Origin of the sequence: Pseudomonas psychrophila HA-4 (genome assembly GCF_000282975.1) — a bacterium.
In the GTDB taxonomy this organism is placed as follows: domain Bacteria; phylum Pseudomonadota; class Gammaproteobacteria; order Pseudomonadales; family Pseudomonadaceae; genus Aquipseudomonas; species Aquipseudomonas psychrophila_A.
Genome location: NZ_ALJC01000051.1, coordinates 1 through 56,189, shown reverse-complemented (window position 1 = coordinate 56,189; position 56,189 = coordinate 1). Strand labels below are relative to the sequence as shown.

Annotated in this window: 59 protein-coding genes (1 of these 59 running past the window's edge); 32 read left to right on the top strand and 27 right to left on the bottom strand. The window is 57.0% G+C overall.

All coding sequences use genetic code 11. The features are described from left to right. The 7 genes from B347_RS0106390 to B347_RS0106360 all read right to left on the bottom strand — a co-directional run. On the bottom strand, positions 1-747 hold the 5' portion of the coding sequence (locus B347_RS0106390; protein ID WP_019408876.1) for an NAD(P)/FAD-dependent oxidoreductase. Its footprint begins 501 nt before the window's first position; the window shows 747 of its 1,248 coding nt (coding positions 1-747); its start codon is at positions 745-747; its stop codon lies beyond the left edge, outside the window. Next, positions 744-1,514: an SDR family NAD(P)-dependent oxidoreductase gene (locus B347_RS0106385; protein WP_019408875.1), complete on the bottom strand. Its 771-nt coding sequence runs from the start codon at positions 1,512-1,514 to the stop codon at positions 744-746. Before B347_RS0106385 ends, B347_RS0106390 begins: the two co-directional genes overlap by 4 nt. Further along, positions 1,507-2,952, bottom strand: coding sequence for a deoxyribodipyrimidine photo-lyase (phrB, locus tag B347_RS0106380; RefSeq protein ID WP_019408874.1), 1,446 nt, complete (start codon positions 2,950-2,952; stop codon positions 1,507-1,509). The genes B347_RS0106385 and phrB overlap by 8 nt, the downstream gene beginning before the upstream one ends. 19 nt (positions 2,953-2,971) lie before the next feature. Beyond that, positions 2,972-3,907 (bottom strand): MerR family transcriptional regulator, encoded by a 936-nt coding sequence (locus B347_RS0106375; RefSeq protein WP_019408873.1) that lies wholly within the window; start codon positions 3,905-3,907, stop codon positions 2,972-2,974. A 2-nt stretch (positions 3,908-3,909) separates the two neighbouring features. Further along, entirely contained in the window at positions 3,910-4,878 is a 969-nt protein-coding gene (locus B347_RS0106370; protein WP_019408872.1) for a YbgA family protein, read from the bottom strand. A 245-nt stretch (positions 4,879-5,123) separates the two neighbouring features. Then, positions 5,124-5,339: a TIGR02450 family Trp-rich protein gene (locus B347_RS0106365; protein WP_019408871.1), complete on the bottom strand. Its 216-nt coding sequence runs from the start codon at positions 5,337-5,339 to the stop codon at positions 5,124-5,126. After that, positions 5,336-6,322 carry an NAD(P)/FAD-dependent oxidoreductase gene (locus tag B347_RS0106360; protein ID WP_019408870.1) on the bottom strand — a complete coding sequence of 329 codons (987 nt, stop codon included), beginning with the start codon at positions 6,320-6,322 and terminating at the stop codon, positions 5,336-5,338. The genes B347_RS0106365 and B347_RS0106360 overlap by 4 nt, the downstream gene beginning before the upstream one ends. A 192-nt stretch (positions 6,323-6,514) precedes the next feature. On the opposite strand from B347_RS0106360, the gene B347_RS0106355 reads away from it, so the two are divergent. Both B347_RS0106355 and hemH read left to right on the top strand, forming a co-directional pair. Further along, positions 6,515-7,417 carry a TIGR01777 family oxidoreductase gene (locus B347_RS0106355; protein WP_019408869.1) on the top strand — a complete coding sequence of 301 codons (903 nt, stop codon included), beginning with the start codon at positions 6,515-6,517 and terminating at the stop codon, positions 7,415-7,417. Positions 7,418-7,430: 13 nt separating this feature from the next. Next, a complete protein-coding gene (gene hemH, locus B347_RS0106350; protein WP_019408868.1) occupies positions 7,431-8,456 on the top strand; it encodes a ferrochelatase in 1,026 nt (341 codons plus the stop codon). A gap of 92 nt (positions 8,457-8,548) precedes the next feature. On the opposite strand, the gene B347_RS0106345 is transcribed toward hemH, so the two are convergent. Then, entirely contained in the window at positions 8,549-9,823 is a 1,275-nt protein-coding gene (locus B347_RS0106345; protein WP_019408867.1) for a uracil-xanthine permease family protein, read from the bottom strand. A gap of 1 nt (position 9,824) precedes the next feature. After that, positions 9,825-10,463: a uracil phosphoribosyltransferase gene (gene upp, locus B347_RS0106340; RefSeq protein WP_019408866.1), complete on the bottom strand. Its 639-nt coding sequence runs from the start codon at positions 10,461-10,463 to the stop codon at positions 9,825-9,827. Between the two features lie 164 nt (positions 10,464-10,627). Here upp and B347_RS0106335 point away from each other — a divergent pair, with 164 nt between their 5' ends. Next, positions 10,628-11,185 (top strand): hypoxanthine-guanine phosphoribosyltransferase, encoded by a 558-nt coding sequence (locus B347_RS0106335; RefSeq protein WP_019408865.1) that lies wholly within the window; start codon positions 10,628-10,630, stop codon positions 11,183-11,185. Positions 11,186-11,274: 89 nt separating this feature from the next. Next, complete coding sequence (locus B347_RS0106330; protein WP_019408864.1) at positions 11,275-12,216, top strand: AEC family transporter; 942 nt, start codon at positions 11,275-11,277, stop codon at positions 12,214-12,216. Here the strand turns inward: B347_RS0106330 and B347_RS0106325 are convergent. The 6 genes from B347_RS0106325 to gatC all read right to left on the bottom strand — a co-directional run bounded on the left by B347_RS0106325 (position 12,213) and on the right by gatC (position 17,404). Then, entirely contained in the window at positions 12,213-12,584 is a 372-nt protein-coding gene (locus B347_RS0106325) for a carboxymuconolactone decarboxylase family protein (protein WP_019408863.1), read from the bottom strand. The genes B347_RS0106330 and B347_RS0106325 overlap by 4 nt on opposite strands. Positions 12,585-12,595: 11 nt before the next feature. Continuing rightward, on the bottom strand, positions 12,596-13,636 hold the full coding sequence (locus tag B347_RS0106320; RefSeq protein WP_026014016.1) for a calcium/sodium antiporter: 1,041 nt from the start codon (positions 13,634-13,636) through the stop codon (positions 12,596-12,598). 51 nt (positions 13,637-13,687) lie between these two features. Next, complete coding sequence (locus B347_RS0106315; protein ID WP_019408861.1) at positions 13,688-14,059, bottom strand: septal ring lytic transglycosylase RlpA family protein; 372 nt, start codon at positions 14,057-14,059, stop codon at positions 13,688-13,690. Positions 14,060-14,193: 134 nt separating this feature from the next. Beyond that, positions 14,194-15,639, bottom strand: a complete 1,446-nt coding sequence (gatB, locus tag B347_RS0106310) for an Asp-tRNA(Asn)/Glu-tRNA(Gln) amidotransferase subunit GatB (RefSeq protein WP_019408860.1) — start codon at positions 15,637-15,639, stop codon at positions 14,194-14,196. A gap of 10 nt (positions 15,640-15,649) precedes the next feature. Further along, entirely contained in the window at positions 15,650-17,101 is a 1,452-nt protein-coding gene (gene gatA, locus B347_RS0106305) for an Asp-tRNA(Asn)/Glu-tRNA(Gln) amidotransferase subunit GatA (protein ID WP_019408859.1), read from the bottom strand. A gap of 15 nt (positions 17,102-17,116) precedes the next feature. Beyond that, positions 17,117-17,404 (bottom strand): Asp-tRNA(Asn)/Glu-tRNA(Gln) amidotransferase subunit GatC, encoded by a 288-nt coding sequence (gatC, locus tag B347_RS0106300; protein WP_019408858.1) that lies wholly within the window; start codon positions 17,402-17,404, stop codon positions 17,117-17,119. A gap of 210 nt (positions 17,405-17,614) precedes the next feature. On the opposite strand from gatC, the gene mreB reads away from it, so the two are divergent. From mreB to tldD, 8 genes are all read left to right on the top strand, one after another. Beyond that, a complete protein-coding gene (gene mreB, locus B347_RS0106295; protein ID WP_019408857.1) occupies positions 17,615-18,652 on the top strand; it encodes a rod shape-determining protein MreB in 1,038 nt (345 codons plus the stop codon). 143 nt (positions 18,653-18,795) lie between these two features. Further along, on the top strand, positions 18,796-19,866 hold the full coding sequence (gene mreC / locus B347_RS0106290; protein ID WP_081498262.1) for a rod shape-determining protein MreC: 1,071 nt from the start codon (positions 18,796-18,798) through the stop codon (positions 19,864-19,866). Next, positions 19,866-20,354 carry a rod shape-determining protein MreD gene (gene mreD / locus B347_RS0106285; protein ID WP_019408855.1) on the top strand — a complete coding sequence of 163 codons (489 nt, stop codon included), beginning with the start codon at positions 19,866-19,868 and terminating at the stop codon, positions 20,352-20,354. Before mreC ends, mreD begins: the two co-directional genes overlap by 1 nt. Positions 20,355-20,406: 52 nt before the next feature. Beyond that, on the top strand, positions 20,407-21,012 hold the full coding sequence (locus B347_RS0106280; protein ID WP_019408854.1) for a Maf family protein: 606 nt from the start codon (positions 20,407-20,409) through the stop codon (positions 21,010-21,012). A 57-nt stretch (positions 21,013-21,069) separates the two neighbouring features. Beyond that, the gene (gene rng / locus B347_RS0106275; RefSeq protein WP_019408853.1) at positions 21,070-22,527 is read left to right on the top strand and encodes a ribonuclease G; all 1,458 of its coding nucleotides are present in this window, start codon (positions 21,070-21,072) and stop codon (positions 22,525-22,527) included. A gap of 78 nt (positions 22,528-22,605) precedes the next feature. Continuing rightward, the gene (locus tag B347_RS0106270; protein WP_019408852.1) at positions 22,606-26,418 is read left to right on the top strand and encodes a YhdP family protein; all 3,813 of its coding nucleotides are present in this window, start codon (positions 22,606-22,608) and stop codon (positions 26,416-26,418) included. Between the two features lie 36 nt (positions 26,419-26,454). Then, positions 26,455-27,303 (top strand): carbon-nitrogen hydrolase family protein, encoded by an 849-nt coding sequence (locus B347_RS0106265; protein ID WP_019408851.1) that lies wholly within the window; start codon positions 26,455-26,457, stop codon positions 27,301-27,303. Between the two features lie 61 nt (positions 27,304-27,364). Beyond that, a complete protein-coding gene (gene tldD, locus B347_RS0106260; protein WP_019408850.1) occupies positions 27,365-28,807 on the top strand; it encodes a metalloprotease TldD in 1,443 nt (480 codons plus the stop codon). Positions 28,808-28,851: 44 nt separating this feature from the next. Here tldD and yjgA read toward each other — a convergent pair whose 3' ends face one another. Beyond that, complete coding sequence (gene yjgA / locus B347_RS0106255) at positions 28,852-29,373, bottom strand: ribosome biogenesis factor YjgA (RefSeq protein WP_019408849.1); 522 nt, start codon at positions 29,371-29,373, stop codon at positions 28,852-28,854. Positions 29,374-29,480: 107 nt separating this feature from the next. Between yjgA and pmbA the strand changes: the two genes are divergently transcribed. From pmbA to B347_RS0106225, 6 genes are all read left to right on the top strand, one after another. After that, on the top strand, positions 29,481-30,827 hold the full coding sequence (gene pmbA / locus B347_RS0106250; protein ID WP_019408848.1) for a metalloprotease PmbA: 1,347 nt from the start codon (positions 29,481-29,483) through the stop codon (positions 30,825-30,827). A 271-nt stretch (positions 30,828-31,098) separates the two neighbouring features. Then, on the top strand, positions 31,099-31,494 hold the full coding sequence (locus tag B347_RS0106245) for a hypothetical protein (RefSeq protein ID WP_019408847.1): 396 nt from the start codon (positions 31,099-31,101) through the stop codon (positions 31,492-31,494). Further along, positions 31,487-32,863 carry a class II fumarate hydratase gene (locus B347_RS0106240; RefSeq protein WP_019408846.1) on the top strand — a complete coding sequence of 459 codons (1,377 nt, stop codon included), beginning with the start codon at positions 31,487-31,489 and terminating at the stop codon, positions 32,861-32,863. Before B347_RS0106245 ends, B347_RS0106240 begins: the two co-directional genes overlap by 8 nt. A 33-nt stretch (positions 32,864-32,896) precedes the next feature. Further along, positions 32,897-33,346 carry a hypothetical protein gene (locus B347_RS0106235; RefSeq protein WP_019408845.1) on the top strand — a complete coding sequence of 150 codons (450 nt, stop codon included), beginning with the start codon at positions 32,897-32,899 and terminating at the stop codon, positions 33,344-33,346. Between the two features lies 1 nt (position 33,347). Then, positions 33,348-33,959, top strand: a complete 612-nt coding sequence (locus tag B347_RS0106230) for a superoxide dismutase (RefSeq protein WP_019408844.1) — start codon at positions 33,348-33,350, stop codon at positions 33,957-33,959. A gap of 27 nt (positions 33,960-33,986) precedes the next feature. Further along, positions 33,987-34,880, top strand: coding sequence for a ZIP family metal transporter (locus B347_RS0106225; RefSeq protein ID WP_019408843.1), 894 nt, complete (start codon positions 33,987-33,989; stop codon positions 34,878-34,880). A 109-nt stretch (positions 34,881-34,989) separates the two neighbouring features. On the opposite strand, the gene B347_RS0106220 is transcribed toward B347_RS0106225, so the two are convergent. The 10 genes from B347_RS0106220 to B347_RS0106175 all read right to left on the bottom strand — a co-directional run bounded on the left by B347_RS0106220 (position 34,990) and on the right by B347_RS0106175 (position 42,055). Next, positions 34,990-35,262 (bottom strand): HPr family phosphocarrier protein, encoded by a 273-nt coding sequence (locus B347_RS0106220; RefSeq protein WP_019408842.1) that lies wholly within the window; start codon positions 35,260-35,262, stop codon positions 34,990-34,992. A gap of 16 nt (positions 35,263-35,278) precedes the next feature. Continuing rightward, on the bottom strand, positions 35,279-36,136 hold the full coding sequence (gene rapZ / locus B347_RS0106215) for an RNase adapter RapZ (RefSeq protein ID WP_019408841.1): 858 nt from the start codon (positions 36,134-36,136) through the stop codon (positions 35,279-35,281). Between the two features lie 2 nt (positions 36,137-36,138). Continuing rightward, positions 36,139-36,603 carry a PTS IIA-like nitrogen regulatory protein PtsN gene (ptsN, locus tag B347_RS0106210; RefSeq protein WP_019408840.1) on the bottom strand — a complete coding sequence of 155 codons (465 nt, stop codon included), beginning with the start codon at positions 36,601-36,603 and terminating at the stop codon, positions 36,139-36,141. Between the two features lie 12 nt (positions 36,604-36,615). Further along, a complete protein-coding gene (gene hpf, locus B347_RS0106205) occupies positions 36,616-36,924 on the bottom strand; it encodes a ribosome hibernation-promoting factor, HPF/YfiA family (protein ID WP_019408839.1) in 309 nt (102 codons plus the stop codon). Between the two features lie 76 nt (positions 36,925-37,000). Next, on the bottom strand, positions 37,001-38,494 hold the full coding sequence (locus tag B347_RS0106200) for an RNA polymerase factor sigma-54 (RefSeq protein WP_026014015.1): 1,494 nt from the start codon (positions 38,492-38,494) through the stop codon (positions 37,001-37,003). A 224-nt stretch (positions 38,495-38,718) separates the two neighbouring features. Next, positions 38,719-39,444 (bottom strand): LPS export ABC transporter ATP-binding protein, encoded by a 726-nt coding sequence (gene lptB, locus B347_RS0106195; protein ID WP_019408837.1) that lies wholly within the window; start codon positions 39,442-39,444, stop codon positions 38,719-38,721. Continuing rightward, entirely contained in the window at positions 39,444-39,989 is a 546-nt protein-coding gene (lptA, locus tag B347_RS0106190; protein WP_019408836.1) for a lipopolysaccharide transport periplasmic protein LptA, read from the bottom strand. Before lptA ends, lptB begins: the two co-directional genes overlap by 1 nt. Next, positions 39,976-40,548, bottom strand: coding sequence for an LPS export ABC transporter periplasmic protein LptC (lptC, locus tag B347_RS0106185; RefSeq protein WP_019408835.1), 573 nt, complete (start codon positions 40,546-40,548; stop codon positions 39,976-39,978). Before lptC ends, lptA begins: the two co-directional genes overlap by 14 nt. Before the next feature lie 8 nt (positions 40,549-40,556). Continuing rightward, positions 40,557-41,081, bottom strand: coding sequence for a KdsC family phosphatase (locus B347_RS0106180; RefSeq protein ID WP_019408834.1), 525 nt, complete (start codon positions 41,079-41,081; stop codon positions 40,557-40,559). Then, positions 41,081-42,055 carry a KpsF/GutQ family sugar-phosphate isomerase gene (locus tag B347_RS0106175; RefSeq protein ID WP_019408833.1) on the bottom strand — a complete coding sequence of 325 codons (975 nt, stop codon included), beginning with the start codon at positions 42,053-42,055 and terminating at the stop codon, positions 41,081-41,083. Before B347_RS0106175 ends, B347_RS0106180 begins: the two co-directional genes overlap by 1 nt. A gap of 293 nt (positions 42,056-42,348) precedes the next feature. Here B347_RS0106175 and B347_RS0106170 point away from each other — a divergent pair, with 293 nt between their 5' ends. The 10 genes from B347_RS0106170 to hisC all read left to right on the top strand — a co-directional run bounded on the left by B347_RS0106170 (position 42,349) and on the right by hisC (position 50,409). Then, entirely contained in the window at positions 42,349-43,158 is an 810-nt protein-coding gene (locus tag B347_RS0106170; protein ID WP_019408832.1) for an ATP-binding cassette domain-containing protein, read from the top strand. After that, positions 43,158-43,955 carry a lipid asymmetry maintenance ABC transporter permease subunit MlaE gene (mlaE, locus tag B347_RS0106165; protein ID WP_019408831.1) on the top strand — a complete coding sequence of 266 codons (798 nt, stop codon included), beginning with the start codon at positions 43,158-43,160 and terminating at the stop codon, positions 43,953-43,955. Before B347_RS0106170 ends, mlaE begins: the two co-directional genes overlap by 1 nt. Continuing rightward, positions 43,955-44,422 carry an outer membrane lipid asymmetry maintenance protein MlaD gene (gene mlaD / locus B347_RS0106160; protein WP_019408830.1) on the top strand — a complete coding sequence of 156 codons (468 nt, stop codon included), beginning with the start codon at positions 43,955-43,957 and terminating at the stop codon, positions 44,420-44,422. The genes mlaE and mlaD overlap by 1 nt, the downstream gene beginning before the upstream one ends. An 11-nt stretch (positions 44,423-44,433) precedes the next feature. Further along, positions 44,434-45,093 (top strand): MlaC/ttg2D family ABC transporter substrate-binding protein, encoded by a 660-nt coding sequence (locus B347_RS0106155; protein WP_019408829.1) that lies wholly within the window; start codon positions 44,434-44,436, stop codon positions 45,091-45,093. After that, the gene (locus B347_RS0106150; protein ID WP_019408828.1) at positions 45,090-45,395 is read left to right on the top strand and encodes an STAS domain-containing protein; all 306 of its coding nucleotides are present in this window, start codon (positions 45,090-45,092) and stop codon (positions 45,393-45,395) included. The genes B347_RS0106155 and B347_RS0106150 overlap by 4 nt, the downstream gene beginning before the upstream one ends. Positions 45,396-45,509: 114 nt before the next feature. Beyond that, entirely contained in the window at positions 45,510-45,749 is a 240-nt protein-coding gene (locus B347_RS0106145; RefSeq protein WP_019408827.1) for a BolA family protein, read from the top strand. Positions 45,750-45,780: 31 nt separating this feature from the next. Continuing rightward, positions 45,781-47,046 (top strand): UDP-N-acetylglucosamine 1-carboxyvinyltransferase, encoded by a 1,266-nt coding sequence (murA, locus tag B347_RS0106140; protein ID WP_019408826.1) that lies wholly within the window; start codon positions 45,781-45,783, stop codon positions 47,044-47,046. Between the two features lie 182 nt (positions 47,047-47,228). Then, entirely contained in the window at positions 47,229-47,864 is a 636-nt protein-coding gene (gene hisG, locus B347_RS0106135; protein WP_019408825.1) for an ATP phosphoribosyltransferase, read from the top strand. A 161-nt stretch (positions 47,865-48,025) separates the two neighbouring features. Then, complete coding sequence (hisD, locus tag B347_RS0106130) at positions 48,026-49,354, top strand: histidinol dehydrogenase (protein ID WP_019408824.1); 1,329 nt, start codon at positions 48,026-48,028, stop codon at positions 49,352-49,354. Between the two features lie 2 nt (positions 49,355-49,356). After that, entirely contained in the window at positions 49,357-50,409 is a 1,053-nt protein-coding gene (gene hisC, locus B347_RS0106125; protein WP_019408823.1) for a histidinol-phosphate transaminase, read from the top strand. 88 nt (positions 50,410-50,497) lie between these two features. Here hisC and algW read toward each other — a convergent pair whose 3' ends face one another. Then, positions 50,498-51,655 carry a Do family serine endopeptidase AlgW gene (gene algW, locus B347_RS0106120; RefSeq protein WP_019408822.1) on the bottom strand — a complete coding sequence of 386 codons (1,158 nt, stop codon included), beginning with the start codon at positions 51,653-51,655 and terminating at the stop codon, positions 50,498-50,500. Between the two features lie 102 nt (positions 51,656-51,757). On the opposite strand from algW, the gene B347_RS0106115 reads away from it, so the two are divergent. The 4 genes from B347_RS0106115 (at position 51,758) to cysN (ending at position 56,063) form a co-directional block, all read left to right on the top strand. Further along, positions 51,758-52,516 carry a Nif3-like dinuclear metal center hexameric protein gene (locus B347_RS0106115; protein ID WP_019408821.1) on the top strand — a complete coding sequence of 253 codons (759 nt, stop codon included), beginning with the start codon at positions 51,758-51,760 and terminating at the stop codon, positions 52,514-52,516. 231 nt (positions 52,517-52,747) lie between these two features. Continuing rightward, positions 52,748-53,665: a sulfate adenylyltransferase subunit CysD gene (gene cysD / locus B347_RS0106110; RefSeq protein WP_019408820.1), complete on the top strand. Its 918-nt coding sequence runs from the start codon at positions 52,748-52,750 to the stop codon at positions 53,663-53,665. A 104-nt stretch (positions 53,666-53,769) separates the two neighbouring features. Beyond that, entirely contained in the window at positions 53,770-54,111 is a 342-nt protein-coding gene (locus tag B347_RS0106105; RefSeq protein ID WP_019408819.1) for a four helix bundle protein, read from the top strand. Positions 54,112-54,164: 53 nt separating this feature from the next. Continuing rightward, positions 54,165-56,063, top strand: coding sequence for a sulfate adenylyltransferase subunit CysN (gene cysN, locus B347_RS0106100; RefSeq protein WP_019408818.1), 1,899 nt, complete (start codon positions 54,165-54,167; stop codon positions 56,061-56,063). Positions 56,064-56,189: the final 126 nt, after the last annotated feature.

The following is a 56,189-nucleotide window of genomic DNA, read 5'->3' as shown; positions in this document are numbered from 1 at the left end:
GCCGGTTGCACTGCGCACCAGCACGCCGTGTTCATTACGTTCTACCGAGGTGACCGGGCAACTGAGGCGGATTTTGTCGGCAAAGCCTGCACTTAAAGGCTGTACATAAGCGCTTGAGCCGCCCTCGATCACACGCCACTGCGGACGGTTGCTGACACTCAGCAGGCCGTGGTTCTTAAAGAAACGCACAAAGAATTGCAGCGGGAAGGCCAGCATGTCGGCCAATGACATGGACCAGATTGCCGCACCCATTGGCACGATGTAGTGCTCGATAAACCGGGTGCCATAGCCGCGCTGCTGGAGGTAGTCGCCCAGCCGGGTGTCGCTGGCAATACGCTGCTCTTGGAGGTCGCGAATGGCTTCGCGGTTGAAGCGCAGAATATCGCGCAACATGCCCCAGAATCTGGGCGACAACAGGTTGCTGCGCTGGGCAAACAAGCTATTGAGGGTATTGCCGTTGTATTCGAGGTTGTTACTGGAGTCGCGCACTGAAAAACTCATTTCGGTGGCTTTTGAGCGCACGCCCAGTTGTGACATCAACTCGATGAAGTTGGGGTAGGTCCAGTCGTTGAACACGATAAAGCCGGTGTCTATCGCGTAACGCTGACCTTTCACGGTGACATTCACAGTGTGGGTGTGACCGCCTACCCAGTCACTGGCCTCGAACACGTGGATGTCGTGTTCTTTATGCAGTAAATAGCCACACGTCAGGCCTGAGATGCCGCTGCCAATGATCGCGATTTTCATGATGAAGTCTCGTCAGAGGTGCGTGCTAGACGTTTTCCAATCGCCACTTGTAGGCGCTTTGGAAGGCTCGCCAACAATTTGAGAAACACGACAAACGCAGTGGGAAAGCTGATTTCCAGCGGGCGTTTTTCCAATCGTTGGCAAATGTGTAGCGCAGCTTTATGCGCTGACCAACGCATAGGCATCGGGAAGTCATTTTTTTCGGTCAGCGGGGTATCAACGAAGCCAGGGCTAACCAACGTGACGTCGATGCCTTCGTGAGCCAAGTCGATGCGCAGCGACTCGAGCAAGTAGCGCAACCCGGCTTTTGAGGCACCATATGCTTGCGCCCGTGGCAGCGGCCAATACGTGACTGAGCTGACGACGCCGACCAGATGTGCAGATCTTCCGGCGCGCAGTAATGGCAGCGCACTTTCAATGCAGTAACTGCTGCCCAGTAAATTGGTGTGTACCACCCGCTCAATGACGGTGGCGTCAAACTGACTAACGTCGACGTACTCACAGCTCCCGGCATTCAGGATGACGGTGTCCAGTGCGCCCCAGGTTTGCGCGATGGTCATGCCCATTTCACGCACTTGCATGTGATCGGTTATATCGCCGGGAACCAGCAGAACCTTGCCTGGAAAGCGCTCGGAGAGTTCCGCCAGTGGCCCCAAGGTACGGGCGCTCAAGGCTAAAAAAGCGCCGCGTTGCAGCAGCTCTTTGGCCATGTGTGCGCCAATCCCGCTGCTGGCGCCGGTCAACCAGATACGTCGGCCCTCAATCATGTTGCACCTCAAGCATCTGTCGCGATGGCAGACTTTTGAAGGCGCTGAGTGCGCGTTCGCGGCTTTGTTTCACATCAACGATGGGCGCCGGATAATCGGCTACACCAAACAGGCCGCCAGCAGATGCGGGGTTATGCACCTCTTTTTTGTTGAGTGCGGCGAGTTCTGGTAACCAGTGTTTGATGAAACGACCTTCGGGGTCGAAGCGTTCCGACTGACTCAGTGGGTTAAAAATTCTGAAATATGGCACAGAATCCGTGCCGGTCGAGGCGCTCCACTGCCAGCCCCCGTTGTTGGCCGCGAGGTCGCCATCAATCAAATGGCGCATGAAAAAACGCTCGCCTTCGCGCCAGTCAATTAACAGGTTTTTAGTCAGAAACATCGCGACAACCATCCGCAGGCGGTTGTGCATCCATCCGGTTGCCAGCAGTTGGCGAATGGCTGCGTCGATGATCGGCACGCCTGTTCTGCCTTGTTCCCACGCTGCCAGTTCTCGAGGCGCATTACGCCAAGGCACAAACTCGGTTTCAGGCTTGAATGCGCGGTGCCGTGAGACACGCGGGTAGCCCACCAAGATGTGTTTATAGAACTCGCGCCAGATCAGTTCGCTGATCCAAGTGAATACGCCGGGATTCCCGCTTTCGAACTCGCCATTATTGCTGCGCAGTGCCGCGTGCAAGCATTGTCGTGGGGAGATAACCCCCGCTGCCAGATAGGCTGAAAGCTGGCTGGTGCCGGGTTTTGCGGGTATGTCGCGCTCGTCCTTGTAGTAGTGTATTTGCTCGCTGGAAAAGCGCATGAGCCGCTCTTGGGCGACATTCTCTCCGGCAGGCCAAAGCTCGCGCAGGGGTTGGTCGGGTGTCGCAAACCCGGGTACCGACTCAGGCAGTTCGTCGCGTGCAATCAGCAGTTCGGCTTGCGCCTTGGGTGTTGCAACGATCTTCGGTAAGGCCATGTGTAAGCGGTTGTAGCAGACTTTACGAAACTGACTGAAGACCTGAAAGTACGACCCGGATTGGGTCAGGATGCTGCCCGGAGCAAACAGCAACTGATCCAGATAGCTGTGAAAACCAATGCCGTGATCGTGCAATGCGGCGGCAACCGCCTGATCGCGGCGGGTTTCATGGATGCCGTACTCCTGATTGACGTGAACGTCTTGAATCCCAAGGTGTTGGCACGCCTCAAGCAGTACGGCAGGTGCCTGTTCCCAGGTCGCAGCGGTACGCACAAGCAGCGGGATTTTCAACTGCATCAGGCTGTCGCTCAAGGTGCGCAGGTTGCGTAACCAAAAATCGACTTTGCACGGCGCATCATCATGCGCCAGCCATTGCTCAGGACTGATGAGGTACATGGCCACCGTCGGGCCGCGTTCTGCTGCGGCGCTCAGGGCTGTGTTGTCGTGTTGGCGCAAATCGCTGCGTAGCCAAATGAGTTGCATGTCAATTCCTTGGTAACCGCTACAAAAGGCGGAGTTGGCTTAGGCGTTGGTGGGCTTCTATGGGGTCGTGTGCCAGAGACAATCCTGCGGTTTCAGTGCTAGATACGGCCAGTTCGTAGTGGTGGATGCATACCGTTGGTCCGGCAATCACTAAAGGGCAGGTCATTGCGTTCAGCAGTTTTGGCAGTTGCAGCAGGTTGAGCGGTTTACTGGAATACAGCACCACGGCACGGGCCTTGAGGCGCTCGACGGCGATAGCCAGCTCGCTGCTGGGCACCGACGCATCAAACACTTCGACCGGGCAATGGCTGCTGCTGACCAACAGGGCGGTGAGCCACAGGTGTGGCTCGAAGGGCCGATCTGACTGGTTGATCAGCAGGACAGGTGCGCCTTTTAGTGAGCGATTGTTGTGGTAAATGCGTGCGCCCAGCTTGCTGCGTAGCCAGGATTCAAAGAACACCCGCTCCAACTGCGCGCCGAACTGGCCGTGCCAGTGTTGCTCCAGCTCATTTAACAACGGCATCAGCAGGTGCTCGCACAAGGTCCGGGCGGGGTAGAGCGACATCACTTGATTGAAGTTGTCGTCGAGCCTGCGCTCCGACAACTCGCTGATCGCCAGTGTCAGTGCCTGGCGCCAAGCTTGCCAATCATTGTCTGCGGGCTCGCGGTAGGCGGGCGGGGTGTCAAGCAACGGTTTGATCTGGCTGACTGAAACCCCGCGATTGAGCCACGTCAGAATGTGGCGGATACGCAGCACATGCTCAGTTGAAAACAAGCGATGCCCCTTGGCCGTGCGGTGGGGCACGATCAGGCCATAACGCCGTTCCCAGGCACGCAAGGTGACAGCATTGACGCCGGTCATGCGGGCCACTTCACGTATCGGGATCCAACCTTCGGCTAACGCTTTGCTGTAGTCCGTATCGGGAGTATTGGACATGATCAGGTCATCATTCATGGTTAGATTGCGTTTCGCAGGCTGAGATTTTCAGGGTGCGGTTGCAGGTAAACCTGCTGCGAGATGTAGGGATCCGGGTGTTGGCGGAAATGATGCTTAAGCAAGGTCAGTGGCACCACTAACGGCACGATGCCGTGCAGGTACTGAGCAATCAGTTGCTGCATTTCCTGTTTGTCATCAGGGCTGATGGACTGCTTGAGGTGGCCGCTGAGGTGTTGCAGCACGTTGGTATGGGTGCGACGTGTGGCGCATTTTTTCAATGCTTGCATCAGCTCACGGAAATACTGCGTGGCGATGTCCTGTGGGTCGTTTTTGCCGAGGTTGCCCAGCAAATTACCCAAGACTTTGTATTGCACCGGGTCATGAGCCATCAGCAAATATTTGTAGTGGGCGTGGTATTCGGTCAGTGCGCGGCGCGTGATGCCGCGTTTAAGCAATGCTTGCCAGGCACTGTAGGCGTATACCCGAGTCAGGAAGTTTTCGCGCAATACGGGGTCATTCAGGCGGCCGTCTTCTTCTACCGGCAAGTCGGGATGGGCTGCGCAAAACGCTTGCGCATAAATGCCACGCCCGCTCAGTTCCGCCGGGCGGCCTTTGTCCTGATAGACCTTGACCCGCTCTAGCCCGCAAGACGGTGACTTTTGCATAAAGATGTAGCCGCAAATATCGCGGTGTGCGGCGGCCATCTCTACACCGTAATCGTGCAGCGGCCGGGTGACGTCCAGCTCACGGTCGACACTCCCGACGGCCTGCGGCTGCGCGGGGTTGCCAATCAGTCGAATCGGCTGGCGCGGTATGCCCAGGCCGATGGCAACCTCGGGGCATAAAGAGACAAATTCAAAATGTTCACTTAAGGCTTGGCTGCACAGCCGAGACTCTTTATGGCCGCCATTGAAACGAACTTCTGCGCCAAGCAAGCAGGCGCTGATGGCAATTTTAGGTTTGTGCTGTGCGGAGACGGAGCTGGCCATGTGACAACCTCAAGGAAAAACTTGTACATCTGGAGATCGATGTACAACTTGGGTTCATCATAGGCCTAGGCATGTACAAGTCAAATTTCTTGTACAAGTATTTTTGGCGGGGGAGGGGAGCAAACGATCTCGTAGGTTGCGATCTTCTAAAGATCAAATGATCGCGAGGTAAGCTCGCGGCTAAGGGGATTTGTGGTGTAAAGAGAAAAGAGGTCGCTCTAAGACCATCAGGTTGGCGCCTTGATTTACTGCCACCCCATCTTCCATTCATCTACTGCTTGTAAGCGTTGCCAGGCCAAGCGCTGGTTGCGTTGTGTGAGCACGGCTTGCAGCTCGATCTCAAGCACGGTGCCTTCTTCGTCACAGAATAGTTGGGTGACCAGAAAGTGCTTTTCGCGATGCTTTGGCTGTGCTGCCGTCCATTTCGACAGCAGCAGTTTGCGTGGGTTAATTCGATTCAAGATAAGTGCTCAATCAGTTTTCGGGCAGCCTCTTGACCGCTGAGCCAAGCCCCTTCGACTCGACCCGACAGGCACCAGTCGCCACAGGCATACAGGCCCAGATCAGCGTCTGCTAACGCGCCCCACTCATGGGCCGAGGAGGGGCGGGCGTAGAGCCAGCGGTGGGCCAGGGTGAACGTCGGGGCTGGCATGGCACAGTGCACCAACTCGGCAAAGGCGCCGTGCAATTGCTCGATGACCGCTTCTTTTGGCAGATCGAGGTTTTGTTTACTCCAAGCGCTTGTTGCGTGCAGCACCCAAGTATCCGGGGTTTTATCGCGGCCGGGTTTACTGCGGTTGCGGGCTATCCAGTCCAGCGGGCTGCCTTGTACAAAACAGCCTTCCATGGGCGTGTCGAGGGGCGATTCGAATGCTAGGGCGACGGCCCACGTCGGGTCCATTTTCACCCCAGCCACAGTGCTTGCCAGTTTGGGGGCGCTGGCGAGCAGGGCAGTTGCCTGGGGCGCAGGCGTGGCAACGATGACGTGGCTAAACGGGCCGTGGGAGCATTCGTCGGCGTCCAGTAGGTGCCAGTGTTTTTCACCTTGGATCAAGTCGGTAATCCGGCAAGAGAAGTCCACCTTCAGGCGCCCTAACAAGCCACGGGTAATGGCGCTCATACGCGGCTTGCCGACCCAGCGCACTTGCTCGTCAGGCGATGAGGTCAGTTGGCCGTCATGGTGGTTGTACAGGTGCGGCGCCCATTCTGCTGCCCAGCCGTTGGCTTGCCATTGCTGGACTTGTGCGACAAAACGGCGGTCGCGTGCAGTGAAGTACTGTGCGCCCAGATCAAGCGAGCCGGCATCGCTGCGTTTGCTCGACATACGCCCGCCGCTGCCGCGACTCTTATCGAACAGATGAACTGCGTAGCCAGCCTCGTGCAGTGCGTTGGCGGCTGATAGTCCGGCAATACCGGCCCCGATGATCGCAATAGGTACAGTCATTTTTGGCCTCGTTCCCTGTTTGCACAGACTACGTCTTCTGTAATACCTGTACAAATCTAATTTTTAGTATAGGTTTTAGTGCCCCTGCCGAGTCAGACTGACCTATTCTTTATAAGGCCATTAGCCCGTTAATAGAGCTTCTTTTAAAAATAGACCAGTGCTCTGGATAAAACTCCTCGCGAGGTTCAACACATGCACATATTGCTGACCGGCGGTACAGGCTTGATAGGCCGCCAACTATGTCGTCACTGGCTGGCGCAAGGTCACCGCTTGAGCGTATGGAGCCGTCATCCTGAACGTGTGAAGACGCTGTGTGGTGCTGATGTAAGAGGTATCGCGCACCTTGTGGAACTGAGTCACGAACCGGTGGATGTGGTGATTAACCTTGCAGGTGAACCGATTGCCGGTGGCCGGTGGACGCGCAAGCGTAAGGCGTTGTTGTGGAGCAGCCGAGTCACGCTGACGGAAACCCTGTTGGTATGGCTCGAAAGCCTCGAACAGAAGCCTTCAGTTCTGATTTCGGGCTCGGCAGTGGGCTGGTATGGCGACGGCGGCGAACGTGAATTGAGCGAAGAGTCGCCGCCCGTTAGCGAAGATTTTGCCAGCCACTTGTGCATTGCCTGGGAGGAAACTGCCCAACGTGCTCAGGCCATGGGTATCCGTGTGGTGCTGGTGCGTACGGGGTTGGTGCTGGCGGCAGAAGGCGGCTTTTTGTCGCGCTTGTTGTTGCCTTTCAAGTTGGGGCTCGGAGGCCCTGTGGGCAATGGCCGGCAGTGGATGCCTTGGATTCATATCAAAGATCAAATTGCCCTGATTGATTTTCTTGTGCATGAGAATACGGCATTGGGTCCTTATAATGCCTGCGCGCCGCACCCGGTTCGCAACGCTGAGTTCGCTAAAATCTTGGGTCGCGTTCTACATCGTCCCGCTTTTATGCCTGCCCCGGCTTTTGCCTTGCGCTTGGGGTTGGGTGAGATGTCAGAGTTATTGTTGGGTGGCCAGCGGGCAGTACCTGCCCGATTACTGGCGGCCGGTTTTACTTTTCAGTTCACCGATTTGCGTGCGGCGCTAGACGATCTCTCCGCCCGCCTCTGAAATAGGATGTTGCATGACTGACCACGCGTTGTTGCTGGTTAACCTGGGCTCGCCCGCGTCTACTTCGGTAGCGGATGTTCGCAGCTACTTGAACCAGTTTTTAATGGACCCGTACGTTATTGACCTGCCGTGGCCGGTTCGTCGATTGTTGGTGTCGTTGATTCTGATCAAGCGGCCCGAACAGTCGGCGCATGCTTATGCCTCCATCTGGTGGGACGAAGGCTCGCCGTTGGTGGTGTTGAGCCGCCGCTTGCACCAGGCCATGACCCAAGAGTGGACAAAAGGCCCCGTTGAGTTGGCGATGCGCTATGGCGAGCCGTCGATTGAGACGGTGCTCACGCGTCTAGCGTCGCAAGGCATTAGCAAGGTCACGCTGGCGCCGTTGTACCCACAATTTGCCGACAGCACCGTGACCACGGTGATCGAAGAAGCCAAGCGGGTGGTCAAGGCTAAAAAACTGTCGATGCAGTTCTCGATTGTGCAGCCATTTTACGATCAGCCGGAATACCTTCAGGCGTTGGTCGCGAGCGCCAAACCGCACCTGGAACAGGATTACGACCACCTGTTGCTGAGCTTTCACGGCTTGCCGGAGCGGCACTTACACAAGCTGGATCCGACCGGAAATCACTGTTTCAAAAATGCAGATTGCTGCCAGAACGCATCGCCCGAGGTATTGGCGACATGCTATCGGGCGCAATGTTTACGTACCGCCGAGGCGTTTGCCGAGCGCATGGGCTTGCCTGAGGGCAAGTGGTCGGTGGCGTTTCAATCTCGATTGGGCCGGGCCAAATGGATCGAACCCTACACCGAAGCGCGTCTGGATGCGCTGGCCAAAGAGGGCGTGAAGAAATTGCTGGTGATGTGCCCGGCGTTTGTGGCCGATTGCATCGAGACGCTGGAAGAGATTGGCGATCGCGGACGCGAGCAATTTATTGAGGCGGGGGGCGAGGAGTTAGTGCTGGTGCCGTGCCTCAATGACAACCCAGAGTGGGCGGCGGCGTTGAACACCTTGTGTGAAAGAGCGCCGTTGGCGCTGTAACCATTACCCCGTAGGAGCTGCCGCAGGCTGCGATCTTTCAAGATCAAAAGATCGCAGCCTGCGGCAGCTCCTACGCGCAATGTGCGGCCGATTTAGAGAATCGGCGTGTCACCTTTGTTCTTTTTCCAACTGTCATTGCCCGGCAGTATCAGGTTGAGCGCAATCGCTACGATGGCGCATAACGCGATGCCTTTGAGGCCGAAGTCTTCTGGGCCCATCCCTGTGCCGATCAGCACGCCGCCAATCCCGAAGACCAGCGTTACCGAGACAATCACCAGGTTGCGCGCTTCGCTCAGGTCGACCTGATGGCGGATCAGGGTGTTCATCCCGACCGCAGCAATTGAACCGAACAACAGGCACAAGATCCCGCCCATCACCGGCACTGGAATGCTTTGTAGCAATGCGCCGAACTTGCCGATAAATGCCAGGCTGATGGCGAAGATCGCCGCCCAGGTCATGATTTTCGGATTGTAGTTCTTGGTCAGCATGACTGCGCCCGTCACTTCGGCGTAGGTGGTGTTGGGTGGGCCGCCCAGCAAACCAGCCGCCGTGGTCGCAATGCCGTCACCGAACAGGGTGCGGTGCAAGCCAGGCTTTTTCAGGTAGTCGCGACCGGTCACGCTGCCCACGGCAATCACGCCGCCAATGTGTTCAATGGCCGGGGCCAGGGCCACGGGGACGATAAACAGAATCGCCTGCCAGTTGAACTCGGGGGCTGTGAAGTGCGGCAATGCAAACCACGGTGCTGCGGCGATTTTGGCCGTGTCGACCACACCGAAATAAAACGCCATCGAAAAACCGACCAGTACGCCTGCAATGATCGGCACTAGGCGGAAGATGCCTTTGCCAAACACGGCCACGATCAAGGTGGTCAGCAAAGCTGGCATCGAGATCATCATGGCGGTCTGATAGTGGATCAGCTCGGTGCCATCTTCAGCGCGGCCCATGGCCATGTGCGCGGCAATGGGAGCCATCGCCAAACCGATGGAAATAATCACCGGGCCAATCACCACAGGTGGCAACAGACGATCAATAAAACCGGTGCCTTTAAGCTTTACCGCGAAACCCAGAAAGGTGTACACGAAACCGGCCGCCATTACGCCGCCCATGGTCGCGGCCAGGCCGAATTGACCTTTGGCGAGAATGATCGGGGTAATGAAAGCGAAACTCGAAGCCAGAAAGACCGGCACCTGGCGCCGGGTCACGATCTGGAACAGCAGAGTCCCGAGACCCGCCGTGAACAGTGCAACGTTGGGATCGAGGCCGGTAATCAAAGGCATCAATACCAACGCGCCGAAGGCCACGAAGAGCATCTGCGCGCCAGAGATGATCTGGCGCCAGAGCGGGTCGTTGAACTCGTCCTGCATGTTATACGTCCTTTTGCTTGGTGCCGAAGATCTTGTCGCCAGCGTCGCCCAGGCCCGGAATGATGTAGCCGTGTTCGTTCAGGCGTTCATCAATCGAGGCGGTGTAGATGGTCACGTCAGGGTGAGCCGCCTCAACCGCGGCGATACCTTCAGGCGCTGCAACCAGCACCATGGCGCGAATGTCTTTGCAGCCGGCTTTTTTCAGCAGGTCAATGGTCGCAACCATTGAGGAGCCGGTGGCCAGCATCGGGTCGATAATCATCGCCAGACGTTCGTTGATTTCTGGAACCAACTTTTCAAGGTAGGTATGGGCCTGCAAGGTTTCTTCATTGCGGGCAATACCGACGGCACTGACTTTGGCGCCCGGGATTAGGCTGAGCACGCCTTCAAGCATGCCAATACCGGCGCGCAGGATCGGCACGACAGTGATTTTTTTACCGGCGATCTTTTCGACCTGAACAGTGCCGCACCAGCCCTCAATGTCGTAAGTTTCGAGTGGCAGGTCTTTGGTGGCTTCATAGGTCAGCAGCGCACCGACTTCCTGAGCAAGCTCTCGGAAGTTCTTCGTGCTAATGTCTGCGCGACGCATTAGGCCGAGTTTGTGACGGATCAGTGGATGACGGATCTCGCGAATAGGCATGTAAAAAGCTCCGGGGGGCAGGCAAAAAAAGCGGCCTAGATTAATCTAATCCGGGGTGATGTCCTACAGACAATAGTGCACGTTAGTCCATAAATGCTTGATCTGAGCCATGCGGATGCGTACCTTTGCCCGCTTTTCTTGTGCAACCCCCCCTGGAGAGCGTCATGTCTGCTGATCTCGAGCATATCCGTCAAGTCATGCGAGAGGCTGACTGCCTGTACACCGAAGCTGAAGTTGAGGTAGCCATTGCCCGCATTGGCGCGCAGATCACGGCCGAAATGGCCGAGACCAATCCAGTGGTATTTTGTGTGATGAACGGCGGCCTGATTTTTGCTGGCAAGCTGCTCACTCACCTCAAATTCCCGCTTGAGTCGTCTTACCTGCACGCGACCCGCTACCGCAATCAAACCAGCGGCGGCGACCTGTTCTGGAAAGCTAAGCCAGAAGTGTCCTTTATGGACCGTCACGTGTTGATCATCGATGACATCCTGGATGAAGGTCACACGCTGAGCGCGATCGTTGATTTCTGTAAGCACGCGGGCGCCCGGCAGGTGCACACTGCGGTGCTGATCGACAAAGACCACGACCGCAAGGCAAGCCCGGATTTGAAAGCCGATTACGCTGGCCTGCCGTGCATTGACCGTTATATTTTCGGCTACGGCATGGATTACAAAGGTTACTGGCGTAATGCTGCTGGCATTTATGCCGTTAAAGGTATGTAAGCAAGGCTGTTGAAGCTTTCTTGCGGGGAAGCTTCAAACCTTCAAGCGCATGGACTAGCCACTTAACGACCTCACACGAGCGTGCTGACATGCTGGCTATCTTCTTTCAGACACTCTCGGTTACCGCTCCCGTGTTTGCCATGTTGTTCATGGGCATCGTGCTTAAGCGCGTGGGGTGGATCAACGACAATTTTATCCACACAGCGTCGGCACTGGTGTTCAACGTCACCATGCCGGCGTTGTTGTTTCTGGGCATTGTGCACGCCGACCTCAGGACCGCCATGCAGCCCAAGGTGCTGGGCTATTTCACGGCAGCGACGCTGCTCAGCTTTGCGCTGGCGTGGGGCTGGGCGATCTGGCGCTGCCCGCGCGAAGACCGTGGCATTTACACCCAAGGCGCTTTTCGCGGCAATAACGGAGTCGTGGGCCTGGCATTGGCTGCCAGCATGTACGGCGACTACGGTATTTCACTGGGCGCGGTACTCGCGGGGCTGGTGATTTTACTGTTCAACACGCTGTCGACCATCGTGCTGGCGGTGTACAGCCCGGTGATCAAATCCGACCCGTGGAGCATCTGCAAAAGCGTGGTCAAAAACCCGCTGATCATCAGCGTGTTGGCGGCGGTCCCGTTTGCGGTGTTCAAAATTGGCCTGCCTGGTTGGTTGCAGGCCTCGGGCGAGTACTTGGCGTCAATGACCTTGCCGCTGGCGCTGATTTGCATAGGTGGCACGCTGTCTCTGGCCAGCTTGCGCAAAAGCGGCAATCTGGCGCTGAGCGCGAGCCTGGTCAAAATGATCAGCCTGCCGTTCCTCGCGACATTGGGCGCTTGGCTTTGCGGCTTTCGCGGGCCGGAGTTGGGCACTCTGTTTCTCTATTTCGCCAGCCCGACCGCCGCTGCGAGCTATGTGATGGCGCGGGCGGCCAACGGCAATCATGAACTGGCAGCCTCGATCATCGTGATCACTACCTTAATGGCAGCGATCACGACCAATATCGGGATCTTTGTGTTGCAGTGGGGCGGTTGGATCTAGGCCTGGTAAGTGTCGATCACTTCTTGCGCTGCTCGAAATGCATCAATCGCTGCTGGCACTCCGGCATAGACCGCGCAATGCAGCAGCGCTTCACGGATTTCCTCGACCGTGCAGCCGTTGTTCAGGGCACCGCGGACGTGGCCTTTTAACTCTTGCGGGCACTTGAGCGCGGTGAGCGTAGCGAGGGTGATCAAGCTGCGGGTTTTTAGCGGCAGGCCCTCCCGGTTCCACACGCCGCCCCAGGCGTGTTCGTTGACGAAGTCTTGCAGCGGCTGGGTGAAGTCGGTGGCATTGCCCAGTGCGCGGTCGACAAATGCGTCGCCCATGACCTGACGGCGCATTTCAATGCCGGTTTTTTTAGTGTCCATCGCAAAACTCCTCAGTGTTGTCGACGCCACGCGCGCAGGGTACTGAACAGCAGAAACACCAGCAGCGCCGGCAAGATGTAAAACAGCATCAAGTGTTCGAGCTTGTTTGCCAGCGGCATGCCGGTGGTGAACGACACCACGTGCAGGGCATAGGCCAGGTACAGCCCAAGAAACAGCAGGCCTTCGGCACGTGTGACGCGGTAGCCGGTGTAGAACACAGGCAGACACAACACGGCAACACCGAGCATGACCGGCAAGTCGAAGTCCAGGGCATTGGGCGAGACGGACAGCGGTTCGGGAGCCAATAAGGCCGTAATGCCGAGTACGCCGAGCAAATTGAAGACATTGCTGCCAATCACGTTGCCGACGGCGATTTCGCGCTGGCCGCGAAAGGCCGCGATCAGTGAGGTGGCCAGTTCTGGCAGGGACGTGCTGACGGCAATGATGGTCAGGCCGATGATGCGCTCGGACAGGCCCAGTTCGGTGGCCACTTCGACGGCGGCGCCCAGCAGTAGATGCCCGGCGGCGCCCAGCAGCACCAAGGCGATGAGCATCAACAGTACGTTGTGTAGCCATGAGGTGCGTGGCAGGTCGTGGCTGACAGGGTGATGGCCGCTGTGACGCGATTGGCGCAGTAGCAGGCCTAGGTAGCACAGCAGGCCGACAAGCAGGATGGCGCCAGCGAGGCGATTGAATTGGGTGGTCAATGCCAGGCCGTACACCAGCCCGCTGGCGATGATCATCAGCGGGATGTCCAGGCGCACCAGTTGGCGAGACACGCGCAACGGAATTATCAGGGCCGAGAGCCCGAGCGTGACCAAGATGTTGAAGATGTTGCTGCCGATCACGCTGCCCACGGCGATGTCCGGGGTGTCATTGAAAGCGGCTTGTAGGCTGACGGTCATTTGCGGTGCGCTGCTGCCGAGCGCGACCACGGTCAAACCGACCAGCAAGGGACGAACTTTTAGGTTGGCGGCCATGCGTACAGCGCAAAGCACCAGCAACTCGGCGCCGGCAATCAGCATCACGAGGCCGCAGAATAATTGCAGCAGGTTCCACGGTGATAAAGCGCTCAAGCCCAAAATGGTGACTCACTCAGTCGGTTAATCACTCAAGCCCTGAACCCGGACGTTGGCGGTGCCGTTGCTCAGCATACCCAACTGCTGGGCGGCCTGGCGTGAAAGATCGATCAGACGGCCGCGGGTATGCGGGCCGCGATCATTGATGCGCACCACCACCGATTTATCGTTGCTGAGGTTGGTGACCCGCACGCGAGTGCCGAATGGAAGGGCGCGATGGGCTGCGGTGAGAGCATTTTGATTGAAAGGTTCGCCGCTGGCCGTACGTTTGCCGTGATGCCGAGCGCCGTAATAAGAGGCAACGCCGGTTTCGTCATAGCCGCGTGGGTCTATGTCATGGCTGGCGCAGCCGGCGAGCAAGCTGAGCAGGGCGCAGGCGCCGAGTAGCTGCTTCATGGGGGGAGTCCTTTGTGTGCTGAACAAGCCTCACACCCCGTGGGAGCGGGCTTGCTCGCGATACCAGCGATTTGGTTTTTCTGCATGACCGCGTCGATGCTTTCGCGAGCAAGCCCGCTCCCACAGGCTGCTGTTTAGCCTTCGAGCTTGCTTTTCAGCAGTTCGTTGACTTGTTGCGGGTTGGCTTTGCCTTTGGACGCTTTCATCGCCTGACCCACGAAGAAGCCAAACATTTTGCCGCGTTTGGCTTCATCCGCCGCGCGGTATTGTTCGACCTGCTCGGCGTTGGCCGCCAACACGTCATCCAGCACCTTTTCAATGGCCCCGCTGTCGGTCACTTGCTTGAGGCCTTGCTTGTCGATGACTTCATCGGCAGTGCCTTCGCCATTGGCCATCGCCTCAAACACCACCTTGGCGATTTTGCCGGAGATGGTGTTGTCCTTGATGCGCAGCAGCATGCCGCCCAGCAGTTCGGCGCTGACCGGCGACTGGTCGATGTCCAGGCCTTGTTTGTTGAGCAGGCTGCCCAATTCAACCATGACCCAGTTGGCCGCCAGTTTGGCGTCACCGCAGATGCTCACAACCTGCTCGAAGTAGTCGGCTTGTTCGCGGCTCGAAGCCAAAACGCTGGCGTCGTAGGCGGACAAACCGAACTGCGATTGGAAGCGCTCGCGTTTTTGCGGTGGCAGTTCCGGCAGTGTGGCGCGCACGTCTTCGATGAACGAGTCTTCGATGACGACTGGCAGCAGGTCTGGGTCCGGGAAGTAACGGTAGTCGTTGGCTTCCTCTTTGCTGCGCATGGCGCGGGTTTCGTCTTTGCTCGGGTCATACAGGCGGGTTTGCTGGATAACCTTGCCGCCGTCTTCGATCAGCTCGATCTGGCGCTGTACTTCGCTGTTGATCGCCTTCTCGATGAAGCGGAACGAGTTGACGTTCTTGATCTCGCAGCGGGTACCGAACTCGGCCTGGCCGACCGGGCGTACCGACACGTTGCAGTCGCAACGCAGCGAGCCTTCGGCCATGTTGCCGTCGCAGATGCCTAGGTAGCGCACCAGCGCGTGCATGGCTTTAACGTAGGCAACAGCCTCTTTGGCGCTGCGCATGTCAGGCTCGGACACGATTTCAAGCAGAGGTGTGCCCGCACGGTTCAAGTCGATACCGGTGGAGCCGCTGAAGTCTTCGTGCAGGCTTTTGCCCGCATCTTCTTCCAGGTGGGCACGGGTAATGCCGACACGTTTGACGGTGCCGTCTTCTAGGGTGATGTCCAAATGGCCTTTGCCAACGATCGGCAACTCCATTTGGCTGATCTGATAGCCCTTTGGCAGGTCCGGGTAGAAGTAGTTCTTGCGCGCGAACACGTTGTGCTGACCGATTTCGGCATCAACAGACAGGCCGAACATAACGGCCATGCGCACGGCTTCTTGGTTCAGGACCGGCAACACACCTGGCATGCCGAGATCAACTAGGCTGGCCTGGGTGTTCGGCTCAGCGCCGAATGTGGTGGCGCTGCCGGAGAAAATCTTCGATTGGGTGGCGAGCTGGGAGTGAATTTCCAGCCCGATCACAACTTCCCATTGCATATGTTTCTCCTCAGAAGCCAGCAGGTGAGCGCGTGTGCCAGTCAGTGTTCAACTGATACTGGTGAGCGACATTGAGCAAGCGACCTTCCTGGAAGTAAGGCGCAAGCAACTGCACGCCGACTGGCAAGCCATCGACAAAACCGGCTGGCATCGACAGGCCAGGCAGGCCCGCGAGGTTGGCGGTAATGGTGTACACGTCTTCCAAATAGGCAGAAACCGGGTCGCTGTTTTTAGCGCCGATTTTCCAGGCCGGGTTAGGCGTGGTTGGGCCGAGGATGATGTCGACTTCGTTGAAGGCGGCCATGAAGTCGTTTTTGATCAGACGACGGATTTTTTGCGCTTGCAGGTAGTAGGCGTCGTAGTAACCCGCCGAGAGGGCGTAGGCACCGACCAGAATCCGGCGTTGCACTTCCGGGCCAAAGCCTTCGGCGCGCGAGCGCTTGTACAAGTCGGTCAGGTCTTTCGGGTCTTCGCAGCGATGGCCGAAGCGCACGCCGTCAAAACGCGACAGGTTGGAGGACGCTTCGGCTGGCGCGATCACGTAGTACGCAGGAATCGCGTGCTGCATGTTTGGCAGGCTGATGGTCTTGATCACGGCACCGAGCTTTTCGAGCTCTTTGATGCTGTTATGCACCAACTCGGCAATGCGCGGGTCGAGGCCTTCGCTGAAGAATTCACTCGGGACACCGATACGCAGCCCTTTGAGCGAACCATTGAGGTTGGCGCTGAAGTCCGGGACCGGCTCGTCGATGCTGGTGGAGTCTTGAGGGTCAAAGCCCGCCATGCCTTGCAACAAAATGGCGCAGTCTTCGGCCGTGCGTGCCAACGGACCGCCCTGATCTAGGCTTGAGGCATAAGCGATCATGCCCCAGCGCGAAACACGACCGTACGTCGGTTTCAGACCGGTGAGGTTGGTCAGTGCTGCCGGTTGGCGAATCGAGCCGCCGGTATCGGTGCCGGTGGCTGCCGGTAACAGACGAGCGGCAACGGCTGCGGCCGAACCCCCTGACGAACCACCGGGTACATGCTCAAGATTCCACGGGTTTTTGACTGCGCCGTAGTAGCTCGATTCGTTGGCCGAGCCCATCGCGAACTCGTCCATGTTGGTCTTGCCCAGGCTGACCGCGCCCGCCGCGGCAAGCTTGGCCACTACGGTGGCGTCGTACGGTGCCTTGAAGTTGTCGAGCATCTTCGAGCCACAGCTGGTACGCACGCCCTGGGTGCAAAACAGGTCTTTGTGCGCGATCGGCGCGCCCAGCAATGCGCCGGTTTCACCGTTGGCGCGACGTGCGTCAGCGGCCTTGGCCTGTTCTAGCGCAAGGTCTTCGGTGAGTGTGATGAAGCTATTGAGCTGAGGATCGAGCTGCGCGATACGCGCGAGCAACGTCTTGGTCAGTTCTTCGGAAGAAAACTTTTTATCGGCGAGTCCGCGGGCGATCTCGGCCAGAGTCAATTGATGCATGCAGGCTCTTTCCCTTTACTCGATGACTTTCGGAACCAGATAGAGGCCGTTTTCGACCGCTGGTGCGATGGACTGGTAAGCCTCGCGATGATTGCTTTCAGTCACGACGTCTGCGCGCAGGCGCTGGCTGGCTTCCAGTGGGTGGGCCAGAGGCTCGATGCCGTTGGTGTCGACAGCCTGCATCTGATCAATCAGCCCCAGAATGCTATTAAGGGCTTCGGTGGTGCGTGGGATATCGGCATCATTGAGACCCAGACGGGCCAAATGTGCGATTTTTTCCACGTCGGAGCGTTCAAGCGCCATGGGATTCTCCAGTGGAAAACAGGACGGATGCTATCCGTGTGTTAGATTGTCGGAACACTACCGCATTTCTACGGTCATATGGCCGCGATTGTGGGGGTTGGTGCACGGAAAAGCGGTCAATTTAACATATTGGCGCCTTGCCCAAAATCCCTGTCGTTGTTAGAGTTTGCCGCACTTTTTTACCCACGCGTTGCCTAGGGTCCCTTTCCCATGTTCAAGAAACTGCGTGGCATGTTTTCCAGCGATCTTTCCATCGACCTGGGCACTGCCAACACCCTTATTTACGTGCGTGAGCGCGGTATTGTCCTGAATGAGCCATCAGTTGTGGCTATTCGGACGCACGGTAACCAGAAAAGTGTCGTTGCCGTCGGCACCGAGGCCAAGCGTATGCTCGGCCGTACACCGGGCAACATTGCTGCCATTCGTCCGATGAAGGATGGCGTGATTGCCGACTTCAGTGTTTGCGAAAAGATGTTGCAGTACTTCATCAACAAAGTGCACGAAAACAGCTTCCTTCAGCCAAGCCCTCGGGTTTTGATTTGTGTACCGTGCAAATCGACCCAGGTCGAGCGTCGCGCTATTCGTGAATCGGCACTCGGTGCCGGTGCCCGTGAAGTGTTCCTGATCGAAGAACCAATGGCTGCGGCGATCGGTGCAGGCCTGCCGGTTGAAGAAGCACGCGGATCGATGGTTGTCGATATCGGTGGTGGTACCACTGAAATCGCTCTGATCTCCCTGAACGGCGTGGTTTACGCTGAATCCGTTCGGGTTGGCGGCGACCGCTTCGACGAAGCAATCATCACTTATGTGCGTCGCAACTACGGCAGCCTGATTGGTGAGTCGACCGCTGAGCGCATCAAGCAGGAAATCGGCACTGCCTACCCAGGTGGTGAAGTACGTGAAGTCGACGTACGTGGCCGTAACCTGGCAGAAGGCGTTCCACGTGCTTTCACCCTCAACTCCAATGAAGTGCTAGAAGCGCTGCAAGAGTCGCTGGCTACCATCGTTCAGGCTGTTAAAAGCGCACTGGAGCAGTCTCCACCAGAGCTGGCTTCGGACATCGCCGAGCGCGGTCTGGTACTGACCGGTGGTGGCGCCTTGCTGCGTGACCTCGACAAGCTGCTGTCTCAGGAAACTGGTCTGCCGGTGATTGTTGCCGAAGACCCGCTGACGTGCGTAGCTCGTGGTGGTGGCCGTGCGCTGGAAATGATGGATAAACACACGATGGACCTGCTTTCCAGCGAATAAGATCGTTGGTGCAGTCCTATGGTTATCACCAGAAGGTAGCACTTTGCAGTGCTGCCTTTTGGCGTTTATCTTCTGTCAATCTTCATCCAGGCCGCTTTGACGCCGTATGAATACATTGAACACTTGCCCCGGAGGAGCGGCCTATTAAACCGCTCTTCTCCAAAGGCCCCTCATTGGGCGTGCGCTTTCTAGTGCTAGTCGTGCTATCGGTCGCGCTGATGGTGGTCGATGCCCGCTTTACGTTGCTCAAGCCAGTACGCAGTCAAATGTCGCTGGTGCTGATGCAGACGTATTGGATTACCGATTTGCCGCAACGCCTGTTTCAGGGGGTTGCCAGCCAATTCGGCAGTCGCACTGAACTGGCGGCTGAAAACGAAAAACTCAAAACTGAAAACCTTCTGCTTCAAGGCCGTATGCAAAAGCTGGCCGCCTTGACCGAGCAGAACGTTCGCCTGCGCGAGTTGCTGAATTCCTCCGCGTTGGTCAACGAAAAGGTAGAAGTGGCCGAATTGATCGGTATGGACCCCAATCCCTTTACCCACCGCATCATCATCAACAAGGGTGAGCGCGACGGTGTAGTGCTGGGGCAGCCGGTACTCGATGCTCGCGGGTTGATGGGCCAGGTGGTTGAGCTGATGCCCTACACCTCGCGTGTACTGCTGCTCACCGACACCACCCACAGCATCCCGGTGCAGGTTAACCGCAACGGTCTGCGCGCGATTGCCAGTGGCACTGGCAATCCTGAGCGCCTCGAACTGCGTCACGTGGCCGACACGGCCGACATCAAAGAGGGCGACTTGTTGGTCAGCTCTGGTTTGGGCCAGCGATTCCCGGCCGGTTACCCGGTAGCGACCGTGAAAGAAGTCATTCATGACTCTGGCCAGCCATTCGCCATCGTGCGCGCCGTTCCGACCGCCGCCTTGAATCGCAGCCGTTATTTGTTGCTGGTATTCAGTGACAGCCGAACCCCGGAAGAACGCGCTAATGATGCGGCTCAAGCCCAAGAGGCTGAGCAAAAGGGCGAAGCACCACCGATTGTTCCTGCAACGGTGCCTAAACCTGTCACCTCCGTGCCTGCAACGGCTGCGCCAGCTGCCGCCACTGCTGTGGCGCCTGCCCCGGCTGCGGCTGAGCACAAGGTTGTGAAAAAACCAGCTCCTGCCGCAGCCAAGCCGCCAGCCGCTGCGCCGGCCACTACTCGGGAGAGGCAATAATGGCGGGTAATCATTCGCGAAATGGCTGGATTGTCTGGCTGACATTTGCCATTGGCCTGTTGCTCAGCGTTTCTCCGTTGCCGCAGTTCATGGAAGTTCTGCGCCCATTGTGGCTGGCTTTGTTGCTGGCGTTCTGGGCGCTGGCCTTGCCGCACAAAGTAGGCATGGTCACCGCTTGGTGCCTGGGCCTGACAGAAGACGTGTTGTATGGCACTTTGCTTGGGCAGAACGCCTTGATTCTGGCCCTCATCACCTTTTTGGTGTTGTCACTTCAGCAGCGCCTGCGTACGTTCCCAATGTGGCAGCAAAGCCTGGTCATACTGGTGATTTTTGGTTTGGCTCAATTGGCTCAGCTATGGCTTAGCGCCTTGACCGGTAATCGTCAGCCCACTCTGGCGCTGGTATTGCCTGCATTGGTCAGTGCGTTGCTCTGGCCGTGGGTCAGTTACGGACTGCGTGGGTTGCGCCGACGTTTCAAAATCAATTAATGCAATCGCGAGCCATTTCCTGGTTTGTGCACCTCGACAGGGAGATGTCTTGATGACTCCGCTTTTTCTGGCCTCTGGCTCACCGCGCCGACGCGAGTTACTGACTCAAATCGGCGTGCCGTTTAGTGTGGTCAGTGCCTCGATTGATGAAGCCCCTCTCCCTGACGAACCCCCTACGGCCTATGTCGAGCGCCTAGCGCGAGAAAAGGCCCGGGCCGGGCGTGAGCAACTGCTGACATCGACCCCTGGCGCTGTATGTTGTGTCTTGGGCGCCGACACGGCCGTGGTGCTGGATGAGCAGATTCTCGGTAAACCGGTCGACGAAGCGGATGCCTTGGCTATGCTCATGGCGTTATCTGGCCGGGAGCATGAAGTATTGACCGCCATTGCCATTATTGAGGCCGAGCGCTGCGAAACCCGAGTGGTGCGTAGCCGGGTCAGTTTTAGAAGTATCAGCCAGCAAGAAGCTGCCCTCTATTGGGCCAGCGGAGAACCGCAAGATAAAGCCGGTGGCTACGCTATTCAGGGGTTAGGCGCAGTGTTTGTGGCCGGCCTCAATGGCAGCTATTCCGGGGTTGTGGGATTGCCCGTCTGCGAAACCGCAGACCTGCTTGGGCAATTTGGCATACCTTGCTGGCAAAACCTTACCGTGCGCTGAACACCGCGCCCTACGTGACTTGGCACTAATGTGATGACGCCTGAACGAGACCCAGCCATGAGTGAAGAGATCCTGATCAACATCACGCCGATGGAATCGCGCGTGGCGGTGGTAGAGAACGGTGTTCTGCAAGAGGTGCATGTCGAGCGTACCCAGCGCCGTGGCATTGTTGGCAACATTTATAAAGGCAAGGTGGTCCGGGTTTTACCTGGCATGCAGGCCGCCTTTGTCGATATCGGACTGGACCGCGCAGCTTTTATTCACGCTTCCGAAATTTCCCTGCGTGAAGGCCAGGCCGTTGAGAGCATCAGCGCACTGGTGCACGAAGGCCAAAGCCTGGTGGTGCAAGTCACCAAAGACCCGATTGCCTCAAAGGGCGCGCGTCTGACGACCCAACTCTCGATACCTTCGCGTTATCTGGTGTACATGCCGCGTACAGCGCATGTCGGCATTTCGCTGAAAATCGAAGACGAAGCCGAACGTGAACGTCTCAAACAGGTGGTCAGCGACTGCGTGGCTCAAGAAGGCATTAAGGAAGCGGGCGGTTTTATCTTGCGCACGGCAGCCGAAGGTGCCGGTGCGGATGAAATCCTGATGGACATTCGCTACCTGCGCCGCCTGTGGGACCAGATTGGTTTGCAGATCAAAACCGCTGGCGCTCCGAGTGTGATCTACGAAGACTTGGGCCTGGCGCTGCGCACCCTGCGCGATCTGGTCAGCCCCAAGATCGAAAAAATCCGTATCGATTCGCGTGAAACCTTCCAGAAAACCACTCAATTTGTGGCTGAACTGATGCCGGAAATCGCTGACCGCCTTGAGCATTACCCTGGCGAGCGGCCTATTTTCGACCTGTACGGCGTGGAAGGCGAAATCCAGAAAGCACTGGACCGCAAGGTTCCGCTCAAGTCGGGTGGCTATCTGGTGGTCGATCCGGCAGAAGCCATGACCACCATCGACGTCAATACCGGCGCGTTTGTCGGTCATCGCAACCTCGAAGAAACCATCTTCAAGACCAACCTCGAAGCCGCCACCGCCATTGCCCGGCAACTGCGCCTGCGCAATCTGGGCGGCATTATCATCATTGACTTCATCGACATGGAAGATGAAGAGCACCAGCGTCAGGTGCTGCGGACCCTCGAAAAACAGCTCGAACGCGACCATGCCAAGACCAACATCATCGGGATAACCGAGTTGGGCCTGGTGCAAATGACCCGCAAACGTACCCGTGAAAGCCTGGAACAGGTGCTGTGCGAACCCTGCGTGTGCTGCCAGGGCCGCGGCAAACTGAAAACTCCTGAAACCATTTGCTACGAAATCTTCCGTGAAATTCTCCGTGAGGCCCGCGCCTATCAAGCCGTTGGCTATCGTGTATTAGCCAGCCAGAGAGTTGTTGATCGCTTGCTGGACGAAGAATCAGGCAACGTTGCAGAACTGGAAGGGTTTATTGGCCGGACGATTCGTTTTCAGGTCGAAACCATGTACTCGCAGGAACAATACGACGTGGTACTGCTCTGAAGTATTTGACGTTGTATCTGTACGACAGGGGGCTCGGTTTATCAGCCCCTTTGACCATCACTAAAGGGGCCACCTGACATGGAGCGTCTACCACGCTTTTTTGCCGCGCTGACCCGCTGGGGATTCGGTCTATGTGCCATGGGGCTGGTAGTCATGGCGCTGTACGTCAGCTTGGGCCGCGAACTGACGCCGCTGATCGCTGAGTACCGCGTGGAAGTCCAGACCAAAGCCCGCGATGCCTTGGGCATGCCGTTGACCATCGGCAGCCTCGAAGGCAGTTGGAAAGGCATGGCCCCCGTGCTGCTGGCGCATGACGTGATGGTCGGTGAGGGCAACAGTGCCCTGCGTTTGGATGAAGTGAAGGTGGTACCTGATATTTGGGCCAGCCTACTGAATCGCGATATTCGTCTTGCTCATGTTCAATTGGACGGCCTGAATCTGAGCCTGCGTCAGGGCCAGGACGGCCACTGGGCGCTTCAAGGCTTGCCCGTCCAAGATGACCAGCCGCTGGACCCCGAACAACTGCTCAATCAATTGCAGCGCGTGGCGCGGGTTTCCGTTCTCGACAGTCAAGTCACCCTCGAACCCTACAAGCAAGCGCCGTTGACCCTGACGTATGTTGGGCTGACTCTAGACGTCGGCGCGTCTGATCAGCGCCTCGATGCACGTTTAACCTTGCCCGATGGTCAGCCCGTTGCGCTCAGCCTCAAGACCCAGGTACACGCCAGCCGCTGGCGTGATGGCGCGGCCCAGGCCTATGTCAGCCTGCCGCAAAGTGATTGGGCGAAATGGTTGCCAGCCAGCCTGATTCAGCCGTGGAAAGTGTCTGAACTCAAAGCAGGCGGCGAATTTTGGTTTAACTGGGGCAAGGGCACCGTGCAAAGCGCGGTTGCTCGCTTGAATGCTCCTGCGCTGAGCGGTGCCTACGCAGATCGCAAACCCAAGACCATTGAAAACCTTGCGCTGCATGCTTGGGTGCAGCGAGGCAAGCAGGGTTTCAACGTGGTGCTCGACTCATTGGCAATGAGCCTCGGCGATAAACGCTGGGAAACCCGGATGCAGTTGCAGCAGTTTGCCGCGACGGACGCCGAGCAGGAACGCTGGCACTTGCAGGCCGATCATCTGGACCTCACGCCGATCACGCCTTTGATGGACTCGTTGGCCCCGATGCCGGAAGCAGTGGCTAAGGTGATTGACCAACTGAGTGTTACCGGTACGTTGCGCAATGTGCTGGCTGACTATCGCCCCACTGCCACAGACGATCAAAAAGTCAGCTTTGCCGCTAACTTGCAGCAAGTTGGCTTCAATGCCACCCACGGTGCGCCGGCTGCGCGCAACGTCAGTGGTTTAATCAGCGGTGACTTGGGCAAGGGCGAACTGCGACTCGACAGCAAAGACTTTTCCCTGCACTTGGACCCGATCTTTGCCAAGCCTTGGCAGTACCTGCAAGCCAACGCTTTGCTCAAATGGACGCTGGATAAGAACAGCTTCACCCTGATTGCGCCCTATATAAAAGTGCTGGGTGAAGAGGGCAAGATTGCCGCTGACTTCCTGATTCGCATCCATATGGATCATTCCCAAGAAGACTACATGGACCTGCGCGTCGGGCTGACCGATGGTGACGGCCGATTCACCCCCAAATACCTGCCCGAAGTCTTGAGCCCGACGCTTACCGAATGGCTGAGCACTGCGATAATCAAGGGCGCTGTTGAAGAAGGCTTTTTCCAGTATCAGGGCTCTCTCGACCACGATGCAGTCGATGCGGCGCGCAATATCAGCCTGTTCTTTAAGGTCCATGGCGCCGAATTAGCCTTTCAGCCGGGTTGGCCGCATGTGCGCAATGTATCTGGTGACGTCTTTATTGAGGACAGCGGTGTACGGATCATGGCCAGCAAGGGCCAGTTGCTCGACACCCAAGTGCGCAATGTCGCAGTCAATATTCCCCATGTACCGACCGGCAAGATCAGCCATCTGTTTTTGGATGGGGATTTCGACGGCGGGCTGGGTGACGGCCTGAAAATTCTGCAGGATGCGCCGATTGGTACCGAGTCGACGTTTGCCGGGTGGCAGGGTGAGGGCTCGCTGAAAGGTCGGGTTGATCTCGACATCCCTCTGGAAAAAAGCGTAGAGCCGAAAATCCTGGTGGACTTCGCCACGGACAAAGCCCGCCTTAAAATCAGCGAGCCGGAGCTTGAGTTGACGCAACTCAAGGGCGACTTCCGCTTTGACAGCGCCAAGGGGCTGAGCGGCAAAGGCATCAGCGCCCGCGCCTTCGATCAGCCGATAACGGCGCAGATTTTTGCTGACGGTAAGCCGGGAAAAATCAGTACCCGAGTGGTGGCGAGCGGTCAGGTCGGGGTTAAAAAGCTGACTGACTGGCTCGCGGTCAACCAGCCAATTCCGGTGTCTGGCAATTTGCCTTATCAGTTGCAGCTCACGCTAGACGGCGCTGACAGTCAGTTACGGGTCAGTTCCAACCTCAAAGGCGCGGTCGTCGACTTGCCCGCACCGTTTGGCCTGGCAGCCAATGAAAGCCGCAATACGGTGTTTCGCATGACCTTGCAAGGGGCTGAGCGCCGTTACTGGTTTGACTACGGTGATCTGGCCAATCTGACCTTTGCCGCACCCAACGGCAAGTTTGAACAGGGGCGCGGCGAGTTGTTTCTGGGCGATGGCGACCCTGTGCTACCTACGACCAAAGGTCTGCGTATTCGCGGTGTATTGTCTGAATTGGACGTTGCCCCGTGGCAGGCGCTGGTCGAGCGCTATGCGGGCAAAGACCCGGGAGGCAGCGCCAAGCAACTGCTTAGCAGTGCTGATTTTAAGGTGGGAAAACTCATCGCGTTCGGCACTCAGCTTGACCAAGTGCACGTGCAGATGACACGCAGTGCAGCATCTTGGGGGCTACAGATTGACAGCAAACAGGCCGCAGGCGCCGTTACGCTGCCGGATGCGAAGAATGCGCCTATCAGAGTGACGATGCAGACTATCCGGCTGCCGGCCCCTGACCCCAAGTCGGTCACTGATGTGAACGCCCCGGATCCTCTGGCCTCGGTCGATCCGCGCAAAATCCCGGCGCTGGACATCATCATCCGTCAGCTTTACCAAGGGGCTGACTTGTTGGGCGCTTGGTCCTTGAACATACGTCCGACCAGCCGCGGGATCAATCTGAATAACCTGAGCCTGGGCCTCAAGGGCTTATTGCTGGAGGGGTCGGGTGGTTGGGAAGGCACTGCGAGCAACAGTAGCAGTTGGTACAAAGGCCGTTTGGGCGGTGGCAATCTAGCTAATGTGCTGAAGGCGTGGGGCTTCGCGCCAAGCGTGACCAGCGAAGATTTTCATGTCGATGTCGACGGTAAATGGCCGGGTTCACCGGCCTGGATTGGCCTCAACCGGTTCACCGGCACACTGGATGCGACGCTGAATAAAGGTCAGTTTGTCGAGGTGGACGGCAGCGCTCAAGTCGTGCGTATTTTTGGTCTGCTGAACTTCAACGCCATAGGCCGGCGCCTTCGGCTGGACTTCTCGGATCTGTTTGGCAAAGGTTTGAGCTACGACCGGGTCAAGGGGTTCCTGAGTGCCAGCAATGGCGTGTACCGCACCACCACGCCGATCCTCATGACGGGCCCGTCGACTAACCTTGAGCTAAAGGGTACGTTGAATATGGTCACCGACCAGGTCGATGCCAAGTTGCTGGTGACGCTGCCGGTGACCAACAACCTGCCCCTGGCTGCCCTGTTGGTGGGCGGGCCCGCGGCAGGTGGGGCCATGTTCTTGCTCAACAAACTGATCGGTGATCAGGTCTCGCGTTTTGCCAGCGTGCAATACAGCATTCAAGGTCCGTGGAACGAGCCGAAAATCACCTTCGACAAGCCTTTCGAGAAAAACTAGGAGTAGCATGACGTCAGATATTTCCAGGAGTGCGTCATGTCTTTAGCGGTGATTCAAATGGTCAGCCAGAGTGATGTGCTGGCCAATCTGGCTCAGGCCCGGCGCCTGTTGGAAGAAGCCGCCGAACGTGGCGCGAAACTGGCAGTGTTGCCTGAAAACTTTGCTGCTATGGGCCGACGCGATATTGCCGATATTGGTCGTGCAGAGGCATTGAGTGAAGGCCCGATTCTGCCATGGTTGAAACAGACCGCCCGCGACCTCAAGTTATGGATAGTGGCGGGCACATTGCCGCTACCGCCTCCTGGGCAACCGGATGCCAAGGTTAATGCCTGCTCATTGTTGATTGACGCTGACGGCGAGCAAGCCGCGCGCTACGACAAGCTGCACCTGTTTGATGTGGATGTATCTGATAGCCGTGGCCGCTACCGTGAATCCGATGACTATGCGCCAGGCTCGCGGGTGGTGGTGGCTGACACGCCGGTTGGTAAATTGGGCCTGAGCGTTTGCTATGACCTGCGTTTCCCTGAGCTGTACAGCGAGTTGCGAGCAGCCGGTGCTGAGTTGATTACCGCACCTTCGGCCTTTACCGCCGTTACCGGGGCTGCGCACTGGGACATTCTGATTCGGGCTCGGGCCATCGAAACCCAGTGTTATGTATTGGCGGCAGCGCAGGGCGGTGTTCATCCTGGCCCGCGTGAAACTTATGGGCATGCCGCCATTGTTGATCCGTGGGGGCGAGTGTTGGCACAACAGGCGCAAGGCGAGGGCGTATTGCTGGCCGAGCGAGATACGACTGAACAAGCAGCCATTAGGGCGCGCATGCCGGTGGTGAATCATCGGCGATTTTTTTCGCAGGGCGCACAGCGACCTGCAACGCAGGACTAATTTTCAGGCCCGTGGGTTCAGCACTCAAAGATGCTGAGGCAGGGGTCAAGACGGAGTGAATATGAGCGAGTTGTTGACCTCAGTCAGCGAACACCTGTTGGCACCGGGCGGTGTCACCATCGAAAGCCTGCAAAGCGTGTTGGGCGACCTGGCCGGGCCGGGGATTGATGCGGCAGATTTGTATTTCCAGGGCCAGATTTCCGAATCCTGGGCGCTGGAAGACGGCATCGTCAAAGAAGGCAGCTTTAACCTTGATCAAGGGGTTGGCGTGCGCGCCCAGTCGGGCGAGAAAACCGGCTTTGCCTACAGCAACGCCATCACGCTAGAAGCCTTGGGGCTGGCTGCTCGGGCTGCCCGCTCCATCTCTCGCGCCGGGCAAAACGGCACCGTGCAAGCCTTTACAACGCAAGACGTCGCTCAGTTGTATGCCCCGGACAACCCGCTGGAAGTCATCAGCCGCGCTGAAAAGGTCGAGTTGCTCAAGCGCATCGATGTGGCTACGCGGGCTCTTGATCCGCGTATTCAGCAAGTGACGGTGAGCATGGCTGGGGTTTGGGAGCGTATTTTGGTCGCCTCCACCGACGGCAGCCTGGCGGCTGATGTACGGCCGCTGGTGCGTTTCAACGTGAGTGTGATCGTTGAGCAAAATGGTCGTCGTGAGCGCGGCGGGCATGGTGGCGGCGGGCGCACTGACTACCGCTACTTCCTGACGGACGACCGTGCCATGGGCTATGCCCGTGAGGCGTTGCGCCAAGCATTGGTCAACCTTGAGGCCGTTCCGGCACCTGCGGGCACCATGCCGGTGGTTCTGGGTTCGGGTTGGTCCGGCGTCTTACTGCACGAAGCTGTCGGGCACGGTCTAGAAGGCGACTTCAACCGCAAGGGCAGTTCAGCCTACAGCGGTCGCATGGGTGAAATGGTTGCGTCCAAACTGTGCACCATCGTCGATGACGGCACGTTGGCCGGTCGTCGTGGCTCGTTGAGCGTCGATGATGAAGGCACCCCGACCGAGTGCACCACGCTGATTGAAAACGGCGTGCTCAAGGGCTACATGCAAGACAAACTCAACGCGCGCCTGATGGGCGTTGCCCGCACCGGTAATGGCCGCCGCGAATCGTACGCGCACCTGCCGATGCCACGCATGACCAACACTTACATGCTGGGTGGCGAAAGCGATCCGGCCGAAATCATTGCTTCGGTGAAAAAAGGCATTTATTGCGCGAATCTGGGTGGTGGTCAGGTCGACATCACCAGCGGCAAGTTTGTGTTCTCCACCAGCGAGGCTTACTTGATCGAGGACGGCAAAATCACTCGCCCAGTCAAAGGTGCGACCCTGATTGGCAACGGGCCGGAAGCGATGAGCAAAGTGTCGATGGTCGGTAACGATCTGTCGCTGGACAGCGGCGTAGGCACGTGTGGCAAGGATGGGCAGTCGGTGCCGGTCGGCGTTGGGCAGCCAACCTTGAAGATTGACGCGATTACAGTGGGCGGTACGGGCGGTTGATGGGCAGTGAGTGGGTTGCAGGGCAACCCACTCACACACGAGATTTAACGCAGACCGCGTTGTGTCTCGTCCAACCCACGAATGTACTTAAACAATTTGCGGCTTGAGGCCGGTGCCTTGTTATGAGCCAGTTCGTGTTTGGCCTGACGGATGATCGAGCGCATTTGCTGGCGATCAGCCTCAGGAAACTCGGCAACAAACTTTTCCAGTACAGCGTCGTCGCCTTCGATCAGGCGATCACGCCAGCGCTCGAGGTTGTGGAAACGTTCGTTGTATTGGCGAGAAGAGGCATCGACTTGATCGATCAACGCAAGAATTTCGTCGAGCGGTTGATCGCGCATCAGTTTGCCGATGAACATCATATGGCGCTTGCGCGCAATGTGAGCCGTGTGTTTTGGAGCATCTGCCAGAGCCTTCCGCATTGCGTCAGTCAAAGGCATTTTGTTCAGCAAATCAGGCTTGAGAGTCGTGAGACGCTCGCCCAGATCAACCAGAGCATGCAGCTCTTTTTTGACCTGTGTTTTGCTTTTTTCGCCGTCGAAGGCGTCGTCGTAAGAATCAACCATGGTGGCAGTCCGCAAAGAAACGCCGCCATGATAACCAGTCGGGGGCCGCTTGTCCGGCCCGGTCGCTCGGCGGCCCTACCGAAAACAGAATTTGAGTGGAGAAAACCATGAGTGCAGTACAAAGCGTCGGCCCGCAGGCCTTGCCGGCACTGCAACAGCAGGTCGAACAAATCATCGCCGAAGCCAAGCGCCAAGGCGCCAGCGCCTGCGAAGTTGCTGTGTCACTGGAGCAGGGCCTGTCGACCTCTGTACGTCAGCGCGAAGTCGAAACCGTTGAGTTCAATCGTGACCAAGGTTTTGGCATCACGCTGTATGTTGGCCAGCGCAAAGGCTCGGCCAGCACCTCGGCCACCGGCCCTGATGCCATTCGCGAAACGGTTGCCGCAGCCTTGGCGATTGCCAAGCACACCTCCGAAGACGAAAGCTCGGGACTGGCCGATGCCAGCCTGATGGCGCGCGATCTTAAAGATTTTGATGTGTTCCACACGTGGGACATCACCCCGGAACACGCCATTGAAAAAGCCCTGGCGTGCGAAGCCGCCGCTTTTGACGCTGACAGCCGGATTAAAAACGCTGACGGCACTACGCTTAGCACGCATCAAGGTTGCCGTGTATACGGCAACAGCAATGGCTTTATCGGCGGTTCGGCGTCGACCCGCCACAGCCTGAGCTGCGTGATGATCGCTGAAGGCGACGGCCAAATGCAGCGCGACTACTGGTATGACGTTAACTGCCAGGGCGAATTGCTGATGGACGCGGCCAGCATCGGCCAGCGCGCTGCTGAACGTGCAGCTCGTCGTCTGGGCTCGCGTCCGGTGCCCACCTGCGAAGTTCCTGTGTTGTTTTCGGCGGAACTGGCGGGTGGTTTGTTTGGCAGCCTTTTGGGAGCGATTTCGGGTGGCAACTTGTACCGAAAATCGTCTTTCTTGCTGGATGCGCTGGGGCAACAGATTTTCCCTGAGTGGCTGACCCTGGACGAGCGTCCACACTTGATGCGTGCCATGGGCAGTTCGTCATTCGACAACGATGGCCTGGCCACTTACGCCAAACCGTTCATCAAAGACGGCGAACTGGTGTCCTACATCCTCAGCACATACTCGGGCCGCAAACTGGGTCTGCCGAGCACCGCCAACGCGGGTGGCGTTCACAACCTGTTTGTGACCCATGGTGATGAAGACCAGGCCGCATTGATCCGTCGTATGGGCCGAGGCTTGTTCGTGACCGAGTTGATGGGCAGTGGCCTGAACATGGTGACCGGCGATTACTCGCGTGGTGCGGCAGGTTTCTGGGTCGAGAATGGTGAGATTCAGTTCCCGGTTCAAGAAGTCACCATCGCGGGCAACATGCGCGACATGTTCAAACAGATCGTTGCTGTGGGTAATGACCTAGAACTGCGCAGCAACATCCGCACCGGCTCGGTGCTGATCGAACGCATGATGGTGGCAGGCAGCTAAATCTATTCGGCCGTACACCAAGGCGTATCACCCTTTTGGGCGATACGCCTTTTTTGTATGTGCGCCAATCTCTGTGGGAGCCGGGCTTGCCCGCGATACAGGCAACTCGGTTTGTCTGATGCACCCTGTCGACTCAATCGCTGGCAAGCCAGCTCCCACACGATTTGTGTTTGCTCGCGGATGGGCAAAACGGTATCTACCCCTTTAGTGCACTTGTTTTGATAATCAATATCGCTTAATAATGAATCTCATTATCGATCGAGTCTAGGTCATGAGTTCAGCCTTGCATGAAGGCCCCTATCTGGAAAGCTGGCGCTGGATGAGCCGTCAGATCCGTTGCGGGCTTGCGCCAGACGAGCCGCGTCTGATTGAGCATTACCTCGCGGAAGGCCGCTACCTTGCAGGTTGCACGGCGACATCCCCATGGATGATTGCCGTCACCTCGTTCCGGCTCTTGCTTGATACAGCATCCGATACGGCCTTGCCCTGGCACTGGCGCTCTCTATGCCTGGACCATGCGTGGCGCCCGCTGCGCGATATGGAAAATCAAGCCCTGTGCAACTGCCGTCTCAAGCGCTGGCAAAGCTGTGCCTGGCAATTGGCGACCTGCGAACTCGAACCCTCAATTTCTTTAACAGAACTGCTGCAAGGATTTCCTGATGAGTAATACGCGTATCGAACGTGACAGCATGGGTGAATTGCACGTACCTGAGGCGGCGCTGTATGGCGCACAAACTCAACGTGCGGTGGATAACTTCCCGATCAGTCATCAACGTATGCCTGCGCAATTCATTCGCGCACTAATTCTGGCCAAGGCTGCTGCCGCCAAGGCCAACGTTGAGCTCAAACAAATCAGCGAAGCGCAGGGCGACGCCATCGTCGAGGCCACGCAGATCCTGCTGGCGGGCGATTTCATGGAGCACTTCCCGGTGGATATTTTCCAGACCGGATCGGGCACCAGTTCCAATATGAACGCCAACGAAGTGATCGCCACCTTGGCGACGCGGGTGCTAGGCGAAGTGGTCAACCCTAACGATCACGTCAACTGTGGGCAAAGCAGCAACGACATCATTCCCACCACGATCCATGTCAGCGCCGCCTTGGGGCTGCATGAAGAACTGCTACCAGCGCTTACGCATCTGGTGCAGGTGATCGAACACAAGGCCGAGCAGGTTCACGTCTACGTTAAAACCGGCCGGACGCACTTGATGGACGCCATGCCGGTGCGCATGAGCCAAGTGCTTAATGGTTGGGCGCAGCAGCTCAAAGCCAATATCGAACACCTGCACAATCTGCAACCGGCGCTGCAATCGCTGGCCCAAGGCGGCACCGCAGTAGGCACGGGGATCAACGCGCATCCGCAGTTTGCCGGGCTGTTCAATCAGCAGCTCAGTGCGCTGACCCACGTCAAATTTACGCCCGGCAAAGACCTGTTTGCCTTGATCGGCTCGCAGGACACGGCGGTTTCGGTGTCGGGACAACTTAAAGCGACTGCCGTGTCGTTGATGAAAGTCGCCAACGACCTGCGCTGGATGAACTCCGGCCCGCTTGCAGGCTTGGGTGAGATTGAACTGCAAGCCTTGCAGCCGGGTTCTTCGATCATGCCGGGCAAGGTCAACCCGGTGATCCCGGAAGCCACGGCGATGGTTGCTGCTCAGGTGATCGGCAATGACACGGTGATCACCATCGCCGGTCAGTCGGGCAACTTTGAGTTGAACGTGATGCTGCCGGTCATTGCGCAGAACCTGCTGAGCAGTATTGAGCTGCTTACCAATTCCAGTCGCTTGCTGGCCGACAAGGCCATTGCCAGCTTCAAAGTCAATGAATCCAAGCTCAAGGAAGCCTTGTCGCGTAATCCGATTCTGGTGACGGCCCTGAACCCGATCATCGGCTACCAAAAAGCCGCCGAGATCGCCAAGACCGCCTACCAACAGGGGCGTCCAGTGATTGACGTCGCCCTTGAATACACCGACTTGCCGCGCAGCCAGCTTGAGGTCTTGCTTGACCCCGAGAAGTTGACCGCAGGCGGCGTTTAACTGACCGACCTAATCACTGCTTTGGAGGTTCACATGGAGCACTGGAAGCGCACGATCGAAAGAGCCAATCGCTGTTTCGCTGAGGGCGAGTTGGTCGATGCTCGAGAGCATTACTTGCAGGCGCTGGCGCTCGCGCAAGTGCTGTTTGAGCGCTGGAGTGATGCCGATGAAGCAGTGGCGGCCTGTGTCATTTCGCACCACAACCTGGCGGATCTGCACTTGCGCCTTAACCAGCCGGAGGAGAGCGTTGAATACCTCTGTGCGATTCATCAGCGTTTACTGCAAACCATGCAGAACGCTCGCCTGACGCCCGCACTGCGTGAAGCAGCACTGTGTCAGAGCAGCAAAACCTATGTCGAGCTTTTGAATTTCATCAGCGAGCACGGTGAATACCCGCGCTCAAATCTGCTGCTCAAAAGCGCCGTGGCGCAAGCCTGCCACGAATTCTCAACGGTCAGTGGCCATCATTTAGGAGCACATTGATATGACTTACACCTTGCCTGCCTTGCCTTATGCCTACGATGCGCTTGAGCCGCATATTGATGCGCAAACCATGGAAATTCACTACACCAAGCACCATCAGACCTACATCAATAACCTCAATGCAGCAGTCGATGGGACCGAGTGGGCGCAATGGCCGGTCGAAAAACTGGTAGCCAGCGTTCATCAACTGCCTGAAAAGCTGCGTGCAGCCGTGATCAACCAGGGCGGCGGGCATGCCAACCACTCACTATTTTGGGAAGTCATGAGCCCCCAAGGCGGTGGTCAGCCTGAAGGTGCATTGGCCAAGGCGATTGATGATCAACTCGGTGGTTTGGACACCTTTAAGGAAAACTTCACCAAGGCCGCCTTGACTCGTTTTGGCAGTGGTTGGGCCTGGCTCAGTGTGACGCCGGACAAAAAGTTGGTGGTTGAAAGCAGTGGTAACCAAGACAGCCCGCTGATGAGCGGCAATACTCCGATTTTGGGTTTGGACGTGTGGGAACACGCCTACTACCTGCGTTATCAAAATCGCCGCCCGGAATACATTAATGCGTTTTACAACGTGATTAATTGGCCGGAAGTGGCGCGACGCTATCAAGCTGCGATTGCCTAAGCCTACCGAGAAGGATTCAGGCAGATTATGGGCTCGCAAATTTTAGCGATCAGTGGCGTGCGAATGTTTCGCTATGCGCTGGGCACGCTCTTGCTGTTGACAGGCACCGCCCTGCTAGTAGCTAAGGGCCTGGTCTGGCTGGATCTTGAGCCGAGGCTGTTGCGGGCCTTACAAGGCGGAGCGCTATGCGCGCTGGGTACCGCCTTGGGTGCTGTGCCGGTGTTGGTTATCCGAAAAATGCCCATAGCGGTCAGCGACAGTTTGTTGGGTTTTGGGGCCGGGGTCATGTTGGCAGCTACGGCTTTCTCGCTGATTGTGCCGGGTATTGCGGCGGCGCAAAATCTTGGATTGTCGTCATGGGGTGCCAGCGGCCTGGTCAGTGTGGGTATTTTGCTGGGGGCATTTTTTCTGTTTCTGGTCGACCTCAAAGTCTCCGGTGCCGTCCCTGAAATGATCATCAGCAAGCCCGGCGAGCCCGTGATTGCGCCGCGCATCTGGCTGTTTGTGATCGCCATTGTGGCGCACAACATCCCGGAAGGGATGGCGGTGGGTGTGTCGGCGGGTGGTGGCATGCCAGACGCTGATAGCCTTGCGATGGGCATTGCGCTGCAGGATGTGCCCGAAGGGCTGGTGATCGCTTTGGTACTGGCGGGTGCTGGCATGTCGCGGGTCAAGGCGTTCCTGATTGGCGCCGCATCAGGTTTGGTCGAGCCGGTATTTGCGTTGCTCTGCGCCTGGCTGGTGAACTTGGCTGAAGTTTTATTGCCATTTGGGCTGGCGTTGGCGGCAGGGGCAATGTTGCTGGTGGTGACCCAAGAGGTGATCCCTGAATCGCGGCGCAATGGCCATGAAAAGCTCGCGAGCCTGGGCTTGTGCCTCGGCTTCTGCCTGATGATGGTGATGGATACCGCACTGGGCTAAAGCCCGCATTGATGCCCTAAAAATCCGTAGGAGCGAGCTTGCCTCGCGATCTTTTGATCTTAAAAGATCGCGAGGCAAGCTCGCTCCTACCGTTACGCCGGGCTGCTCTTCACTCACCCTCATCGAAGTAGTTGTTGATGAGCTTGGCCAGTGCATCCAGTGCTTCCTGTTCTTGCTCGCCTTCGGTCTTCAAATGGATTTTAGTGCCCTTGCCAGCGGCGAGCATCATCATCGCCATGATGCTCTTGCCGTCGACCATTGACTCGGGTGTACGACCTGCCCTTATCTGACAAGGGAATTGGCCTGCGATACCGACGAACTTTGCAGATGCCCGAGCGTGCAAACCCAGTTTGTTGATGATTTCGATTTCCAGAGCAGGCATCGCGGGGTTGATCCTTTCAAGTAAGGTCGCGGTGGCGAACCTGGACGTTCTTCAGAGTTTCTTGCAGGCATTTGCCTAAGCGTTCTGTCAGGTACACCGAGCGGTGATGGCCACCCGTGCAGCCAATGCCGATGGTGACGTACGCGCGGTTGCTGGCAGCAAAGCGGGGTAGCCATTTAAGCAGGTAGCTGGAGATGTCCTGGAACATCTCTTCGACATCCGGCTGTGCGGCCAGATAGTCAGCGACCGGTTGATCCAGCCCGGATTGCTCGCGCAACTCAGGCTTCCAATACGGATTGGGCAGGCAGCGCACATCAAACACGAGGTCGGCATCCACCGGCATCCCGCGCTTAAAACCAAACGACTCAACCAGAAAGGCAGTGCCAGGTTCAGGCTTGTTCAGCAGACGCAACTTAATGGTATCGCGCAACTGATACAGGTTCAGGTTGGTGGTGTTGATGGTCAGGTCGGCCAGGTCGGCAATCGGCCCGAGCAACTGTGTTTCGTCGCGTATCGCTTCGGCTAGCGAGCGACTTGCACTGCTCAAAGGGTGACGCCGACGGGTTTCCGAGAAGCGCTTGAGCAGGGTTTCTTCGTCGGCATCTAGGTACAGGACATCGCACTGGACGTGACGATTTCGCACCTCTTCAAGCAATTGTGGAAAGCGTGACAAATGACTAGGTAGGTTACGCGCGTCAATCGAGACAGCAACCAGTGGTTGCGCTAATTCAGTATGAATAAGCGCGCGTTCTGCTAGTTCAGGCAGCAACCCGGCAGGCAGGTTGTCGATGCAGTAAAAACCGTTGTCTTCGAGGACTGCTAGGGCGGTGCTTTTACCGGAGCCGGAGCGTCCGCTGACAATGACTAAGCGCATGATTAATGACCGTTCTGTACGTCCAGAACAACCTGATATAACGCTTCGTTGCTAGATGCTTCGCGCAGTTTTTCGCGCACGTCTTTACGATCGAGCATGCTGGCAATCTGCCGGAGCAGTTCCAGGTGTGCGTCGGTTGCCGCTTCTGGCACCAGCAAAACGAAGAGCAGGTCGACCGGCGCGCCATCGATGGCGTCGAAATCTATGGGAGCATCCAGGTGCAGCAAGGCGCTAACGGGCGACTTGCAACCCTTGAGGCGGCAATGGGGAATGGCGATGCCGTTACCAAAACCGGTGGAACCCAGTTTTTCACGGGCAATCAAGGCTTCAAAAACATCTTGCTGTTCCAGATCAGGCACTTCGCGGCTGATCAGGTTGGCAATTTGCTCGAGCGCTTTCTTTTTACTGCCGCCCGGCGCGTTCACTAAGGAACGGCCGGGGGTCAGGATATTTTCAAGTTGAATCATGGGTAGGGAGTATTAACGACCCGTTGCGCCCTGAAGCAGGCTTTGGGTCTTTTCCTTATGCTTTTTCAGTTGGCGATCAAGCTTGTCGTAGAGGTTATCGATGGCTGTATACATGTTTTCATCAACAGCATTACCGACAACCTCTCCACCGTGAATATTGAGAGTAGCCTCGATTTTCTGTTGAAGTTTTTCAACAGAAAGAATCACCTGCACGTTGGTGATTTTGTCGAAGTGGCGTTCCAGTCGTGCGAATTTTTCATTGATCGAGTCGCGCAGCGCTTGGGTGACTTCCAGATGTTGTCCACTGATGTTGACTTGCATACAGTTTCTCCTTCTGTTGCCATTGCATAAAGTGACAGGCTGAGCAGCCTGTCACTGAAACGCTGTGGCCCGTGGCTTACATTAAACGCTTACGTTCGCTTGAAGGCGCGATCCCGAGGGATTCGCGGTACTTGGCGACGGTGCGACGGGCCACCTGAATACCTTGTGCCTCCAGTAAACCAGCGATCTTGCTGTCACTCAACGGCTTTTTCTGATTTTCAGCAGCGACCAGTTTTTTGATGATGGCGCGGATCGCTGTAGACGAGCATTCACCGCCTTCAGAGGTGCTGACGTGGCTCGAGAAAAAGTACTTCAATTCATAAATACCGCGCGGGGTATGCATGAATTTCTGGGTAGTCACCCGTGAAATGGTCGATTCGTGCATGCCGACTGCTTCTGCGATGTCATGCAGAACCAGCGGTTTCATGGCCTCGTCACCATATTCTAGAAAGCCACGCTGGTGCTCGACGATTTGGGTCGCCACTTTCATCAGTGTTTCATTGCGGCTTTGCAGGCTTTTGATGAACCAGCGGGCTTCTTGCAACTGGTTGCGCATGAAGGTGTTGTCGGCGCTGGTGTCAGCGCGGCGCACGAAACCTGCGTATTGCGGGTTGACCCGCAGGCGCGGCACCGATTCCTGGTTCAACTCCACCAGCCAGCGCTCGTTGTCCTTGCGCACGATGACGTCAGGCACCACGTACTCGGCTTCGCTAGACTCGATTTGTGAGCCAGGGCGAGGGTTCAGGCTTTGTACCAGCTCGATGACCTGGCGCAGCTCGTCTTCTTTGAGCTTCATACGGCGCATCAACTGGCTGTAGTCGCGGGCGCCCAGTAGGTCGATGTAATCGGTCACCAAGCGTTTGGCTTCGTTCAGCCAAGGCGTTTTAGCGGGCAGTTGGCGCAATTGCAGCAGTAGGCACTCGCCCAGATTGCGTGCACCAATACCGGCCGGTTCGAATTGCTGAATGCGGTGTAGAACGGCTTCGATCTCGTCGAGTTCGATGTCCAGTTCTGGATCAAAGGCTTCTAGGATCTCTTCGAGCGTTTCGTCGAGGTAGCCCTGATTGTTGATGCAGTCGATGAGTGTTACGCCAATCAGTCGATCGGTGTCAGACATTGGCGCGAGGTTTAATTGCCACAGCAGATGGCTTTGCAGGCTTTCACCGGCAGAGGTGCGTGTAGTGAAGTCCCACTCGTCATCATCGTTGCTTGGCAGGCTGCTGGCGCTGGTCTGGTAGATGTCTTCCCAGGCTGTGTCGACAGGTAGCTCGTTAGGGATGCGCTCGTTCCATTCGCCTTCTTCTAGGTTATCCACGGTCGGCGCGGATTCTTGGTAAGAGGGTTCCGGAATGTCGTTGCTGGGTTTTTGCTCAATGTTGTCGGCCATGGGATCAGCATTATCGAAGTCGTCGCCATCTTCCTGGCGTTCGAGCATCGGATTGGATTCCAGGGCCTCCTGGATTTCCTGTTGCAGGTCCAGGGTCGACAATTGGAGCAGACGGATGGCTTGTTGCAGCTGAGGTGTCATTGTCAGCTGCTGGCCCATTCTCAGGACTAGCGATGGTTTCATGGCAGGGGCTTAACACCTTATTCGCCGGCGCACATGGCGCCATCCACTACAAGGGCGCGTGAGCGCCAAACATAAGCAAATTATATGCCTGTAACCGGTGCGTTTGCCTAGGGGGCATTTTTAATAAGTTTGTGCTATAGCCGATAACGGCGTGAGTGCGGTCCCTGAAAGACTGAGCAATGCGTACGATTGCTCAATACTCTAGGACCCGCTCCCCTGTGGGTTTAGAGGCGGAACTCGTGACCCAAGTACACTTCTCGCACCAACTCGTTGGCAAGAATCGTTTCAGCATCGCCTTCAGCGATCAGTTGGCCGTCGTTGACGATATAAGCCGTTTCGCAGATATCGAGGGTTTCACGGACATTGTGATCGGTGATCAGCACGCCAATGCCCTTGGCTTTGAGGTGGTGAATGATTTGCTTGATGTCACCCACGGAGATGGGGTCTACGCCTGCAAATGGTTCATCGAGCAGAATGAACTTAGGGTTGGTCGCCAGTGCGCGGGCAATCTCAACCCGACGACGCTCACCACCGGACAAGCTCATGCCGAGGCTGTCGCGAATGTGGTTGATATGGAATTCCTGGAGCAGGCTTTCCAGTTCTTTGCGACGACCGGCCTTGTCGAGCTCTTGGCGCGTTTCGAGAATCGCCATGATGTTATCGGCGACCGACAGTTTGCGAAAAATCGAGGCTTCTTGTGGTAGATAGCCGATACCGGCCCGTGCGCGGCCGTGCATAGGCTGGTGGCTGACGTCCAAGTCGTCGATCAGAACGCGCCCCTGGTCGGCCTGAACCAGGCCAACGATCATGTAGAAACAGGTCGTTTTACCCGCGCCGTTTGGGCCGAGCAAGCCAACGATTTGTCCGCTATCGATTGACAGGCTCACGTCACGTACCACTTGGCGGCTCTTGTAGCTTTTAGCCAAGTGCTGGGCTTTCAGAGTTGCCATTACTGGGCCTTCTGCTGGTCGGTTTTCTTCTTCGGCTGAATCACCATATCAATGCGTGGGCGAGGCGTGGTGACATTGGTGCCATTGGCACGACCAGCATTGGCAACTTGTTTCACGGTGTCGTAGACGATCTTCTCGCCTTCGGTTGTGTTGCCGTCATTGATGACTTTGGCCTTGTCGATCAGCACGATGCGGTTTTGCGGCGCATGGTATTGAATTGTCACGGCATACGCTTGAACCGGTTTAGGGTCAGTGGCTTTTTGCAGTTGCTCGAAGTAAGCCAGGTTGCCTACCGATGTCACCACGTCAATTTCGCCCGCTGCATCGCGGGTAATGGTGACGGTGTTGCCGGTAATTTTCATTGAGCCCTGGGTGATGATGACATCGCCCTTGTAGGTCGCGACGCCTTGCTTGTCATCAAGCTGGGCTTCGTTGGCCTGAATACGGATAGGCTGTTCATTATCATTCGGCAGAGCCCAGGCGCTCACGCTTCCCAGTGCTGCGCTCAAGCTGAGCAATAAAGGGAGGGTTTTAACGAGACTCATACTGTCCTCTTACGTTGGACAGCAGGTCCATCCTGCCGTCTTTCAAATATGCTTTCATGCCCTTGCCAGTCGTCACACCACCAGCGCCGTCGATTCTAACGTCTCGATCAGTCTGCGCATATTGCTTCTGCGGGAATACAGTCATGCGGGTACTGGTAATAATCGTAGTGCGGTTTTTTTCGTCCGTGCGGGCAACGCGCACGGAATCGATTAGTTCGACCTGGCTGCCGTCCGGATTGACTTCGCCGCGCTCGCTTTGCACGTGCCAAGGGTAGGGTGTGCCGCGATACATTTGCAGGTCTGGCTTGGTCAGTAATGTGACTTCAGAAGCCTTCAAATGTTCGACCTTGTCTGATGTCATTTCGTATTGCAGCTTGCCGTCCGGCAGGTACTGCAGGCTATGCGCATTGGTTGCGTAATAGTCGATAGCGGTTTCGTCGACGGCCGCTGCCGGCTGGTCGAGAAAACGCTCCGGGCTAATATTCCAGTAGCCCACTGCCGCGAAAATCGCGGCAATGACAGTGAATAGCAGCGTGTTACGAATTTTTTTACTAAGCATGGAAAGCTCTATAAGTAGGCGGCGTGTGCTGCATCCAGGCGGCCTTGGGCGCGCAGGATGAGCTCGCAAAACTCGCGGGCAGCACCTTCTCCGCCGCGTGCTTGGGTGACACCGTGGGCGTGCTCGCGAACAAAACTGGCAGCATTGGCAACCGCCATGCCCAAGCCGACCCGGCGAATAACCGGCAAGTCGGGCAGGTCATCGCCCAAATAGGCCACCTGCTCATAGCTTAGGCCGAGTTGGCCGAGAAGTTCGTCCAATACCACCAATTTATCTTCGCGGCCCTGATAAAGATGCGGGATGCCTAGGTTTTGTGCGCGGCGTTCGACCACAGGCGTCTTGCGACCACTGATGATTGCTGTTTGCACGCCCGCGGCCATGAGCATCTTGATGCCTTGGCCGTCGAGGGTGTTAAACGTCTTAAATTCGCTGCCGTCTTCGAGAAAATACAGACGGCCGTCGGTTAGAACGCCATCGACGTCGAAAATCGCGAGTTTGATGTCTTTGCCGCGTTTAAGCAGTTCGCTGGTCATTACATTACTCCTGCGCGCAACAAGTCGTGCATGTTCAAGGCGCCAACTGGGCGGTTTTCTTTGTCGACAACCACCAGCGCACTGATTTTGTGGTCCTCCATGATTTTCAAGGCTTCAGCCGCGAGCATCTCGGCCCGGGCCGTTTTGCCATGCGGTGTCATGACTGAATCAATGGTTGCATTGCGGATGTCAATTTCACGGTCCAAGGTGCGACGCAGGTCTCCGTCGGTAAAAATCCCGGCGAGTTGACCGTCTTCTTCTACGATGACCGTCATGCCCAAGCTTTTGTGGGTCATTTCCATCAAGGCTTCTTTAAGCGAAGTGCCGCGGACTACTTTCGGCAATTCATCGCCCGAATGCATGACGTTCTCGACCTTCAGCAGCAAGCGGCGGCCCAAGGCGCCGCCAGGGTGCGAGAAGGCAAAGTCTTCAGCAGTAAAGCCGCGAGCGTCCAGCAGCGCCACGGCCAGGGCATCGCCCATGACCAGAGCAGCCGTGGTGGAGGATGTCGGTGCAAGGTTCAGCGGGCAGGCCTCGTGGTCGACATGAACATTGAGGTTCACTTCGGCAGCCTTTGCCAGCGTCGAGTTCGGGTTGCCGGTCACGCTGATCAGTTTAATACCCAGGCGCTTGATCAATGGCAGCAGGGTTACGATTTCAGCTGTTGTCCCGGAGTTGGACAGGGCGAGGATGATGTCCTCGCGAGTAATCATGCCCATGTCGCCATGGCTGGCTTCAGCGGGATGAACAAAAAAGGCCGTGGTGCCGGTGCTGGCCAGGGTGGCGGCAATCTTGCTGCCTACATGCCCCGATTTGCCCATGCCGACCACGACTACTCGGCCCTTGCTTGCCAGAATCATCTCGCAAGCGCGTACAAAATCAGCGTCGATATGGGTCAGCAAACCTTCTACGGCTTCCAGTTCGAGGCGGATGGTGCGTTGGGCAGATTGAATCAAGTCGCTGGATTGGCTCATGTTTAAGGTCGGGTAGCCTGAGAAAAGGCAGCGATTATAGCGGTTATGCACAATTCCCTCACGCTTGATCGTCGTGCTTTGTTGCTTCAGGTAACAAGGTACTGTTGGACTTATGGATAAATCGAATTTATTTAACTGTCAGTAGCCTTAGAGGGCACTCCATCGGCCTTGGGCGGTCCGTATCAGCAGTGGTATAGTTCGCCGCCAGTTCGGCCCGCTCAGGGAACGCGTGCTTCCTAACCAGAAGCTTGGTGTCCGGGTGAGAGGCAGAAGCTGCATCGCAAGGAGTTTAGATGAGCGCCGATAACGCCTACGCGGTCGAGCTGAAGGGGGTTTCCTTCAAGCGCGGTACGCGCAGCATCTTCAATAATGTCGATATTCGAATTCCGCGTGGCAAAGTCACGGGGATCATGGGTCCGTCCGGCTGCGGCAAGACTACCCTTCTGCGCTTGATGGGAATGCAACTGCGTCCCAGCAACGGCGAAGTGTGGGTCAACGGCCAGAATCTGCCGACCTTGTCGCGCAGTGATCTGTTCGATGCTCGCAAGCACATGGGTGTGTTGTTTCAGAGCGGAGCGTTGTTCACCGACCTGGACGTGTTCGAAAACGTAGCGTTCCCGCTGCGCGTCCACACTCAACTGCCCGAAGAGATGATTCGTGACATCGTTCTGCTTAAATTGCAGGCGGTGGGGTTGCGTGGGGCAATCAACCTGATGCCCGACGAGCTGTCGGGGGGCATGAAGCGTCGTGTGGCGTTGGCCCGGGCGATTGCTATGGACCCGCAAATCCTGATGTATGACGAGCCTTTTGTGGGGCAAGACCCCATTGCCATGGGGGTGCTGGTGCGGCTGATCCGCCTGCTCAACGACGCGTTGGGCATCACCAGCATCGTGGTTTCCCACGACTTGGCTGAAACAGCGAGTATTTCCGACTATTTATACGTCGTCGGTGATGGTCAGGTGTTGGGGCAGGGCACGCCAGAAGAACTGATGAATGCCGATAATCCGCGCATACGCCAGTTCATGAACGGCGATCCGGATGGCCCGGTTCCGTTCCATTTTCCGGCGTCAGACTACCGAACCGATCTGTTGGGGAAGCGTTGATGCCCAAAAAATCAATTATTGATCGTGTCGGATTGTTCGGCCGAGCCGGGATCGACATGGTCTCGGTGCTGGGGCGTTCGACGATCTTCCTGTTTCACGCATTGCTGGGGCGTGGCGGCATTGGCGGTGGATTTGGTCTGCTGCTCAAGCAACTGCACTCTGTCGGTGTCATGTCGCTGGTGATCATTGTGGTGTCCGGGGTGTTCATCGGCATGGTGCTGGCGCTGCAAGGCTTCAGTATTTTGTCCAGCTATGGCTCTGAACAGGCCGTTGGACAAATGGTCGCCCTGACTCTGCTGCGGGAACTAGGGCCAGTTGTGACGGCTCTATTGTTTGCTGGTCGCGCCGGGTCTGCATTGACCGCTGAAATCGGCAACATGAAATCGACCGAGCAATTGTCTAGCCTAGAAATGATCGGCGTCGACCCGCTCAAGTACATCATTGCGCCGCGCTTGTGGGCCGGATTCATTTCCCTGCCGCTGCTGGCGATGATTTTCAGTGTGGTCGGGATCTGGGGCGGTTCGTGGGTCGCGGTAGATTGGCTAGGCGTCTACGACGGTTCTTACTGGGCCAATATGCAAAACAGCGTGACCTTCAGTGGTGACGTCATTAACGGGATCATCAAAAGCATCGTCTTCGCTTTTGTGGTGACCTGGATTGCTGTGTTTCAAGGTTATGACTGTGAGCCCACATCAGAGGGGATCAGCCGTGCCACTACCAAGACCGTGGTGTATGCCTCCCTGGCAGTCCTCGGGCTGGACTTTATTTTGACCGCCTTGATGTTTGGAGATTTCTGATGCAAAACCGCACCATGGAAATCGGTGTCGGCCTGTTCCTGCTGGCTGGCATCCTGGCTTTACTGTTACTTGCCCTGCGAGTCAGTGGGCTGTCGCCGACGGCCAGTACAGACACCTACAAGCTATATGCCTACTTTGACAACATTGCCGGTCTGACGGTGCGTGCCAAAGTCACAATGGCGGGCGTAACCATAGGCAAGGTCACTGCGATTGATCTGGACCGTGACAACTTCACGGCCCGTGTCACCCTGCAACTGGAAAAGAAAGTGGATAACCTGCCGACCGATTCGACAGCGTCTATTCTCACAGCTGGCCTGTTGGGCGAGAAGTACATCGGAATTAGCGTGGGCGGTGAAGACGCTGTGCTCAAGGATGGTGGCACCATTCACGACACTCAGTCGTCGCTGGTCCTCGAAGACCTGATCGGCAAGTTCCTGATGAATACCGTTAGCAAAGAAGCCAAATAAGGAGCTTTTAGATGATTTCTCTCTTGCGCCGTGGCCTGCTGATCATGTTGGCGGCAGCGATGCCCCTGATGGCAAGCGCTGCACCGGGGCAGTCTGCCCATGACATCGTTTCCGATACCACGACTCGACTGCTGGCTGATCTGGCTGCTAACAAAGAGCAGTACAAGACAGACCCAACCAAGTTCTACGATGCCCTGAACGACATTGTTGGGCCTGTGGTGGATGCTGACGGTATTTCCAAAAGCATCATGACCGTCAAGTACTCGCGCAACGCCTCGCCTGCGCAGATGGCGCGATTCGAGGAAAACTTCAAGCGCAGCCTAATTCAGTTCTATGGCAATGCCTTACTTGAGTACAAGAACAAAGGCATCGTAGTGAAGCCTGCCAAGGATGAAAGTGGTGAGCGCACGAGTGTCGATATGACCGTGACGGGTGAAAATGGCGCCATTTACCCTATCTCCTACACCTTAGTGAAGATTAATGGTGAGTGGAAAGTCCGTAACGTGATTCTCAATGGCATTAATATTGGCAAGCTTTTCCGTGATCAATTCGCCGATGCCATGCAGCGCAATGGCAACAACCTGGATAAAACCATTGACGGTTGGGCTGGCGAAGTCGCCAAGGCCAAAGAAACAACCGACAAAGCTGCTCCTAAGGCCGCTGAGCAATGACTGACGCGGCCGTAACCCTGGCTGGCGAAAGCGAGTTGCGCCTCAGCGGCGTGCTCGACTATCAGACTGGCCCTCGCTTGCGCAAGGAAGGCCAGGCCCTGATCAAAAAGGCCTTGGCCAAAGCCCTGGTGGTGGATTGCTCGGCAGTCACCAAATCCAGCAGTGTCGGTTTGTCATTGTTGCTGTGTTACATCCGTGACGCACAAGCCCTGAACAAGCCAATGAGCATTACCGGTTTGCCCGACGACATGCGCGAAATCGCTCAGGTTTCGGGTCTGACCGAGTTGCTGGCACATCATTAATAGCCATTTATAGAAAAGCCCCCCGTCAGAGTCCTGTTATGCGGGGTTCGCAGGCGCGGGGCTTTTTTGTATGATGGCCGACCAGCGCGCGTTTGGCGCCGATTGAGGTTGAGCATGCAGGCCGTAGAAGTGAAGAGCTTTCTTGAGGGAAAGCTGCCTGGAACCCAGGTAGAAGTTGAGGGCGAAGGCTGCAACTTTCAGCTGAACGTGATTAGTGACGAACTGGTGGCTCTGAGCCCGGTCAAGCGTCAACAAAGCATTTATGCCCATTTGAACCCCTGGATCGCTGATGGCAGCATCCATGCGGTCACTATGAAATTCTTCAGCAGCGCGGCCTGGGCCGAGCGCGCCTGAGCCCCCTGAGCCAATAGGCGTCGAGATTGTTATGGATAAATTGATTATTACCGGCGGTGTTCGTCTTGATGGCGAAATCCGTATTTCCGGGGCGAAGAACTCCGCTCTGCCGATTCTGGCAGCTACCTTGCTGTGCGATGGCGCGGTGACTGTGGCTAACCTGCCGCACCTGCATGACATCACCACCATGATCGAGTTGTTCGGTCGCATGGGCATTGAGCCGGTGATTGATGAAAAGCTAAGCGTTGAAATCGACCCGCGCACCATCAAAACCCTGATCGCTCCGTACGAACTGGTTAAAACCATGCGTGCTTCGATCTTGGTGTTGGGCCCGATGGTTGCTCGTTTTGGTTACGCCGAAGTGGCGTTGCCAGGCGGTTGCGCCATTGGTTCGCGTCCAGTCGACCTGCACATCCGTGGCCTTGAAGCCATGGGCGCAGTGATTGACGTTGAAGGCGGTTACATCAAGGCCAAGGCGCCAGAAGGCGGCTTGCGCGGTGCGAACTTCTTCTTTGACACCGTCAGCGTAACCGGCACTGAAAACATCATGATGGCCGCAGCACTGGCCAAAGGCCGCAGCGTGCTGCAAAACGCCGCCCGTGAACCTGAAGTCGTCGACCTGGCCAACTTCCTGAACGCCATGGGCGCCAACGTCAGCGGCGCGGGCAGCGACACCATCACCATTGACGGTGTTGAGCGCCTGCACCCTGCGGTCTACCGCGTGATGCCAGACCGTATCGAAACCGGCACCTACCTGGTTGCTGCCGCTGTGACTGGCGGACGCGTGAAGGTCAAGGACACCGATCCGACCATTCTTGAAGCCGTGCTTGAGAAACTCAAGGAATCGGGCGCCGAGATCACCACCGGTGAAGACTGGATCGAGCTGAACATGCACGGCAAGCGTCCTAAAGCGGTGAACGTGCGTACGGCTCCGTACCCGGCGTTCCCGACGGACATGCAAGCCCAGTTCATCTCGCTCAATGCTATTGCCGAAGGCACTGGCGCGGTCATCGAGACCATCTTCGAAAACCGCTTCATGCACGTGTACGAACTGCACCGCATGGGCGCCAAGATCCAGGTCGAAGGCAACACTGCCATCGTCACCGGTACTGAAACGCTGAAGGGCGCGCCAGTCATGGCCACCGACCTGCGTGCTTCGGCCAGCCTGGTTATCTCGGCACTGGTTGCCGAAGGCGACACCTTGATCGACCGCATCTACCACATAGACCGTGGTTACGAGTGCATCGAAGAAAAACTGCAAATGCTGGGTGCCAAAATCCGCCGCGTTCCGGGCTAGTTTTTGCTGTCTGGCATCATGGGCACACGGATAGTGTCCAGCCGCCAGGTGACGTAGGCGCTCGCAAGCGTTACTTTACCTGGCCTCGAATCGTTCAAGTCGAGCCTGATTATCAGGCTCGATGCATGTCCGGCGCCGATTGTGTCCGGGCATAAGTACCCTGATAAGGACTTACGTTTCCCATGTTGACCATTGCACTGTCCAAGGGCCGTATCCTTGACGACACCCTGCCGCTTCTGGCTGAAGCGGGCATTGTGCCGACCGAGAATCCGGACAAAAGCCGCAAGCTGATCATTCCGACCTCACAACCCGACGTACGTCTGTTGATCGTACGCGCCACCGACGTGCCGACTTACGTTGAACATGGCGCGGCAGACCTGGGTGTTGCGGGTAAAGACGTACTGATGGAATACGGCGGCCAGGGCCTTTATGAGCCCCTGGATCTTCAGATTGCCCAGTGCAAGCTGATGACTGCCGGTGCCATCGGTGCCGTTGAACCTAAAGGCCGCCTGCGTGTTGCCACCAAGTTCGTCAACATTGCCAAGCGTTACTACGCCGAACAAGGCCGTCAGGTCGACATCATCAAGCTGTACGGCTCTATGGAGCTGGCTCCGCTGATTGGTCTGGCCGACAAGATCATCGACGTGGTCGATACGGGCAACACCTTACGTGCCAATGGTCTGGAACCTCAGGACTTCATTGCCGCCGTCAGTTCCCGTCTGGTGGTTAACAAAGCTTCGATGAAAATGCAGCACGCCCGCATTCAAGCCCTGATCGACACCCTGCGCAAAGCAGTGGAATCTCGACACCGCGGCTGACACACCCGCGCGACAAGGGGCTGATCCCTGACGTCGCGCCCATCCATCCGTGTAATCGCCAGAAATCTCAGGTACCCACGCGGATGGCTTGGTAGTCTTGTGGTGCCTGACCTCTCAACCATATAAATTCCAAGCATTCGCCCATTACCGAGGCCCTCGCTATGACCGCTCCCACCGCAATTCGCCGACTCAACGCTGCTGATCCAGACTTCGCGCAGCATCTGGATCATTTGCTGAGCTGGGAAAGTGTGTCAGATGACTCGGTTAACCAGCGCGTGCTCGACATCATCAAGGCGGTGCGTGAGCGCGGCGATGCGGCACTGGTTGAGTTCACCCAGCGCTTTGACGGGCTGAGCGTTAACTCGATGGCGGATCTGATCCTGCCACGCGAGCGACTGGAACTGGCCTTGACCCGCATCACCGAGCCGCAACGTGAAGCGCTCGAAAAAGCCGCCCAACGGGTACGCAGCTACCACGAAAAACAGAAGCAGGACTCTTGGAGCTACACCGAAGCTGACGGCACTGTGCTGGGCCAGAAAGTCACGCCGCTGGACCGCGCCGGTTTGTATGTTCCAGGCGGCAAAGCCTCGTACCCGTCTTCGGTTCTCATGAACGCGATTCCGGCCAAAGTGGCAGGGGTTGCCGAAGTGGTCATGGTCGTGCCGACCCCGCGTGGCGAAATTAACGAGTTGGTGCTGGCGGCCGCCTGTATCGCCGGCGTTGACCGGGTGTTCACCATCGGCGGTGCCCAAGCCGTTGCTGCGTTGGCCTACGGCACCGAAAGCGTGCCGAAGGTCGACAAAGTGGTCGGCCCTGGCAATATCTACGTGGCAACCGCCAAGCGTCACGTATTTGGCCAAGTGGGTATCGACATGATCGCCGGCCCTTCGGAAATCCTCGTGGTGTGCGATGGCCAGACCGATCCAGACTGGATCGCCATGGACCTGTTCTCCCAAGCCGAGCACGACGAAGACGCGCAAGCCATTCTGGTCAGCCCGGACGCCGAGTTTCTCGACAAAGTCGCCGCCAGCATCGCCAAGCTGCTGCCGACCATGGAACGTGCTGACATCATCAACACCTCGATCAATGGTCGCGGTGCGTTGATTCTGGTCAATGACATGCAGCAAGCCATCGACGTTGCGAACCGTATTGCCCCGGAACACTTGGAGCTGTCGGTGGCCGACCCACAGGCGTGGTTGCCGCAGATCCGTCACGCCGGTGCGATCTTCATGGGGCGTCACACGTCTGAAGCCTTGGGTGATTACTGCGCAGGCCCTAACCACGTATTGCCGACGTCCGGCACGGCGCGTTTCTCCTCGCCGCTGGGCGTGTATGACTTCCAGAAGCGTTCATCGATCATCTTTTGCTCGGAGCAGGGTGCTTCTGACCTGGGCAAGACGGCCTCGATTCTGGCCCGTGGCGAATCACTGACCGGCCACGCTCGCAGCGCTGAATACCGGATCATCGCCGACACCGAACAGGGGCAATAAGCATGAGTAAATTCTGGAGTTCGTTCGTTAAAGAACTGGTGCCTTACGTGCCGGGCGAGCAGCCAAAACTGACTAAACTGGTCAAGCTCAACACCAACGAAAACCCGTATGGACCATCGCCAAAGGCGCTGGACGCGATGCGGGCAGAGATCAACGACAACCTGCGTCTGTACCCGGACCCAAACAGCGATCTGCTCAAGCAGGCGGTGGCCGAGTACTACGGCGTTCAGCCCCGTCAGGTGTTCCTCGGCAACGGCTCTGACGAAGTGCTGGCCCACATCTTCAACGGCTTGTTGCAGCACGACAAACCACTGCTGTTCCCGGACATCAGCTACAGCTTCTACCCCGTGTACTGCGGTTTGTACGGCATTGAATTTGACGCCGTGCCGCTGGATGAGCAGTTTCAGATCCAGCCAGCGGACTATGCCAAGCCAAACGGCGGCATCATCTTCCCCAACCCCAACGCGCCGACCGGCCGTTTGCTGGCGCTGGACGCTGTTGAGCAGATCCTCAAAGCCAGTCCTGATTCGGTAGTTGTGGTGGATGAAGCCTACATCGACTTTGGCGGCGAGACGGCCATCAGCCTGGTGGACCGCTATCCGAACTTGCTGGTGACCCAGACCCTGTCCAAATCGCGCTCGCTGGCGGGTTTGCGCGTGGGCCTGGCGGTGGGTCATCCTGATTTGATCGAAGCGCTGGAGCGGATCAAAAACAGCTTCAACTCCTACCCGCTGGACCGTGTAGCGATTGCAGGGGCAGCGGCAGCGTTTGCCGACCGCGAGTACTTCGAGCACACCTGTAAGGCCGTGATCGACAGTCGCGAGCACCTGGTGGGTCAATTAAACGCGTTGGGTTTTGACGTGTTGCCGTCGGCGGCGAACTTTATCTTCGCGCGTCACCCGGAACACGATGCGGCAGCACTGGCGGCCAAATTGCGTGAGCAGGGCGTGATCGTGCGTCACTTTAAGCAACTGCGCATCGCCCAGTTCCTGCGCATCAGCATCGGCACGCCGGAGCAGAACGCGGCGCTGATTGAAGGGTTGGCCGATATCTAGCTGACGACCTGTAGGAGCTGCCGCAGGCTGCGATCTTTTAACAGATCAAAAGATCGCAGCCTGCGGCAGCTCCTACGGGGGTGTGTATTTATTTCTCGGTATGCGCCGGTTGTTCTTGCTGCGGCCGCAGGCCCACTTCGGCGGTGAGCTTGAGCTCTTTGCCATTGCGCAAGACCAGAATCGCCACCTTGTCTGAAGGCTTGATGCGGGCCACCTGGTTCATCGAACGACGACCATCGTTAGCCGGTTCGCCGTCGATGCTCAGGATCACATCACCCAGTTGCATACCGGCTTTTTGCGCCGGGCCGTCACGGAAAATCCCCGCAACAACAATCCCCGGGCGTCCATTCATGCCAAACGACTCGGCCAAGTCTGGCGTCAGCGACTGAACTTCAATCCCTAGCCAGCCACGAATAACCTGGCCGTGCTCGATAATCGACTTCATGACTTCCATCGCCAGATTGATCGGGATGGCAAAGCCGATCCCTTGCGAGCCACCCGACTCGGAGAAGATCGCGGTATTGATACCGGTCAGGTTGCCATTGGCGTCCACCAGCGCGCCGCCCGAATTGCCGGGGTTGATCGCGGCGTCGGTCTGAATAAAGTCTTCGTAGTTGTTCAAGCCCAACTGGTTGCGCCCGGTGGCACTGATGATGCCCATGGTCGTGGTTTGACCGACGCCAAAGGGGTTGCCAATGGCGAGGGCAATGTCGCCAATGCGCAATGTGTCGGAGCGACCGATGGTGATAGCAGGCAAGTTTTTCAGGTCAATCTTGAGAACGGCCAAATCAGTTTCTGGGTCGCTACCGATCACCCGCGCCAATGTTTCGCGACCATCCTTGAGGGCCACTACAATCTGGTCGGCGCCGTTTACCACATGGTTATTGGTCAGCAAGTAGCCTTCCGGGCTCATGATCACGGCCGAACCGAGGCTTGATTCCATACGTTTTTGCTTCGGCGCGTTGTTACCGAAAAACCGCCGGAATTGCGGGTCATCGAACAGCGGGCTGGCATTTTTATTCACCACTTTGGTGGTGTACAGGTTGGCGACAGCGGGCGCCGCCCGCGTCACAGCGTCGGCATACGTGACTGGGCCTTGCTGCACGTAACTGGTTCGCGGTGCTTGTTGCAGATTAACGTCCAGCGACGGCAAGCCAACCCATTGCGGGTAACGTTGAATAATCAGCAAAGCGATAAGCACGCCCGCCAGCAGTGGCCAGCCAAAAAAACGCAAAGCCTTAAACATTGAGCTCAGTCCTGAAGGTTGCAGAGCCATCTTGACGGCCCATAATGGCGGCCATTATACGAGGGCACGAGCACCTCTGAACGCACTATTTAGGAGTCTTTTATGGCTGTCGCCCTGAGCACGCTGGTAGAAGAGGCAAATCGTTACCTGAACTGCGCTGCCATCAGCGATTACTGCCCTAACGGATTGCAAGTTGAAGGTCGGCCGCAAGTGCTGCGCATCGTCAGCGGCGTGACCGCAAGCCAAGCGCTGCTTGATGCCGCGGTTGAAGCTCAGGCCGATTTGGTGCTGGTGCACCATGGCTATTTCTGGAAAGGCGAAGACCCTTGCGTCACCGGCATGAAGCAGCGCCGCCTGAAAACCCTGCTCAAGCACGACATCAGCTTGCTTGCGTATCACCTACCACTCGACGTGCACCCAGACGTGGGCAACAACGTGCAATTGGCGCGGCAGTTGGAAATCACCGTTGAGGGGCCGCTGGACCCGACCAACAGCAAAGTCGTGGGGTTGGTTGGCTCCTTGGCCGAACCAATGACCGCACGTGATTTTGCCCGGCGGGTGCAAGAAGCATTGGGACGCGAGCCCTTGTTGATTGAAGGCAGCGACATGATTCGCCGCGTGGGCTGGTGCACGGGCGGTGGTCAGGGCTACATCGACCAGGCGGTGCTGGCGGGCGTTGACCTGTACCTGAGTGGCGAAGCGTCGGAGCAAACTTTTCACAGCGCACGCGAAAACGACATCAGCTTTATCGCAGCCGGGCATCACGCCACTGAACGCTACGGGGTACAAGCACTGGGCGATTACTTGGCGCGACGTTTTGCGCTGGAACATCTGTTTATCGACTGCCCGAATCCGATTTAACGTTTTGGTAGCCGCTGCCGCAGGCTGCGATAAGGGCCGCAGGACCTTTGCTTTTAACCTGAAAAGAAGGGCTGCTGAGCAACCCAAGGGGGCGGGATGGCCAAACCCGGCGATCTATTCTTAGATCGTTTAGATCTAGTTGGCGCCCTCAATAGAAGAGGGCGCTGTGCTAGCATTCTCCGCTCGAACACGGCCCGCAGGCCGTTCATAAGATAGTTTTCGTGAGTAGCCATGGTCGACAAACTGACGCACCTTAAACAGCTGGAGGCGGAAAGCATCCACATCATCCGCGAGGTGGCCGCCGAGTTCGATAACCCGGTAATGCTGTACTCGATCGGTAAAGATTCCGCCGTGATGCTTCACCTTGCTCGCAAGGCATTTTTCCCTGGCAAGCTGCCGTTTCCGGTGATGCATGTCGACACGCAGTGGAAATTCCAAGAGATGTACAGCTTTCGCGACAAGATGGTCGCTGAGTTGGGCTTGGACTTGATCACTCACGTCAACCCGGACGGCGTGGCCCAAGGGATCAACCCGTTTACCCACGGCAGTGCCAAGCACACCGACATCATGAAAACCGAGGGCCTCAAACAGGCTCTGGACAAGTACGGTTTTGATGCTGCCTTCGGTGGCGCGCGCCGCGACGAAGAGAAGTCCCGCGCCAAAGAGCGTGTGTACTCCTTCCGCGACAGCAAGCACCGCTGGGACCCGAAAAACCAGCGTCCCGAGTTGTGGAATGTCTACAACGGTAACGTCAACAAGGGCGAATCGATCCGCGTATTCCCGCTGTCGAACTGGACCGAACTCGACATCTGGCAGTACATCTACCTCGAAGGCATCCCGATTGTGCCGCTGTACTTCGCCGCTGAGCGTGAAGTCATCGAGAAGAACGGCACCTTGATCATGATCGACGACGATCGGATTCTTGAGCACCTGTCTGACGAAGACAAAGCGCGCATCGTCAAGAAAAAGGTCCGTTTCCGTACGCTTGGCTGCTACCCGCTGACCGGCGCGGTGGAGTCCGAGGCTGAAACCCTGACCGACATCATCCAGGAAATGCTCCTGACGCGAACTTCCGAGCGCCAGGGCCGGGTCATCGATCACGATGGCGCAGGCTCGATGGAAGATAAAAAACGGCAAGGGTATTTCTAAGCTTCAAGTTACAAGCAGCAAGCTGCAAGTTTAGGGCGGTATGCGTAACTTTGCAGTTTGGTGCTTGCAGTCCGTTGCTGCGAGCCTTGATTGGGTTACTCGTTATGGATTTCGAGAAGCTGATTGTTTGGCAGCGAAGCAAATGCTTGGCGGTTGATGTTTACAGAAAGTTTGCACGGTGTGGCGATCTTGGTTTCAAGGATCAGATCACCCGCTCGGCACTTTCTGTACCTTCCAATATTGCGGAGGGTATGGAGCGTTATAGTGACAAAGAAAAAGTTCGTTTTCTTTGGATAGCTAAAGCTTCTTGTGGGGAGTTACGCACCCAAATCATCATCGCTCGTGAAATTGCTTACATCGCAGAACCGCTGGCTGAAAAGTGGATTACAGATACTCGCGAGCTTTCGAAAATGCTTTGCGGCCTGATCAACAAAATTTCTGACTAGCTGTACGCCGACAAGCTTGCCGCTTGAAGCTTACCGCTTGGAGCTTTCATCCAATGAGCCACGTTTCTGATTTGATCAGCGAGGACATCCTCGCCTACCTGGGCCAGCATGAGCGCAAAGAGATGTTGCGCTTTCTGACCTGCGGCAACGTCGATGACGGCAAGAGCACCCTGATCGGGCGCCTGCTGCACGACTCCAAGATGATCTACGAAGACCATCTGGAAGCTATTACCCGTGACTCGAAAAAGAGCGGCACTACCGGCGATGATATTGACCTGGCATTGCTGGTAGACGGCCTGCAAGCCGAGCGCGAGCAGGGCATTACGATTGACGTGGCTTATCGCTACTTCTCGACAGCCAAGCGCAAGTTCATCATTGCCGATACCCCAGGCCACGAGCAGTACACCCGCAACATGGCCACCGGTGCATCCACCTGTGACCTGGCGATTATTTTGGTGGATGCCCGCTACGGCGTGCAGACCCAAACTCGTCGCCACAGCTTTATCGCCTCGTTGCTGGGCATCAAACACATCGTGGTGGCCATCAATAAGATGGACCTCAAGAACTTTGACCAAGGTGTATTCGAGTCGATCAAGGCCGATTACCTGAAGTTCGCCGAGGGCTTGAAAATGAAGCCTTCGAGCCTGCATTTCGTGCCGATGTCTGCCCTTAAAGGCGACAACGTGGTGAACAAGTCCGAGCGCTCGCCGTGGTACACCGGTCAGTCGCTGATGGAAATTCTGGAAACCGTTGAGGTCGCAGCTGACCGTAACCTCACCGATTTGCGCTTTCCTGTGCAGTACGTGAACCGTCCGAACCTGAACTTCCGTGGTTTCGCCGGTACGTTGGCCAGCGGCGTGGTGCACAAGGGTGACGAAATTGTTGTTTTGCCGTCGGGCAAAAGCAGCCGCGTCAAATCCATTGTCACTTTTGAAGGTGAACTGGAGCACGCAGGGCCGGGGCAGGCGGTAACGCTGACCATGGAAGACGAGATCGACATCTCCCGTGGCGACTTGTTGGTGCATGCCGATAACGTTCCGCAGGTGACTGACAGCTTTGAAGCCATGCTGGTGTGGATGGCCGAGGAGCCGATGCTGCCGGGCAAGAAGTACGACATTAAGCGTGCGACCAGCTATGTACCGGGCTCGATTGCCAGCATCGTCAACAAAGTTGACGTGAACACGCTGGAAGAAGGCCCAGCGAGCGCGTTGCAGTTAAACGAGATCGGCAAGGTCAAGGTCAGCCTCGACGCGCCGATTGCGCTGGATGGTTATGAAAGCAACCGCACCACGGGTTCGTTCATCATCATCGATCGTCTGACTAACGGCACTGTCGGTGCGGGCATGATCATTGCGCCGCCGGTGAGCCATGGCAGCGCGACGCATCACGGCGAACTGGCCCACGTCGCCACCGAAGAGCGCGCCCAGCGTTTTGGTCAGCAACCGGCGACGGTGTTGTTCAGTGGTTTGTCGGGCGCGGGTAAGAGCACCTTGGCTTACGCGGTTGAGCGCAAGTTGTTCGACATGGGCCGTGCGGTGTTCGTGTTGGATGGACAGAACCTGCGCCATGACCTGAATAAAGGGCTGCCACAGGATCGCGCTGGCCGTACCGAGAACTGGCGTCGTGCCGCTCATGTAGCGCGTCAGTTCAACGAAGCGGGCTTGCTGACACTGGCAGCCTTCGTGGCCCCGGATGCCGAAGGCCGCGAACAGGCCAAGGCGTTGATCGGTGATGACCGTTTGATCACGGTGTATGTGCAGGCATCGCCAGCCGTGTGCGCCGAGCGTGACCCGCAAGGGTTGTATGCGGCGGGCGGCGACAACATTCCGGGCGAGTCCTTCCCGTATGACGTGCCATTGAATGCAGACCTTGTGGTCGACACTCAGGCGTTGTCGCTGGAAGAAGGCGTCAAGTTGGTGCTGGACCTGTTGCGTCAACGCGGCGCAATTTAACAGGGGCAGCAACAGGCTTTTAGTTTTAAGCGGCAAGTAAAAGCCCGCCATCGATAAATCGGTGGCGGGCTTTTTATTCATTTGAACTGCCCCCCAAAAGTTGGACAGATTAACTAGCGCCCTGCG

Coding starts and splice junctions, on each gene's coding strand:
- mlaD (WP_019408830.1), top strand. CDS start 43,955: ATGCAAAACCGCACCATGGAAATCGGTGTCGGCCTGTTCCTGCTGGCT.
- ptsN (WP_019408840.1), bottom strand. CDS start 36,603: ATGATTCAACTTGAAAATATCCTGACCCCCGGCCGTTCCTTAGTGAAC.
- B347_RS0106360 (WP_019408870.1), bottom strand. CDS start 6,322: ATGACTGTACCTATTGCGATCATCGGGGCCGGTATTGCCGGACTATCA.
- mlaE (WP_019408831.1), top strand. CDS start 43,158: ATGCCCAAAAAATCAATTATTGATCGTGTCGGATTGTTCGGCCGAGCC.
- hisC (WP_019408823.1), top strand. CDS start 49,357: ATGAGTAAATTCTGGAGTTCGTTCGTTAAAGAACTGGTGCCTTACGTG.
- B347_RS0106150 (WP_019408828.1), top strand. CDS start 45,090: ATGACTGACGCGGCCGTAACCCTGGCTGGCGAAAGCGAGTTGCGCCTC.
- pmbA (WP_019408848.1), top strand. CDS start 29,481: ATGAGTGCAGTACAAAGCGTCGGCCCGCAGGCCTTGCCGGCACTGCAA.
- B347_RS0106155 (WP_019408829.1), top strand. CDS start 44,434: ATGATTTCTCTCTTGCGCCGTGGCCTGCTGATCATGTTGGCGGCAGCG.
- gatA (WP_019408859.1), bottom strand. CDS start 17,101: ATGCATCAATTGACTCTGGCCGAGATCGCCCGCGGACTCGCCGATAAA.
- B347_RS0106265 (WP_019408851.1), top strand. CDS start 26,455: ATGTCTTTAGCGGTGATTCAAATGGTCAGCCAGAGTGATGTGCTGGCC.
- hisD (WP_019408824.1), top strand. CDS start 48,026: ATGACCGCTCCCACCGCAATTCGCCGACTCAACGCTGCTGATCCAGAC.
- B347_RS0106115 (WP_019408821.1), top strand. CDS start 51,758: ATGGCTGTCGCCCTGAGCACGCTGGTAGAAGAGGCAAATCGTTACCTG.
- B347_RS0106280 (WP_019408854.1), top strand. CDS start 20,407: ATGACTCCGCTTTTTCTGGCCTCTGGCTCACCGCGCCGACGCGAGTTA.
- upp (WP_019408866.1), bottom strand. CDS start 10,463: ATGCCTATTCGCGAGATCCGTCATCCACTGATCCGTCACAAACTCGGC.
- gatC (WP_019408858.1), bottom strand. CDS start 17,404: ATGGCGCTTGAACGCTCCGACGTGGAAAAAATCGCACATTTGGCCCGT.
- phrB (WP_019408874.1), bottom strand. CDS start 2,952: ATGCAACTCATTTGGCTACGCAGCGATTTGCGCCAACACGACAACACA.
- lptC (WP_019408835.1), bottom strand. CDS start 40,548: ATGCTTAGTAAAAAAATTCGTAACACGCTGCTATTCACTGTCATTGCC.
- B347_RS0106230 (WP_019408844.1), top strand. CDS start 33,348: ATGACTTACACCTTGCCTGCCTTGCCTTATGCCTACGATGCGCTTGAG.
- B347_RS0106180 (WP_019408834.1), bottom strand. CDS start 41,081: ATGACCAGCGAACTGCTTAAACGCGGCAAAGACATCAAACTCGCGATT.
- B347_RS0106240 (WP_019408846.1), top strand. CDS start 31,487: ATGAGTAATACGCGTATCGAACGTGACAGCATGGGTGAATTGCACGTA.
- B347_RS0106200 (WP_026014015.1), bottom strand. CDS start 38,494: ATGAAACCATCGCTAGTCCTGAGAATGGGCCAGCAGCTGACAATGACA.
- B347_RS0106345 (WP_019408867.1), bottom strand. CDS start 9,823: ATGCAGGACGAGTTCAACGACCCGCTCTGGCGCCAGATCATCTCTGGC.
- B347_RS0106245 (WP_019408847.1), top strand. CDS start 31,099: ATGAGTTCAGCCTTGCATGAAGGCCCCTATCTGGAAAGCTGGCGCTGG.
- hisG (WP_019408825.1), top strand. CDS start 47,229: ATGTTGACCATTGCACTGTCCAAGGGCCGTATCCTTGACGACACCCTG.
- hpf (WP_019408839.1), bottom strand. CDS start 36,924: ATGCAAGTCAACATCAGTGGACAACATCTGGAAGTCACCCAAGCGCTG.
- lptA (WP_019408836.1), bottom strand. CDS start 39,989: ATGAGTCTCGTTAAAACCCTCCCTTTATTGCTCAGCTTGAGCGCAGCA.
- mreD (WP_019408855.1), top strand. CDS start 19,866: ATGGCGGGTAATCATTCGCGAAATGGCTGGATTGTCTGGCTGACATTT.
- B347_RS0106330 (WP_019408864.1), top strand. CDS start 11,275: ATGCTGGCTATCTTCTTTCAGACACTCTCGGTTACCGCTCCCGTGTTT.
- B347_RS0106270 (WP_019408852.1), top strand. CDS start 22,606: ATGGAGCGTCTACCACGCTTTTTTGCCGCGCTGACCCGCTGGGGATTC.
- B347_RS0106355 (WP_019408869.1), top strand. CDS start 6,515: ATGCACATATTGCTGACCGGCGGTACAGGCTTGATAGGCCGCCAACTA.
- B347_RS0106385 (WP_019408875.1), bottom strand. CDS start 1,514: ATGATTGAGGGCCGACGTATCTGGTTGACCGGCGCCAGCAGCGGGATT.
- B347_RS0106220 (WP_019408842.1), bottom strand. CDS start 35,262: ATGCCTGCTCTGGAAATCGAAATCATCAACAAACTGGGTTTGCACGCT.
- B347_RS0106370 (WP_019408872.1), bottom strand. CDS start 4,878: ATGGCCAGCTCCGTCTCCGCACAGCACAAACCTAAAATTGCCATCAGC.
- B347_RS0106145 (WP_019408827.1), top strand. CDS start 45,510: ATGCAGGCCGTAGAAGTGAAGAGCTTTCTTGAGGGAAAGCTGCCTGGA.
- lptB (WP_019408837.1), bottom strand. CDS start 39,444: ATGGCAACTCTGAAAGCCCAGCACTTGGCTAAAAGCTACAAGAGCCGC.
- yjgA (WP_019408849.1), bottom strand. CDS start 29,373: ATGGTTGATTCTTACGACGACGCCTTCGACGGCGAAAAAAGCAAAACA.
- gatB (WP_019408860.1), bottom strand. CDS start 15,639: ATGCAATGGGAAGTTGTGATCGGGCTGGAAATTCACTCCCAGCTCGCC.
- B347_RS0106335 (WP_019408865.1), top strand. CDS start 10,628: ATGTCTGCTGATCTCGAGCATATCCGTCAAGTCATGCGAGAGGCTGAC.
- rng (WP_019408853.1), top strand. CDS start 21,070: ATGAGTGAAGAGATCCTGATCAACATCACGCCGATGGAATCGCGCGTG.
- cysN (WP_019408818.1), top strand. CDS start 54,165: ATGAGCCACGTTTCTGATTTGATCAGCGAGGACATCCTCGCCTACCTG.
- B347_RS0106235 (WP_019408845.1), top strand. CDS start 32,897: ATGGAGCACTGGAAGCGCACGATCGAAAGAGCCAATCGCTGTTTCGCT.
- B347_RS0106225 (WP_019408843.1), top strand. CDS start 33,987: ATGGGCTCGCAAATTTTAGCGATCAGTGGCGTGCGAATGTTTCGCTAT.
- mreB (WP_019408857.1), top strand. CDS start 17,615: ATGTTCAAGAAACTGCGTGGCATGTTTTCCAGCGATCTTTCCATCGAC.
- algW (WP_019408822.1), bottom strand. CDS start 51,655: ATGTTTAAGGCTTTGCGTTTTTTTGGCTGGCCACTGCTGGCGGGCGTG.
- B347_RS0106105 (WP_019408819.1), top strand. CDS start 53,770: ATGGATTTCGAGAAGCTGATTGTTTGGCAGCGAAGCAAATGCTTGGCG.
- rapZ (WP_019408841.1), bottom strand. CDS start 36,136: ATGCGCTTAGTCATTGTCAGCGGACGCTCCGGCTCCGGTAAAAGCACC.
- B347_RS0106325 (WP_019408863.1), bottom strand. CDS start 12,584: ATGGACACTAAAAAAACCGGCATTGAAATGCGCCGTCAGGTCATGGGC.
- tldD (WP_019408850.1), top strand. CDS start 27,365: ATGAGCGAGTTGTTGACCTCAGTCAGCGAACACCTGTTGGCACCGGGC.
- B347_RS0106175 (WP_019408833.1), bottom strand. CDS start 42,055: ATGAGCCAATCCAGCGACTTGATTCAATCTGCCCAACGCACCATCCGC.
- hemH (WP_019408868.1), top strand. CDS start 7,431: ATGACTGACCACGCGTTGTTGCTGGTTAACCTGGGCTCGCCCGCGTCT.
- murA (WP_019408826.1), top strand. CDS start 45,781: ATGGATAAATTGATTATTACCGGCGGTGTTCGTCTTGATGGCGAAATC.
- B347_RS0106375 (WP_019408873.1), bottom strand. CDS start 3,907: ATGAATGATGACCTGATCATGTCCAATACTCCCGATACGGACTACAGC.
- cysD (WP_019408820.1), top strand. CDS start 52,748: ATGGTCGACAAACTGACGCACCTTAAACAGCTGGAGGCGGAAAGCATC.
- B347_RS0106315 (WP_019408861.1), bottom strand. CDS start 14,059: ATGAAGCAGCTACTCGGCGCCTGCGCCCTGCTCAGCTTGCTCGCCGGC.
- B347_RS0106170 (WP_019408832.1), top strand. CDS start 42,349: ATGAGCGCCGATAACGCCTACGCGGTCGAGCTGAAGGGGGTTTCCTTC.